The sequence below is a fragment of the Porphyromonas crevioricanis genome (genome assembly GCF_900167225.1).
Classification (GTDB): domain Bacteria; phylum Bacteroidota; class Bacteroidia; order Bacteroidales; family Porphyromonadaceae; genus Porphyromonas; species Porphyromonas crevioricanis.
On record NZ_FUXH01000001.1, the window covers coordinates 115,343 to 173,013 of the forward strand.

A 57,671-nucleotide genomic window follows, 5' to 3' on the forward strand; every position below is an offset into this window, starting at 1 on the left:
TGCAGTCTTTGGATATATAGATTGATTTCTTGTAAAGTTGAGCACTTATCCGACAAAACAAAAGAGATCAATTCCTCTACTGCTGTCTGAGGTAGCAGCAAGCCGCAGAGGTCGCACCACTCATTGCCGGATTGAGGTGATGGTAATTCGATTGAAATTTGCCTGTCCGGATGCTCTATGCCCTGCAAGTACTTTAACAGTACACGGAGAAGGTAATAGTCGGAAATGAGTGTGTAGAGTTTTATCCCCCTTTGTTTTGCTTTTTCGGAAACGGATAATTGGTTGGAAAGTCTCTCTGTTTTAGTTTCCCTAAGCTTGGTAAGCCCTTTGGCAACTTTCCCCATGGTGTAGGGGCTTAATACCTGATAAGAGATAAAGTCTTGCAGTTCACCCTTGCGTTTGTCTCTAAGAGACCACTTTTGAGCATCACGAAGCAGACCTATGCTTCCGAGCATATAGCCGGGTTTGAGGTCTGTATGGTCATCTTGTCCTATCAAATAAGAAAAAGGGAAGTCTGCGCTGTCGAGTCCGGAGCCATGTCGCCCCTTTATCAGGCTGAATGCTCCGATGCGGGAGGGCCATAGGAGGTAAGAGTCGCTTGCCAGTTTCCCTCCTCGTTCTACAATACCATGGTGTATAGGTCCAAGCCGGTAGTAATGATTGCTTTGATTGCTGCCACTACCACTGTTGCTAAAAGAGAAATAGCCACCGATCAATAGGTTAGCCTTGTGCATGGATATCGAATGCGGACCGAGAAAGGCTGCGCAACTCTCTCCATTGTGCATGACTGAATTGGCAAAAAAGAGAGAGTTCTCAGCACTGAAGTGAGCTGAAATATGGCAGGCCTGCCCCACAAAACAGTGAACAATATGCGCTCCATCGTCTACGCAGGCTCCGTCTGCTATGACGGTCTTTTTTATTGTTGTGCCCGATCCTATCTTGGTCGGACTTTCTGAAGAGCTGACAATACTGCAATCTTCGATAAGGGTGCAGCCTTCCAATTCGGCCGAATTTCCTATAAGTACATTCTTTATTTGTGAACAGCTGAGCAACCGGCATCCATTCCCGATTTGCCCTAAGGAGCTTTGCTTCTGTTCGGCTCTTTTCTTTGAGAGTTGTCGGAGCTTTTTCTGCAACTTGGGTCGGTCTCGGTACATAGCCATCAGATAAGCTGTTTGTGCCGAGAGTAGGTCTGTAAGCAAGATTTCTCGACCTCCGCTCTCATTAAGTACTGCTATCTCTTCTCCTTGAGCAAAGGAGCTTTCTTCGTTTGTCTCTAATAGAGAGCAGTCTGAGATGAGACAGCTTTCTCCGATTTGGTAGTTAGAAATATGTCTTCCTATGTTTGCGATGCGACAATTGTCTCCTATGTGGCAGTTGTATAGCGAACAGCGATAAACCCCGGCAGGAAGCCGAAGTCCGGAAGGGAGGATGACGTGGCCCTTATTGGCCCCAAGTGAACATTCTCCTGCGAAATACACATCATACACATGATCTGTCTGGAAGTCCTCGCTCGTGATTTTAATCAAAGACCAATCTTCTGCAAAGCAGCCATTGGTCTTTAGCTGAGCTATCTCATCATTTGATAGTTGTCTGTAAGGAGTTGTTTTCATCGCATGACGTTTTAGGCGTTATCCAAAACAAAGCGTATTGCCGACAGGGTCTCCTGCACTTCCTTTTGTCGATTGTCCTCCAAGATGGCAATTTGGGCCTGGATGTATTTTCTGTTTTCGGGAGATATTGTGGCCATGCGCTCTAAACATAGAAGGGCTGCCTTAGGTCTATAATGTTCTGAACTGGCTGTTTCTGATATGCAGTTTATGCAGATGTCGGAGAGACAGTTCAATTCGATTTCATTAGGCGTGTATTGACCCCTCAAAATAGCTCTGGAGAGAGTGTTTAGAGCAATTGATTGCACTGCCAAACCGGAGCATAGCCATTGCATAGCCCAAGCCGGAGCTTTGGGGCAGCGATCGAAGAGAAGGGCAATTAGTTCGTCGGCAAGCTCAGCTTTTCCTTCACAATCTACTGCAAGGCGAAGAGCTTCATTGGAGCTAAGTTCTTCGGCTGGCCATAGTCTCAAAGCAAGGAGTTTTAACTCCCTTACGGAGCGTGACCATAGGTATGTTGCCAAGTTTACAGATGGTTGCTCCGAACGAGCGAGTTGAGATAGATGATCGCGTGTAATGCCGAAGTTGATTTTATACTCCAAACCGTGTTTGCGCATATGAGAAGCCACTTCCCCATCCATACGAGTGCGCAGAGCTTGGCGTATTCTGCGGGCTGCCTCTTCAGTTTGTGTGTCGGGAGCGATAGCCTCAATATCTTGGAGCTGTTGAGAGTATAGGCTGCCTTGTCCGTTATAGGTGCGGCTATAGCGGAGCATTTGTTCGTCGAAAGTTTCGGTGTAATCGGGGTATATATCCGTTATATTGCCGTCCGTGTCCTTTCGGCAGTATAACCGAGGGTTGACAAAGCCTTTATACGGAGGATTATTAAGCTGAGAGTATAAATTCAAGATGTCTTGGTGCAATTTTTGAGGTACTTCGATGCCATAGGTCTTGACAAGATCTTTTGCAGCAAGGGCGTCTCCGCAGCTTTTGATACGTTGTATCTCCTTCAGCAAACTACCGAAAGCCTCCCGGATGGGTTCGTATTTATGTATGATTAGATTTGTTCCCTCTTGCTCCAGAACTTCTTTTGGTAAAGTATCGATCACCCAGCGAGAGATCAAAGCCCGATTCCTCATGTGAGCTTCCTCTATGCGTTGTCCAGACCGGATACGTACCAACTGTTTGATTAACCCATTATGCAGATATCTGTAGTATTCTGCTTTGTAGGCTTCTTGATTTGGCAGTAACCCTAATTCAAGCATTTTGGGATCAGCAATAAAGTACAAAGCAAAAAGATCAGCTCTGGCCTCCTCTATGGTCGAATGCCACTGGCCTAAGGCATCGGCCGATACTCCGGGGGCAAGTTGTCCTGACCCATGTCCAAGGCATTCGTGCAGGTCTGTATGAAGTCGGGAGGTTTGTGATTCGTATCTCTCCAGCATTTGACGTACTTCTTCGTTGGGAATGAAAAGCTCATCCTCTTTTCTATGCGAAGAGGCGTTGTCGTAGGCTGCATGTATATTTTCGATACGAATACTTTTTGAGCCGTATTTGGTTCGTATGGCATCGGCATTCGGTAGGTTGATCCCTATAGGAGGGGCTGGATAGGAGTCTCCTCCCAGCATTGCCACATGTACAACCGTGGCGGAGATACCGCAAGGGTTGGGTTTGCGATATGCCTCATCAATAGGGGCTCGTTGCTCAAACCAATCTGCATGTTGAGAGAGCAGACGGGTCTGCTCTGAGGCTTTATGGTCTATGATCTCTACCAAGCCTTCCCAACTGCCTTTTAGTCCGAGTGGATCTTGGTAGGTCTCTATGAAGCCGTTTATGAAATCGATGTCTGAATCTGTATCTTGAGTCCATGCAATGCAGTAGCGATCAAAGATGCGAAGATCTCCTTCGACATAGAAGTCGATCAGTAATTGTATTATCTCTTGTCTTTGTGGTGAGGTTTCTTCCTGTTTGGCTTTCTTGAGATTCGCTATGATTTTCTGTATGTAGCTTGCATACGGGCCTTCCTTGCTTGTTCTGCGTTTTTCTACCAATTCTCCCGTTTCTTTCCTGTCGAGGAATGTATTGAGACCGATAGAATGAGGGGCTCCCGGTTGGGATGACAGATCTTTGTAGAAAGCCTCGACCTCGGAGCTGCTAATACCCTCTGCATAGAAGTGTACAGATGAAGATTGTATCGGATCTTGCTCTCCACTCTGTACAGTGCGACGAGCTACTACATCGGGAGAGTAGAGCAACTTGCATATCATGTCGAGAGAAACTTTTTCTCCTTCTCTGGGAGATGGTAGCAAGTCGAGGTACCCCTCTTTTGCACAGCTCTCAAATAGTTGTCTGAAATAAGTTTCATCGAAAGACGGCTTGAGTTTGTCTTCTCCATAATGGTGGTGCAGACCATTGGAAAACCAAACACGACGTAGGTAACAGACAAAATCTTTGAAAGAAGAGGTCTGTCTATCTCCTTTGTAGTGCATATAGATCCGTTCCAACACAGTCCTTACGAGCAGGTTGTAGCGACAATTCTGGTCTGTATAGATATCCCTCCCGGCAAGAGTCGCTTCTGAGAGGTAGTAAACGAGTTTTTTGAGATTGATAGGAAGCCCGTCAAAATAGCTTGGTAGGGTATATCTCAGGACTTCTACGTCTGCAAATTTGCAGACTTGCTGCCCTGATATTAGCTCGCTCTTGTCTTCCTGATGTTCTGATATATGCTCTGTTGAAATCATAGCTTTTCGAGTTCGGAGGATGCTCTCTCCCAGTTTATCATTGTCTCGGCAAGATCTTTTTTTGTTTTCTCGTACTCTTTGTAGAAAATTTCGTCATACTGAATTTCCGGAGTAGACATCTTTCTCTCCATGTCGGCGATAGTATTTTCCAGCTGGTCTATTAGATCTTCGGCTTCAGTTATTTCTTTTTCTATTTGTTTTCGTCGAGCACGTATTTGTTTTTGATTTTGGTAGTCTTGTGCAGATGCTCCAACTTCTTCGGTCTTTTCTGGAGTGGATATTTGTGTATCATGTTGTATAGCGATAGAATCTGAGAAAGAGGAATGCTCCAGATAATCCCTCATTCCACCTAAATACTCTTTGACTCGTCCATCCTTAAACTCATATACCTTGCTTACCAAACCATCGAGGAAAAATCTATCATGAGAGACGAGTATCACAGTTCCTTCAAATTTGTTGATCGCCTCTTTCAGGACTTCTTTGGAACGAATATCCAAATGATTCGTGGGTTCGTCGAGAATCAACAGGTTGGCAGGGTGAAGAAGTAGTTTGATGATGGCTAATCTCGCTCTTTCTCCCCCACTTAGCATCCCAACTTTCTTTTCGGATTCTTCTCCTCCGAACATGAAAGCACCTAATAAGTCGTTGATTTTGGTCCTAATCTCTCCTGTTGCTTCTCTGTCTATAGTGTCGAAAACGGTAAGTCTAGGATTGAGTTCTTGTGCCTCATTTTGCGCAAAATAATTTAGCTCTACATTATGTCCGATCGTTAGTTTTCCCGTATAGTCAGTGTATTGCCCCATAATGCAGCGTATCATTGTGGTTTTTCCTTCCCCATTTCGTCCGACAAAGGCTACTTTCTCTCCTCGCTCTATTGTGAAAGTAGCATGGTCGAAGACTTGATGTGCTCCGAAGGCTTTACCCATATCTTCTACTATTACGGGGTAGGCTCCGGAGGGTTGAGCAGGACGAAAACTGAAATTCATGCTGCGATTGTCAGTCTCCTCTATGGTGATACGCTCTATCTTATCCAGTTGTTTAATTCGGCTTTGTACTTGTACCGCTTTAGTCGCTTTGTAGCGGAATCGTTCAATGAAGTCCTCTGTCTCTCGGATCTTTTTCTGTTGATTTTCAAAGGCCCGCCGTTGTTGCTCTATTCGTTCTTGTCTGAGAGAAAGATAATTGCTGTAGTTCGTTTTGTAGTCATACAGTTTACCCAGCTCAAGTTCTATTGTACGAGAGGTCGTGTTGTCTACAAAGCTACGATCGTGAGATACGAGTATAAGAGCTCGCTTTGAGTTTGCGATGAATTTTTCCAGCCAGCGGATGGATTCTATATCTAAATGGTTGGTCGGTTCATCAAGCAATAGTAGGTCAGGACATTTTAGCAAGATGCGTGCTAACTCTATACGCATACGCCACCCTCCACTAAAAGAGGAAGTAGGTCTATCAAAATCTGATCTCTTGAATCCTAACCCTATGAGCGTTCGTTCTATTTGGGCATGATAGTTCCCTCCTTGTCTGGATAATTCGAGAGCTTCGGATTTATTTGAGAAGCGTTGCAGTAGATCTTGATACTCTTCGGATTCGTAATCAGTCTGCTCTTGTATCTGTTTAGTCAGGGCTTCTACTTCCTGCTCTAAGACGGCTATGTGCTCAAAAGCACGCTCTACTTCCTGATAGACTGTACGTGTATCATCAAGTTGCATGACTTGTGGCAAGTAGCCTATTTCGTAATCTCCGGGTATCGATATAGTTCCAGCTGTAGGCTCTTCTTTTCCTGCAATTAGTTTTAGCAGAGTGCTTTTGCCAGCTCCGTTTCGCCCCACAAGGGCTATATGTTCGGAAGCTGATATCGAAAAGTTAACATCATCGAACAAAAGTCTTTTGCCAAAATCTACGGTTAGCTTGTTTACGGTGAGCATTTATTTGTTGAATCGCTTGATGATACTGTATACTTCGTATAACCCAAGTTCCCCGGCTTTACTCAAGTCGGCTATCCCTTCGGAGGCTTTACCTACAGATAGCAAGAGCAACCCTCGATTGTAGTATGCGTCAGCAAATTTCGGGTAGATCTCTATTGCCGAAGTGTAGTCAGATATGGCTGAAGCACTATCTCCCTGCTCAGCTAAAATCCAAGCTCTATTGTAGTAGGCGATAGCAGAATGAGGTGATAGTAATATCACTCTGTCAAGGTCGGAAACAGCCTGTTGAAGTTGCCCCCTTATGAGAGATGGCTTTTTTAAGCTTGGCTGGGGCGTATTTGAGGAGGGGATACTACTGCTTTCAGATTTTAGTGGAGATTGTTCTTCTCCGATGTGATTGTCGCGGTCTGCCAAGGCTAATCTGGATCGGGCTATTGACCGGCCCAAATAGGCAATGGCAAAAGAGGAGTCTTGAGCAAGGATCACATCGAAGAGAGTGATTGCTTGCTCATGATTTTGCATCTGCAAATAGGCTAACCCTTGCCTTATCCGAGAAGAGACGAGCGTGTGTCCAGATGTTGTTTTGATTTCCTGCTCCAGAAATTCTATTTGTCCTGTATTAATAGGAGTATTGGTATTGCATACAATCAGCCTGAGAGGGAGTGAGCTTGTAGCATTAAGTTGTTCAACAGTATTATCGAAGTAGGAGACGGGCAAGTTTTCTTCGTTTATCCCACAATAATAAGTGAGAGTAAACAGTTCCCTGGTATTGATGTTTACATCTTTGTTTTGGATGCGTCCCCTCAGTTTGCTTGCATATTCGCTGGAAGCTTTGGATCTATCCGAAGACATCACAAGAAGGTTGAACTTTTCTATATTCCTGTCTCGTTCGTCTCGACTTTCTTCCTTGTTGTCACTCTGCTTTTTCTTAAGTGTCGGTAGATTTGGGTTTCTTTTGATCTCTCTCTGTTGTTTCTCTTCCAGCTTGATTGCTGTTAGGTAGTCTCGTTCGGCATCTTTCATTTTACCCAATCCTCTCTTGGCCTCCGATCGTGCCAAGTAACAAATGGAGAAGTCGGGGTAGGCAGTCAATACTTTGTCGAAGTCTTTGATTGCTTCGTTGTAACGGCTATTGCGACTAAGGATCAATCCTCTATTGTATAAGGCGAAATGGTTATCCGGTTCTTGACGGATTACCACATCAAAGTCGGATAAGGCCTTACTATAGCTCCCCACATAGGTTTTCAGAAGGGCTCGATTGTACCGTGCCAAATGATGTTCTGGATCTTCTTCTATCACATGGTCATAATCGGCCATTGCTCCTCGAATATCATTGTTTTGATAGCGCATGATCCCTCTGTTGACATAGCTGTTCAATTCCTCGGGAGCGATTGCTATTGCTTGATCCAGATCTGTAATTGCTTCTTGTAATTTTTCGTTTTGGTAGTATATCTTGGATCGGCTGAGATAGGCTGGGGCAAAGAGGGAGTCGTCTTTGATGATAGCTCCGATCAGGTCTAATGCTGTAATGCTGTCTTGGAGTCCCCAACGAGCTTCGGCAAGCATGAGTTTCCCGGCTTGAGATTGAGGATGATATTGTAGAAGATCTCGTGCAGCAGTGTCTGCAGCTCCGTATTGCTCTCGGTAGAGGAGTAGGTTTGTTAGATTCAGGCCTAACCCTTCATTATTTGGAGCCAGTTGCAGTCCTTTGCGGTAGTCTGCTTCGGCTTTTTCATACTGTTGGGTGTTTTGTCGGGCAATGCCTCGTACCAAATAGGCCCCCGGTATAAATCGATTTTGCCTCAGGGCAGAGTCGGCATCACCGAGAGCTCCACTGTAATCTTCCAAACTGAGCTTGGCAATGGAGCGATAGAAATAAGGTTCTGCTAGCCAAGGACGAGTCCCTATTACCTGATTGAAGTAACCGATAGCCACCACATAATCGTTGTAATACAGAGCATTTCTGCCAATACGCATCACCCGGTCGGCATCTATTTGCGCCAATAGGGTTGCAGGCATAAGTAGTAAAATGCATAATGAAAATAGGACAGATCTTATGTAGAGGCTTCTTTGCATGGATTATGATTTTCTGGTCATTTCACCTACCAACCGGAATGCTACGGTAGGTTGTACGAACCTGTCCTTTGAGAATCTTATTGAGCTTACTCTTGATCATTTGCTTGCGCAGCGAGTTGATGTGATCGATAAAAAGCTTGCCCTCCAAATGGTCGTACTCATGCTGTACAACTCGTGCTGCAAATCCGCTGAGCGTTTCTTCGTGAGAGTTGAAATTCTCGTCCATATAGCTTATTTGTATGGAGTAAGGGCGAGATACCTTTTCATTGATGCCAGGTAGGCTCAAACAACCTTCGTTTTCTGTACAAGTCTCTTCTCCCATTTCTTGGATATGGGCATTGATCATACATCGTTTGAACCCCTTACACTCAGGACATTCTTCTGCCAATACATCAGCGTCTATTACTAATAGTCGGATAGATTTTCCGATTTGAGGAGCAGCCAAACCAATGCCATCGGATTCGTACATAGTCTCCCACATTCGGGCTATCAAGGAGGATAGGTCGGGGTAGTCGGGGGAAATATCTTCAGCTACTTTTCGCAGTACAGGTTGGCCATATAGGTAGATAGGTAGATTCATGCTATTGTCATTTTTATTTTGGTCTATGTTCTTGTTAGAAAGAAGAGCGATAATCCTTCCGTTCTAAGTAGGATTGTAGTATGATCACTGCGCTTACTTCATCAACCAATCCCTTATTCCTCCTTTTCATTTTGGGGATCCCGGCTTCGATGATAGACCGCTGTGCCAAGACGGAAGTGAATCGTTCGTCTTCGTATTCCACAGGTATATCTGGGTATTTCTTTTTGAGTTTTTCCACAAAGGGACGAATCTTCGCCATGGACTCAGATTCTTGCCCGTTCATTTGTCGTGGGTAACCGACAAGAATGAGGTCTATTGGCTCTTTGGCAATGTAGTCGGATAGAAATTTCTCAAGCGTATATGTTGCCACCGTGCATAATCCTCCTGGGATCATGCCGAGCACGTCCGTCACAGCAATGCCACAACGCTTCAATCCATAATCAATGGCTAATATTCTTCCCATTGCCGGCAAAGTTAATGGATTAGTATGGGATGAATAAAACCAGTTCGGGGCATCTTAAAGTTCCGTGAGAGCAAATAACAAGGGGAAAAGCTCTTTTCTTTTTTGCTAAGCCCAATTGAGTCTCATTTTTTCATCATGGGGAAACATAGAGAGGGTTATGTATCCACATGCCAACAAGAATTTAAGAGGGTAGACAATTCAGAAAGGAGTATGCGAGTTCTCTCGTTTCTTTATCTGTGTCAATTAGATCTTCTAGACATGGGGTGGTGATGTAAGAAATCTTTGTCATGCAATACTCCAACAAAGAGGACATCCTGGTAAAGCTCAAATCTTCCTTGAGAAAAGCCTCCACTGCTACTTCATTGGCCGCATTTAGGATACAGGGTATATTCCCTCCCTGACGAATGGCTCGATAGGCCAACTCCAAGTTTGGAAATCTTTTGGTATCGGGGGGAAAAAAGGACAAATTTTTTCCGAAGAAATCAACCCGAGGATAGCTGTTTGGTATTCTGCGAGTGAGCCCCAAAGCGTAGCTAATGGGCAGACGCATGTCTGGAATACCAAGTTGGGCCTTTATACTTCCATCTGCAAACTCTACCATAGAGTGGACGATACTTTCCGGGTGTACCAATACTTCTATTCTATCTACGGGGCATCCGAAGAGCCAATGGGCTTCAATCATTTCAAACCCTTTGTTCATAAGAGAGGCTGAATCTATTGTCACCTTGGCCCCCATTTGCCAGTTGGGATGTTTTAAGGCATCAGCCGGACAGATTGAGTTGAAAGTATCTCCTGGTCTGTGCAGGAATGGCCCACCTGAGGCTGTGAGTAAAATCTTTGCTATCGGATTGAATTCTCCCACCAAACATTGGAAAATAGCCGAGTGCTCCGAGTCTACCGGGATAATGGATGCGTTCCCTGTGTGTACTTTTTCCATCACAAGCCTTCCTGCAACAACCAGCGTCTCTTTGTTGGCAAGTGCAATTGTTTTTCCGGCATCGGCAGCTGCAAGGGTGGGGAGTAGACCTGCATAACCGACCATGGCTGTGAGTACGATGTCTACTGCTTCTAATGTTGCAGCATCAGCAATGGCATCGGCTCCACTCCAGACTTTGATAGGGAGGTGTGCCAAAGCTTCTTTAACCTTGATGTAGTGGGTCTCATTAGCCACAACAACTACCTCCGGCTCAAATTCGATAGCTTGTTTGATTAGTAAATCTGCATTATTACGCCCGGTAATCACATACGCCGATAGGAGATCCGGATTATCTCTTATTATGTCGAGAGCTTGGGTACCGATAGATCCTGTAGATCCTAGTATTGCAACATTTCTTTTTTTCATAGATCCAAGATGCCGGATGGGATATTCAGTTCGATAGTTTTCTTGGAGTGATCTATCTCGATAATGAGCTCCTTAGCTGCCGGGACAAGTACTTTTTTGTCTTTGGAGGATGATAGACACAGTTCAAACAAAGGGTTGATGGTAGATTCATCTACCGATACTATTTCTCCTACCTCATTCTTTTTTTTGTCAATAATATGGTATCCAAGGAGTCGGTTTGGGTTGTTCAGTTCAGCTTCGTCTTCGATGTACTTTGACTGTATATAAAGTTTACATCCAGATATACGGAGAGCTTCGTCGGAGTTGTTTACTTCTGCGAAACGGAGTAACGCCAAGTCTCTTTTAGATCGATAACTTAATACCCGAAAAGGGATTGGAAGAGCATCCAATTCTATGAATAGGAAAAATCTCTCGCTCTCGTCTTCAAGCAGAGCGGACGGGTCTATATCCAACTCACATGCGATTTCTCCAGAAAGGGCGTGCGGCTTGAGTGTTCGACCGACTGGCAATAGATCTGACTGATTTATTGGATCAAGAAAGGCGAGAGATGTGTGCTCCAAGTGCATTGAGTCTATGTTCTATATTTTGGTATCCTCGGTCTATTTGATCAATGTTGTGTATGATGCTGGTACCTTCCGCACTCATAGCAGCTATCAATAGGGCTATACCGGCTCTTATATCTGGGGATGTCATTTGTGCAGCCCTGAGACTATAGCGTTTGCCCAGCCCTATAATTGTGGCTCGATGTGGGTCACAAAGAATAATTTGTGCCCCCATGTCGATCAATTTGTCTACGAAGAAGAGACGGCTCTCAAACATCTTTTGGTGTATCAACACAGAACCTCTTGCCTGAGTGGCAACAACCAGAAACACGCTGAGTAAGTCTGGAGAGAGTCCTGGCCATGGAGCGTCGGCAATAGTCATGATGGAACCATCCATAAAGGTTTCTATCTCATATATCTCCTGCTCCGGTACAAGGAGGTCATCCCCCTGCTCTTGTACCTGAATTCCGAGCCGTCTGAACGAGGGAACAATAATTCCTAAGTCTGGCAGACTTACATCCTTGATCGTGATGCTGGAACCGGTCATTGCAGCCATACCAACGAAACTGCCAACTTCAATCATGTCTGGCAAGATACGGTGCTCAGCGACGTGAAGTGAATCAACGCCTGTAATAGTAAGCAAATTGGATCCGATGCCTTCTATTTTCGCACCCATAGACACAAGGAGTTTGCAAAGCTGTTGCAGATAAGGCTCGCAGGCTGCATTATATACTGTGGTAACCCCTTCAGCCAGTGTGGCTGCCATGACGATATTGGCTGTGCCGGTTACAGAGGCTTCATCCAGCAGCATATAGGTGCCACGGAGTTTTCCAGAAACCTTTAACTCATAGCTTTGCTTTGGCTTGATATACTCACAGTCAGCTCCCAAGGCCATGATACCTGTGATATGGGTGTCCAGACGTCTACGCCCGATTTTGTCTCCTCCTGGCTTGGGGAATATGGCATAGCCAAAACGAGCAATCATTGGACCGACGAGTAAGACAGAACCCCTCAGCTTGCGACTTTTGAGTAGAAAGGATTCGTCTTTTATGAAATCCCAATTGATGTCTGAAGCACAAAAAGAATAGCTACTGCTATTTAGCCGATCCACTTTTACGCCCATCAGACGCAATAGGTCTATTAGATTATTGACATCCAGAATGTCCGGTACATTGTGTATTGTTACCTTTTCACTGGTCAGAAGGGTAGCCGAAATGATTTGCAGTGCCTCATTTTTTGCCCCTTGAGGAACAATCTCTCCTTTCAATTTGTATCCACCTTCAATAACGAATGAGCCCATAGTAAATAAAAGATTCGTTGTTCTACTTAATTGTTGGCAAGTCTGCTTTTCTCTCACGATTGTGAAAGAGAGGACCGATCCGGTCTCTTGTCACTTCTTTTTCTTTTTCTTGTTGCCCTGTTTTGTGGTATTGTCTTGCTGATGTATTTCCGGCTTCGACAAGATGTGCCTATCCTCCGAGAGTTCTATTTCTCCGTCTGAAAATTCGTATAGATCCTTGAATATTCTAAAGTCGGTTACTTCCGGTTTATTCCAATTGGCATAGGAGCGTTTCATCTGATTTGCGATCATTAGAGATAGGGCTTCCCGCTCCTCTCCCGGTTTCATCTCAGATGCTTTCTTGATGAGCTCTTGCACGATGTGACCATAGTGTCGATAGATGATGTCATTGTCGGGGTAGGGGACTTTTGTCGGCTGCTTCTCCAGCTGATCTTTGCGAATAACCTCGCAAGGATAGTCTATATCGAGCTTGAAGTCGGCCATGATAGCAAGATGATCCCAATAGACATTCTCATTATTGCCATTGTTTACCTTAAATTCTGGAAACATACCGGACATGATCCGAACGATGGATCGTGCACAAAAGTTTCGCTCAACTCGGTCTGGTATTGAGAGACAATGGTTCACCATGTTTTGTATGTTTCGTCCATACTCTGGCAGAGCCAATGCCGGTTGTTTGCTGTATTTCATCATAGTGTGATTCTTTTTCTTTTTGGTTTCTACGGATAATTAGTACCCGGGCCTTTTGAGTAGCCTAAATGTATTGACTTTGTAGGCCTCCACTCCAGGTTGATCGAATGGATTAACCTTCAGCATGAGACCTCCGATAGCCACCACAAACTCGAAGAAGTAAAGGAGTTGTCCCATGCAGTAGGCGTTTAGCTCCGGTACACTGACTTCAAGTATTGGCACCTCTCCCTCGGTATGGGCCATCTGGCTGCCAATGAGGGCCTGTCGGTTGATTTCATTGGGGCTATATCCTGCAATGTAATTGAGTTGATCGGTGTCCTCTGCGTAGAGAGGAAGAGTGAGGTTGTTTCTACATTTATCTACAGTGACATAGGTTTCAAATATACTTCGCTCCCCTTGCTGTATCCACTGTCCCATAGAATGGAGATCGGTAGTGAGCGTAATGGCAGCAGGAAAAAGACCTCGTTGCTGCTTCCCTTCGCTTTCGGCAAAGAGCTGCTTCCACCACTCAGAGAAGAAATGCAGTTTTGGAGTGGAGGTTGCCAAAATTTCGATTTTTTTCCCACTCATGTAAAGTGCATATCGGGCCGCCGCAAAGCGCATGGCCGGATTTTTGTCAAAAGCCACGGACAGACATTGCTCTCTCATCCTTTTTGCACCATTGAGCAACTGGCGTATGTCTATCCTTGATATAGCCATGGGTAACAATCCCACAGCTGTTAAGACGGAAAAGCGACCTCCCACATTGTCCGGGATGTCTAATGCTGTGAGTTTTTTTTGATTAGCCAGAGTGCGTAAAGCTCCTGAGAAAGGGCTGGTTATGACTACTGTAAGCCGATCGGCTTCTTTCTCTCCGACCTTTCCTATCAAGAGGTCTCGCAAGAAACGAAAGGCAATAGCCGGCTCTGTGGTTGTGCCACTCTTTGATATATGTATGATGCCAAAACTTCTATCTTGGAGCAGCATCATGAGTTCATATAGATAGTCCTGACAGATATTCTGCCCGGCAAAGAGGACTTGCGGATGCTTATGTGTTGTTCGATAGCTTTCAAAGCTATGCCCGAGGGCCTGTATTACGGCCCTCCCTCCCAAATAACTCCCACCAATACCGATGCATATCACAAAATCGCAGCCTGAGAAAGTAGAGGCTGCTCGTTCTATCCGAAGGAAGTCTTCTTCCTGCATACTGATGGGAGTATCTACCCAGCCTAATACATGATTTTTGTCTTCCTTCTTTCGTTCCAGTAAAGTCTTGCCGGACTGCACAGCCAATCTTTCTATCTCAGCATCATACAGAGCTTGGATGGATTGTAGGTTTATGTACAGGTCACTCATAGTGCCAATTTGCCTTTTTATTTGAAATGCCGAGTAAGTGCTGTAATAGCCTCATTCGGGACTCGTTTTTCATACAGAATTTCGTATACAGTATCCATGATAGGCATATTTACACGGAAACGTTTGTTTACCTCACGTACACACTTGGCCCCATAGTATCCCTCTGCGATCATCTCCATTTCCATCTGAGCTGCTTTCACGCTGTAGCCCTTCCCTATCATGTTGCCAAAAGTACGATTTCTGCTGTATTGCGAGTAGGCTGTTACCAACAAGTCGCCCAGATACACAGAATCCGTAATATCCCTATCGACCAAGTGCACTGTATTGACAAAGCGATTCATCTCACTGATTGCATTCGACATGAGTACGGACTGGAAGTTATCTCCATACTGTAAGCCATTGCAAATTCCTGCAGCTATGGCATAGACATTTTTCAGAACAGAGGCGTACTCTATCCCCACCACATCATTACTCACAGCACAGAAAGTAAAGTCCGTGCGTAGAGCTTGTGCAAAAAGCTCAGCCTTGGCCTTGTCGAAGCAACCCACAGTGAGGTAGGATAGCCTGTTTTTTGCCACTTCCTCTGCATGACACGGGCCGGCAACAGCTCCTATCATATGTCGAGGAATTTCCATTTCATGTTCCAGATAATCCGATATGAGGACATTTTCATCCGGAACAATTCCTTTAATCGCATTGATGATAAGTTTGTCTTTGAGGCTGGATGAGCGAAGTCGTTTGAGATAGGTCTTTATGAAAGGAGAGGGCGTTACCAATACGACAGTGTCAGAAGCTCGGAAAAAGGCATTCAGATCCGAGTCGCTAAAGAAACATATTCGTTTTTTATCGAAGTGTACGGATGTGAGGTAGTCGGGGTTATGACCGGTCTGTTGAAAGGCTTTGATTTTTTCCGACCGACGCACAAACCAATTGATTCGGGTTTGGGTCCCTAATATAATCTTAGCCAAAGCCGTAGCCCAACTGCCACTGCCTAGTATCCCTATGACGCCTAAGCTGTCCATTCGAATATAGTTGATGTACAGAAAGTAAAAAGGATAGTTCTCCTGGCATACCACACTCTAATCGTCTCTGTGGCAATACTATCCTTTTACACTGCTTATTTTTCTACAGAACTCCAAGAGCTTACGTCTTCTAAGTGAAGTGCCGGCAAGCCTAATTTGTACTTCTTGTTCAGGTCAGTAAGGAGTTGGAGTATCTTTCCCGGGCGTTCTTTCTTCACAGCGTCTACAGTCAAATAGCCAGCCTTGTATAGCACTGGTACCCATTCATCGGCAATACCAGCAGCTGCGAAGGTTTCCCGACTGTCTCGCTGAACCCTCTTTTCAGGCCTCATTTGTGGAAAGAACAGCACCTCTTGTATACTCTCTTGTCCGGTGAGCAACATTACCAAACGATCCATTCCAATACCCATACCACTAGTAGGAGGCATACCATACTCCAACGCACGCAGGAAGTCATGGTCGATATACATTGCCTCATCGTCTCCTTTTTGAGACAGTTTCAATTGCTCTTCAAAACGTTCCCGTTGATCTATAGGGTCGTTTAGCTCACTGTAGGCATTGGCTATTTCTTTGCCGTTCACTATAAGCTCGAAGCGTTCGGTGAGGTCTGGGTTGGATCGGTGTTGCTTGGTTAGCGGAGACATCTCTTTGGGGTAGTCGATGATGAATGTCGGCTGTATGTACTGACTTTCGCATTTTTCCCCAAAGATTTCATCTATCAGCTTTCCTTTACCCATAGCTTCCGAAACCTCTATGTCCAAATCTTTGCACGTCTTGCGTAGTGTATCCTCGTCCATACCGGTGATGTCCACTCCGGTGTATTCTTTTATGGCATCTGTCATTGTGATGCGCTTGTATGGAGCCTTGAAGTCAATGACTTTTTCTCCAACCTTGACCACTGTCGTGCCCAAGACTTCAAGGCATATCCGCTCAAGCATTTGCTCTACGAATGACATCATCCAATTGTAGTCCTTATAGGCTACGTATATCTCCATACACGTAAACTCTGGATTATGAGTCCTGTCCATCCCCTCATTGCGGAAATTGCGACTAAACTCGTAAACACCATCAAAGCCCCCTACAATGAGCCTTTTCAGGTACAGCTCGTTGGCGATACGCAAGTAGAGGGGAATATCCAAGGCATTGTGATGTGTGATAAAAGGTCTGGCAGAGGCCCCTCCGGGTATCGGCTGTAGTACGGGGGTATCCACTTCCAGATATCCATGCTCATTGAAGAAAGAGCGCATTGCATTGAATATCTTGGTGCGTTTGATGAAAATATCTTTCACTCCCTCGTTTACGATCAAATCTACATACCTCTGACGGTAACGCATCTCAGGGTCACTGAAACTATCGTAAGTAACTCCATCCTTCACTTTTACCACGGGTAGTGGCTTGAGACTTTTTGAGAGGAATGTAATCTCTTGAGCATGGATTGATATTTCTCCCATACGGGTGCGAAAAACAAAGCCCTCTACTCCTATGATGTCACCAATGTCCATGCTTTTCTTTACAACCACATTGTAAAAAGTTTTGTCATCTTCTGGACAAAGGTCATCACGAGTGGCATAGATTTGAATCCGCCCTTGTTTGTCTTGCAACTCAATAAACGAAGCCTTACCCATGATGCGACGACTCATCACCCGTCCCGCCACACGAACCTGGCGAGGAATTTCTTCCGTGTCATCGAATGTTGCTTTTATGTTGGCCGAGTCGTCATTTATCACATATTCGGCTGCCGGATAAGGCTCTATCCCTATTGAGCGAAGTTCTTCCAAACTATTACGTCTGATAATCTCCTGCTCATTGAGTTCTAATATATCCATTTTTGTTGCAAGTACTTGTTGTATTCGTAGCGAAGGTAGCTATAAAAACTGAAAGGAACTAAAATAATCTTGACTCCAAATATGCTATCTCTCGGATGTGAGGATGAGAGAGGTCGGGAGGGGTGATAAGGATCCAAGGCTATGGTTTCGAATATGTTCTGACTATGCGTTTTGACAAGTCCTCAATACCGAACAATAAGCATCACTAAACTATCGGGGATTGTGCCTAATGTTCGTTCTATAACAACGAGAGTTCGACATGAGAAAACGATGAATAAAACTACCTCACCAACTGTATTAACTACCTAATATTGCTGGTGTTATGATTGAAAAGATAGCGAATTAATTGTTTCTTAATACTTGACGGTCAGTAAAATGTGAATAGATAAAATGTTGCTTTATCTTTATAGAGACAAATGTAGTTGTTGTTTTTGACCTATAGACCACAATTTTGTCACCAACCTGATCTCGGGACTTATCGCTTACAACATACTGCCTAAAAAGCCTGAACTCAATATTGAAATCATCAGAAATCCAACTTCCCTATTTACGCTTAGTTGGATAGAACAATGTTAAAGCCAATGTTCCGAAGCTGTGGAAACCAACATGGTAGATCAGCGGAGTGCGAATATCACACGCCAATTTTACGGCTTTGAGGTGAGTAATTTAGTTTCCCCTTGCTCATCGTATCGGGAAATACCTTGTAATCTCCCTTGCTCTTCTCCTTTGTGTAAAGTGAGATTATCAACTCCACTATTCGGATATAACGAGGTATCAGACTCTCCACATCCGTTTTTTGTCTTGCCTTGCGGATATACCGCTTCTCCTCACTGTTCGTTTCGACTTGCGAAGCTCGCAAACTTTGTAAGTCGGAAAATGCAAACCCGTAAGGACAGATGAGATAAACATTCTTCGACTTACTTCCATCCCTTTCGGCCTGCAATGGGAATGTCAAGAGCTTTGTCACATCGCCTTTGCTTAAAAAAGAGATTTGCGCTCCACGGCTTCATACTTCGCCTCTTCAAACAGATTGAAGCGTATTGCTCCCTGACACTGACGGCTAGCTACATTAGTCGACTCAACCAATACAAATGCCCATTTATCGTTGCAGCGGTGTGTAATCCTCCTTCTTAAAAAGGAAACGGTAATCATCAAAGAAATCTATCGTAAGAGCCGTTAGGGGAATATCATCCTCACCACTCCTTCGCACAAAGGAGTTAAGCTGTTTGTCGGAATTTCGGTTGTTACCATACGTTCCTTCGTTCTTGCTTTCTTTGTTGGGCTTTGAGTTTCTCTGTACTAAGGGAAACAAGTGTCATTGGATCTCTCCCGATGTCTTGCAGGTAGTTCTTCAGAAGTTCGGCACTCACTGCTCCATACTTTTGGAGTAGGGTATTATGTCCTTACTCAATTTTTTCCCGAAAGCTTTGCAAGCGTTGATTGTCTTCTTGTTTGTTGTTTTCCCTAATCATTGGGGAGTGGTGCTTTCCCCAGTGGTTATCACTACGTTCGCTCCGTCTATGGTGTACGGCAAAGGATTACCGTTGTTCTATTTGCTTTGGTCTTGTTCTTATTAATTATAGAGTAGACCTTTTGAAGGTCCTGCACATAGTCTTTTCGTGTGCTATATGAATGGCAATAACTTTTTCTCTCAAAGCACCTAAGCTTTCGATAAACTATACTAAAGGCGTTTTATTTCATCGTTGGTAGTGTTGCCCTTGTACTTCTTGCCACTGATGAGGTTTGACAACTTGTAGGAGACATATATCGTGAATGTGCGTGTCTGATAGTTTCGGCTATAATCCATGGTGATGTGTTCGCCATCATACGCCCGTTTGCCGTGTAGCGTGGAGAAAATATCTGCACATTCGAGATAGATATTTAGGCGGTCTGAGAGCAGAGACAAGTTGAGAGCGACATCGAGATTCCACGCTCGAGGTATTTTGAACAAACCATTTTCGCTTGCGCTACGATAAGCACCATTGATAAAACATTGGACATGATTGCCGAGACTAATGGTGTTGTCGACTTTTAGCATATATCCATCGCCTCGCTCTCTTGTGAATCCTGCGACATGCATCCATTGTGTTTGGTAGTCCATTCGCAGCGCACATTTCCAAAAGTCGCCCCAGTTGATTCGTTGACTGATAGACAACGAGAGATATTTGTTTACACCGTGGTTGTCCGGTCTATAAAGCATGATATTGTCGGCATAAAGCGTGGGTACCTGTATGATTTGGTCCACGACTGCTGTATAATTGATCATCAGAGAACTCTTCATATACCTATTCAAGAGCGATAATTCATGTCGTGTCTCTGGACGCAAGTCGGGATTACCTCCTTCGTATAGATAGGGCGAACTGTAATTAAGACCTGCTCGCAGCTGATTGTATGCTGGATATTCCGTCTTCATAGAATAGGACAACTGCGACTGAAAAGCCTTTTTGCTCATCGATATGGAAGCAGAGGGATATAGTCGAGAGCGAGAGAAGAGCTTGCGAGCACCCAGCTGTGCTTTGTCCTTTCGTTTGATGGACAATGCCTCGTGTCGAAGCCCCACCACAAAAGATAAGGGTTGGAGGGCATATTGCACTGTAGCGTAACTGGCATAGCGATGCTGATAAGTCCTTATATCAAATGGGCTTAGTGTAGCATGACTGCCACCGACTTGATACGTTTGTGAAACGGATGTATAAGCGTAGTCTGCACCGAATTGGACATTTATGCGATCCGAGACTTTATAGCTCGCTACGGCTTGGGAATAGGTGAGGAAGTTGCTACCCTCCGAATGCGTATTGACATTTGGCTCTACCGTATGATCCGAACTCATAGAAGTCATAACGTTGGAATTGTTTCCTCGATAGAGATCAGTATTGAAGAGTAGGTCCCAACGCTTGTCGGAGTAGTTGTAAAACAGGTTTCCCGTCCACTTATGACTTGGACTCTTAGAGTTCGATTTTTGCTCAAACTCTATGTTGCTCACTGCATCTGTATAGTGCAATCCATTGACGATATCTGTCTTCCAATGCGCATGACTGTATGTGAGTGAGACACCCAAACTATTGCTCTTGTTGGGAGAATAGACCAAGCTATTGCGGAGAAACAGATTCCTATAGAGTTGCTCCTCCGTACTATTGTACTTCACGGACGAAGATTGGTTTTTCGTCATCAACTGCACTATATCGAGCTGGGCACGTGTAGGGTCATAGTCATATGCGAGCGAAGACTGCCAGCTGAGCGTAGGTGTGTTGTACGAGAACTTACCCCTATTCCAATACTCTGTGCGTTCGCTATGGATCACACTACTTGCGATCTCTGCACCTATTCCGGCTTTCTTCCCTTTTGTGCGGATCTTGATCACAGCCCTGACGTCTGCATCATAGAAAGCCCCTGGATTGGGCAATACATCGACCGAGAGCACGTCTTCCATTTTGAGCTCTTTTAGTTCTTGTAGGTCTTCGAGCTTTCGATTGTCGATATAGACTACAGCTGCACCTCTGCCGACTACAGTAAACCCACTACCAGACTTTTCGACAAAAGGTAGTTGCGCAAGGTAATGTGTGATGTTGGGTAATGCTTTTTGTAGCCTTGTAGGCGAGAACTTGATACCATCATTTGTGATTCTGCTTGAGCTTTGTCCCGTTACCGTGACCTCTTCCAGTTCTAAGGGGATCTCCTTCATCTTTATGAGTAGTGGAGAAGAAAAAGGAGCTTGTAAGACCTTCCTCTCAAATCCGATATACTGCACCCTGATGATGCGTATCTCTTTTTCGGCAGAGACATAAAACTCTCCGAGATGATTGGTGATAATAGTCTCAATAGGTGCTGCACTTTCTGACACAAGCAATTCGATATAGGCTCCTACTAGGGCATCCCCCTTGTCATCTATCACCTTTCCCAAAAGTGAGAAAGCAGACTGAGCGCAACACCAATGCACCGTGCCCAATAACATCACAACTGTGATAAGGACTTTATTGCATGATATAGTCATAATAGTTTTTAACGAGAGTTCAACGTAACAAAACGGTGGATAAAACCACCTCACCAACTGTATTTACTACCTAATATTGCCGGTGTTATAATTGAAAAAGAAGCGAATTCATTTTGATTTATTATTTGATATTCAAAATGAGATATGAAAAGAACTGCTTTATTTTATGAAGACAAATATAGTTGATGTTCCTGAATCGTAGATGATTTCTCCAAGCTTTTTGATGAAACAATCAGGAAAAGAACTTCAATGAGGCAGGCAAAAATGCAGGAATAGAAAGTTTAAGATGTCGTACAGTTAGGTCGTGATGGAGCTCATGCAGATCGCTTCAAGAGTAGTTGTGTTTGGCTCAAAATGCTCTGTTGCGATGTGCTCTATGCATGATGTAACCCATCTAATGATGCTTGAAGCCTTTTGCATGGGTTCCAAAATGGCAAGTAGAACTTATTACTTTATTGATTTGCAGAGTAAGGTGATCTTGAAGACATTGGGAATAAGGGCACAAGAAATACTTTATTATCGTATATGGCCGAGCCTGAATATTGAATGAAGATAACGCTTCGAAAGTCATGTTATGCAACAGCCCTCGATATAAATTCTTAGGTCTCCTCTTTTATAGGCACCTAGGATTATATGTATATTTATATATTTCTGTGCTGTTTTGTTTCCTTTTTACTGCAGTTTTTCTTCTCGAATTAGGGCTATTTGACCGTGTTTTTCCACTCTTTTTGAGGCCTATGGGAGGCGTTTTTTGCTGACACGGGAGAAAATAAATTCTCACAGGAGAGAATTTTCGCTAACACAGGAGAGAGCAAAAATTTACACAGGAGAAAAAATACCCCCTCCAGAACGCTCTATTCATAGGCATCTCAGGAGGTGATCATAAAGGCCTCAAGGAGGGGGGATTCTCTTGTTTTCAGAACCTTTTTTCCTGTTTTCCCAGTTTTCTCTGCAAGCGAAATTTTACAAAACATATCAGAATCTCTTTGCCGTATACTGGATGTTTGTTTGCTTCATGTAGATCATAGGGCATCCACGTGAATGATTCTTTTCGTGAGGTCTCAGAAATGAGGCCTTTTCATTGGATGATTTTCTTTGTTGTGACATCGTTTTGTGACATTGATTACAGTATGGACAAAATCCAGATGAGAAGCTATGACAGAGAAAAAATAAGGAGTTTCTATTTGTTTGGGTACTAAACGGAAGATATTTGTTGCAATGTTGTGTGATTTTCACTCAAACGAAAAGAGAATATCGCTATTGTTAATAGCCTTTACTATAATATGTTATGGTTATATAGGAAGTTCTTTTGATCGGATTCTTTGTGCATGTTGTTTCTGTTGCAGGGGAATAAATATCAGATTTCCTCATTCTATACTATTGTAAGTTTCGAAAATCCTTGTACCTTTGCGCTGTGTTTCCGAGAGGTGCTCCTCGAATTGAGAGTGCGGACGTAGACGCAGACGACCACAATTAGGGCCTATAGCTCAGCTGGTTTAGAGCATCTGCCTTACAAGCAGAGGGTCATAGGTTCGAATCCTATTGGGCCCACCCGCGGTTGTCTATTGCTGTCCTTCTACGGAACAATTGGGGCCTATAGCTCAGCTGGTTTAGAGCATCTGCCTTACAAGCAGAGGGTCATAGGTTCGAATCCTATTGGGCCCACTTAAGAAAATGAAATTGTAAAGCCATGAACCCTAACTAGGTTCGTGGTTTTTTTTTATAATCATTGAGGAAATGAGACTGAAATATGGCTCCTATGAATCTGTACTCACCATCCACAGATTTTATTTTTCTCTTTTCATAATCTTTTTTGTGGGCAACGCCGAACAAAAGATGAACTTCTGTTGTTTCTTGCCCAGTGAGAGTTGTCGTTTCTCTACTCACTGCAAATCGTGACAGTTGAGGTAGAAAGGGCACCAATTAGTATCGGTAACAAACCGGAGTATTGGAGTATACTCCTCTTATTTTTAGAAATCCTATGAAAAAGTTAGCATTGATCATTATCACACTGAGTTCCCACTTGCTTGTTTCTCATCTTTATGCACAAGACACTACCAAGAATTGGACTGTTTCCGGAATTACGGGCTTGAATCTTTCGCAAACCTCCCTCACTAATTGGGCTGCCGGGGGGGACAATACTGTTGCCGGTAATGTGTATCTCAACATAGGAGCTAAGTATGAAAAAGGACGTTTTAGCTGGAATAACACACTTAACACAGATTTTGGGATGAACTATACCCAAGCCAATGATTGGGTAAAGACCGTAGACAAATTCGAGCTAAGTACAATGGCTGGTTACAAAGCTACGGAGCAATGGTTGGTGTCGGGTATGGCTTCCTTTTTGACACAGTATGCCAAGGGGTACAAGAAACCCTCCGATCCCAAGGAAAACTATATCTCCAACTTCTTTGCTCCTGCCTACCTCAATTTGGGGCTTGGAGCAGAGTATCGTCCACATAAAGTTGTATCCATATTTATGTCTCCCCTTACCGGTAAATTGACTATCGTGGATGATAAGAGACTTTCTGATGCTGGGGCCTTTGGAGTGAAGAAGGGCGAGAAGCTTTTTGCTGAGCTTGGAGCTTCTACTGTGGTTTTAGCCAACTTTTCTCCTATGAAAAATATCAATGTAGTGACCAAACTAAGCCTTTTTTCAGCTTACACCCACGACTTCGGAAATATTGATGTCAATTGGGATTTGGCTGTTGCAGCGAAGATCAATAAGTTTTTGTCGGCTACAGTTACCACGAACCTTATCTATGACGATTATGTAAAGATGATTGATAGCAACGGGGTAGTAACTGGAGCCAAGGTGCAGTTTAAGGAAATTGTAGGATTGGGTCTGGCTTATAACTTCTGATTTTGCCGGAAAAATATAACTCAAAGGGGGTGTTGCAGAAAAAGCAACACCCTCTTTTTTTTGTGCCATATTTGAATTTCGGAATGCCAAAGAGTCTATACAATAGTCTCTGAGGTAATAGACCCAACTTACCCCTATTGGGGGGAAAGAGTTTTAGCGAAACTTGTCGTAGAAATGCTCCCCTTTCTTTTTCCCCTTGCTGTTCCTTCCTTTAGCCTTTGTATCACTATGTCTGCTGCTCCGTTTATTTCCACTCGATCGGTCTTTATACCTACTATTTCTGCGTGTGGATGCCCTGCGGGAGTGTTGCTCATCTTTTGAGAAAGGCTTGGCATATTCTACTCGTATCAGGCGACCATTCACCTCGTAGTCGTTCATCATGGATATTACCTTGTCGGCAATATCTTCCTCAACCTCGAAATATGCTTGACGTGACAGTAAGTCGATTTTGCCAATTTTGATGCGAGGGCCGGGGCAACAGCGGTTGATCAGCTCTATCAGCTTGTCTGGGAATAGCTGATCTGCCTTACCGAAGTTAATCATGAGTCGGCTCATCCCTTCCTCGGCTTGTGCATTTCGTTTGTTGCGGCGCGTTTCGTTTGTTTCAGTTTTTATACGCCCTTTTTCATCAGCCTCGTCTATCGTTGGGGCCGAGCGATAATACTCCAGCATCCGACGGAACTCCAGACTTACAATACGTTTGACTAAGTCCTGCTTGTCTATCCATTCCAATTTGCGCATAATACCGGGTAGAAGATCTTCAATGGCGGAGTTCTCTTCCGGTACTTCTCGCTCTATTTTGTCGGCCAGGTGGTAGATCTGCTTTTCACAGACAGCTTTTCCGTCAGGCAGGTAAGCTCTTTCGAAGGATTGCCCTATGCGCTGCTCTATTCCCTTTATTTTTGACTTTTCACGACTGTGACACAATGCAATGGACAGGCCTGTGCGACCAGCTCTGGCAGTACGTCCCGACCGGTGTGTATAGACCTCTATTTCGTCCGGTAGTCCGTAGTGGATGATGTGGGTGAGGTTGTCTACATCCAATCCTCTGGCTGCCACATCTGTTGCCACAAGCAGTCGAATGTGTCCTATCCTGAATTTCTGCATTACATAGTCTCGTTGGGCTTGACTAAGTTCTCCATGCAGAGAGTCGGCATTGTAGCCATCCTGTATCAGTTTGTCTGCTATTTCTTGGGTTTCTGCCCTTGTGCGGCAGAATACGATGCCATAAACATTAGGGTAGAAATCCACTACACGTTTCAGGGCTGGGTATTTATGCTTGGCGGCTACCAAATAGTATTGATGTTTGATATTGGTATTCGCCATATTTCGGGAGCCAATGACGATCTCTTTCGGATCGTGCATATATGATCGTGCTATCGCATTTATTTCTTTCGGCATTGTCGCTGAGAATAGCAGCATATGCCTTTCTTCCGGCACGTGGCTTAATATCTCGTTGAGACTCTCGGTGAAGCCCATGTTTAGCATTTCATCAGCTTCATCAAGTACCACTGTATTGGTATTTTCCAGTGAGACGGCTTTCCTGTTGATCAGGTCTACTAATCTCCCCGGGGTGGCGACAAGTACCGAGACTCCATTCCGCAGAGAGCGAATCTGAGCCTCGATAGAAGCTCCGCCATATACGGGCACAATCTGTATTTGATCAAGGAGCTTGGAGTAGGAGATCAGGTCGTCGGCAATTTGCAAACATAGTTCTCGTGTAGGGCTGAGTATGAGAGCCGCAGGTTTCTTTGCTTCCGGTTTCCGGTTTGTGTTTACTATTTTCTGGATCAGAGGTAAGCCGAAAGCAGCTGTCTTACCTGTGCCGGTCTGTGCTAAGGCAATTAGATCTATGTCATCACCCAATAAGTAGGGTATTACAGCCTCTTGTACAGGCATGGGATGCTCGAAGCCTATTTCTGTTATGGCTTCTATCAAGGGATCGATGATCCCTAATTCTTGGAATGTATTCAAAATGAATTAGTTTTTTGTTGTTGCGATGGCAGCTTTCCACAGCTTGGTCGCACAAGGTGAAATATAGCAGCGTATACCGAATTTGCAGGCTTGTCGGAGAAAGTCGGATTAGTTGCTCAAAATATTTTGTCTAAGACGAGCCTGATCTTCCGGGCCGAAGCCAAGCTCTTGGGTGAGGTAGTTGGATATGCTGCCATATCGGGATCGGATGAGCTCCATTACTTCCAGCATAAGATCATCGTGAGCCGTAATCAAAAAAGTGAAGGCCTCTTGCTGTTCCTCATTCATTTGTGCAACAAGGTTTTTCCAGCGGCTAGTTTTTTTGATCTTGTGATTAGGCTCTGTGTAGAGCTCTACGATAGCTTGGTCTGATACACCGCAAGTGCTCAAGATGAGCATACCCAGATAGGACAGCCCCCCCAGTGGGTAAGGTGAGCAGAATAGTATCGGGTACATATCCGGATCGGATGCCAGAAAGAGAGCTTGCCGTATTTGCTCATTGTTGTGATCTACATAGGAGAGCAGGATTTGCCTGACCGTAAGTCGCATTTCCTCATTTGTGTAAGGTTCGCTGACCAGACGTTGCAGTAAGCTATCCAGATGAAAGGAGTCATTGCAGGGTAGGTGGATTGTGGCGTCTCGTGTTTCTACTTCGGGTTTTTCCTTTTCGTTGCACAATGCAATGATGGAGTGTAACCCCATCGAATTGATTTTTTGCATATCCAAAGGGCTGAAATCCTCGAAATTTTGGGAGAAATATATAACCCCCCAGCGAGTATTTTCTCCATCGGTATTAGTCACTCCTCCTATATCCCACAGAGATTGCAGACTGTCAAGTAACACTCTGCGAGGCCCCACTACATACTTAATACCGGGGTCAAGAAAATCCAGTTGGAAAAATTTGGGGCTGAAATTGTCTTTTGTGACACAGGTAGCCGATCCGGAATTTGCTTCGACTTCAAACACTTGACTTGTGGATTGGCTCTCCGGTCTGTCTAATACCGATATGCGCACTTTGCCTCTTATGTCCGGGTCTGTTTCCCAGCAAATCTGATAGTTGCCTATTTCTGTTCGCTCGCACATGGCTGCTACTCTGTAGGCTTTTTTGCCGGATGCACAGCCGAGGAGGAGTAGTAGACATATGGCAATACCTATGGGAGGCAAAGTATGCGAAAGAGATGTACAAGTCATGGACGAAACTATCTTGTGCTCAGATCTCTACTTTTCGAGCCAAGGTATCCTCCGTGATGACGCATGGCATAATCTGCATATCCGAAGTTGATAGCCTGCATAGTACGCACCACCAGTACGTCACCGATTACAGTCATCACCGTGGTACTTGTAGTCGGAGTCAAACCCAGAGGACAGACTTCTGCCGGATTGCCGGTGGAGAGACAGACATTGACCATTTGGGCTAGCTCACAGTCCGTATTTCCGGTGATGAGCAACATAGGGATGCCTTTGACCAACCCTTTTGCCAACTCGACCAACTCCAGAACTTCTCTGGTGCGCCCGGAATTGCTGACCAACAGAAGGATGTCATTTTTTCGTATAATTCCCAAATCTCCGTGTTGAGCTTCGCTGGGATGTAGAAAATATGCAGGAGTACCGGTAGAGCAAAACGTTGTAGCCATATTGGCTGCTATTTGTCCGGCTTTTCCCATACCGGAGGTGATAAGACGTCCTCCTCGGCTGTGTACCTGCTCGATAATCATGGCCACGGCCTTGTCGTAGTCGTTGCTTTGGGGTATCCGGCTTATTGCATCGGCTTCATGCCGCAACATCTCCTCTACACTGTAGTGCTTTACTTCTTCTGCCATTATCTGTTGATCCGTAACAATCTCGGCTGCAAAAGTATTTATTAAATTTGATGTCTCATTCATATTTGTAGATAATGTCTTATCATATACGCACGCTGGGTTGTGGCCTTCGCCTGGCTTTTATGCCCGAAGACGAGAAAGTTACGTACATGGGGTTCGCAGTGAGAGCTGGCACAAGGAATGAAAATATAGCCTCTTATGGTATGGCCCACTTGGTTGAGCATATGCTCTTCAAAGGGACTAAAAGCCGGAGCAGTACCCATATCATACAGCGAGCCGAAGAAGTCGGAGCAGAATTGAATGCCTATACGACCAAAGAGGAGACTTTTATCTACGCAGCTCTTCCTTGCGACTACTGGCAGCGTATCTTTCTGCTGTTGGCCGATGTTGTACTCAACAGTCGTTTCCCCTCGGAAGAGCTCATCAAAGAAAAGACTGTAATCATAGATGAAATCAATTCGTACCGGGATAGTCCCTCCGAGTTGATTTATGACGAATTTGAAAATATCCTTTTCGCGGGCACGCCTTTGGGGCATAGTATTTTGGGTAACGAACGTTCCGTGAAGCGAATTTCTGCAACCATGGGGCGTCGTTTTATGGACGAATACTATCGTCCATCGAATATGCTGTTTTTTATCAAAGGTCAAGTAGACGAGGAGCGTCTGGTGGAGTTGGCCGAACAAGTCTTCGGCTGTTTCCCGAACGAGTTACCACTTATCAGCAAGCCGGATGTGTCACAAAAGCCTCCGGTAGTCAAGCAAATCCGAACAAGGCGGAATACCTACCAAGAGCATGTACTCATGGGGAGCTCTACATTCTCCATGCATAGCGAGAAGAGGATACCGCTTGGTCTTCTGCTTAACATTCTGGGAGGGCCGGGAATGAATTCTCGTCTGAATATGGCTTTGAGAGAGAAAAAAGGGTGGGTGTACAATGTAGAAGCCTCCTACAATGCCTATTCCGATGCTGGTATGTACAGTATCTACTTTGCTTCGGCCCGGGAGAATGTGCAAAAGGCAATGAGATCCATAGAAGAAGAGATGCTCAAACTGGTAGAGCAACAACTTCCCGAGCGAGATTTGTTTGCTGCCAAAAGACAAGTGAAAGGGCAACTTCTTATCGCCGAAGATTCGAGAGAGAGCGTGGCCCTAAATTTTGCCAAGAGCCTCTTGCATTATGATCGCTATGATGATATGCAGACCGTTCTTTCTCGCATAGATGCCATTACTGCCGAGCAAATACAGCAAATAGCAGCCGAGACTTTGCGCCCTGAACTAATGACAAGGCTTATCTATTGCTAAAAGAGCCAATCCGGATTGACTTTTTATCAATATTACAGCAGGATTGTAGCAATGTTATGCAGTAGTCACATTGGGAAATAGGATGAAAGGAGTGAGCTTCCGACAAGGGGTTTTTCGATATCGACAATAATATCGTGAGGACTGTTGGGGACTGTATTGTTCGTAGTCCCATTGTGGGCCTGTTGTTTTCTGTGGCAGGCCCTATTTGTTTGCTTGCGGATGAACGCTGAAACTACATGTCTGATACTACGATCTCCGACAAAATCGCAAACGTCTGTCGGTGAGCTTTTGCGCAAATAAATTCGGTATCTTTGGGCTGTAACATTAGAATTAGTAACGAGTACATTTAGTAGAAATGACAACGAAAGAGTACATCAAACAGAACGAGGAGCGCTTCCTCAACGATTTATTCGAGCTTATACGTATCCCTTCGATCAGTGCCAAACAAGAACACAAGGCTGATATGCAGCGTACAGCGGAGCATTGGCGTGATCACCTGCTCAAGATAGGTGCAACCAAAGCCGAAGTCATGCCCACTATCGGAAATCCGGTGGTCTATGCCGAACGAATCATAGATCCTCAAGCCAAAACTGTGTTGGTATATGGTCACTACGATGTGATGCCTGTCGAACCTCTTGAGCTCTGGAAGTCCGAACCTTTTGAGCCGGAAATACGTGATGGACACATCTGGGCACGTGGAGCTGATGACGACAAGGGGCAGTCCATGATACAGGCCAAGGGCTTCGAGACGGCTCTTGCCTTGGGCTATGTAAACTGCAATGTGAAATTTATTCTCGAAGGAGAGGAAGAGATCGGCTCCGGCTCTCTGTATCCTTTCTTGGAGCAAAATAAAGAATTGCTCAAAGCTGACTTTATACTTGTTTCCGATACCTCCATGCTGGCTGCAGACATTCCGTCCATGACCAGCGGTCTGCGAGGTCTTGCTTATTGGGAAATAGAAGTTACAGGTCCCAATAGGGATCTACACTCGGGTATCTATGGCGGAGCCGTAGGTAATCCGATCAATGAGCTTTGCAACATTATTTCCAAGATAATAGATGAAAATGGGCATATCACCATACCGGGTTTCTACGATGATGTGGTGCCTCTGAGCGAAGAGGAGCGTCGTATGATAGCACAGGTTCCTTACAACGAAAAGGAATACTGTGATGCTATCGGTGTGGATGCTGTGACCGGAGAAAAGGGGTATGTAACCCTGGAGCGCAATAGCTGTCGCCCCTGCTTCGATGTCTGTGGTATATGGGGAGGATATACCGGAGAAGGAGCTAAAACGGTTCTCCCATCCAAGGCTTTCGCCAAGGTCAGCTGCAGATTAGTGGCTAATCAGGATCACGAGAAAGTTGCCAAACAACTGGTAGACTATATCGCTACATTGGCTCCGAAGCACGTAAAAGTAGAGGTTCGCCCACATCACGGAGGGCAGGCTTATCTCTGTCCTATTGATATGCCCGCCTATCGCACGGCTTCCGATGCCATAGAAATTGCGTTTGGGAAACGTCCTTTGGCTGTGCGCAGTGGAGGTAGTATCCCTATTATTGCTGGGTTTGAACGTATACTCGGCTTGAAGTCTATTCTCATGGGCTTTGGTCTTGGCTCCAATGCCATTCATTCGCCCAACGAAAATATGCCGCTTGATATGTGGTATAAGGGGATAGAGGCAGTGGCTGAGTTTTATAGACTGTTTAAGTGATTGTTCTACGGAGACCGAGGTCGAAATGAAAGAACAAGCAAATAAAATCCTGATACAAGGGGCAATCCTCGATGGGCAGGCTACAGACTTGCTCATTGAGGGTAACCGGATTAGTCGCATTGCTCCCAAGATAGAGTCGGGAGTCGATATGCGGCTCATCGATGGCAGCCACAAAGCCATTGTGCCCGGTATGTATAACTGCCATACTCATTCGGCTATGACCTATTTCAGAGGTTATGGAGATGATCTCAATCTAATGGATTGGCTTGAGGGGTATATCTGGCCGGTAGAGGCGCACTTGACTCCGGAGGATGTGTATTGGGGCTCCAAGCTGGCTTGCCTGGAGATGATCAGGAGTGGTACGGCGGCTTTTCTCGATATGTACACCTTCCCGTTGTCTACTGCTCAAGCTGTCGAAGACATGGGGCTACGAGCAGTGTTGAGCTACACTCTCTTCGATAGGGATGATCCCGAACGAGCGGCTTTGGATAGGGAGCAGAGCTATGTCTATCTGGAGAAATTCAAGGCCTTTTCGGATCGTATCACATTCTCTATCGGGCCTCATGCTATCTACACGGTGAGTGGGCCGCAATTGCAGTTTTGCCACCGGTTTGCCGAGGAGAATGATGTCTTGATACACTTGCATCTTTCTGAAACGGAGGGTGAATGCCGAGATGCCATGGAGAAGTATGGCCTTAGCCCTGTTCGCTATCTGCACAAGTTGGGAGTACTCAGTCCTCATTTGGTTTTGGCTCACGCTGTGTGGGTGGACGAGGAGGAAATGGATCTATTGGCCAAATATGGATGTAAGGTGGTGCACAACCCCGCTTCCAACCTCAAATTAGCTTCGGGCTACCAATTTCGCTATGAGGAAATGCGTCGGCGAGGCATCCTGATTGGTTTGGGTACCGATGGAACCTCCAGCTCCAACAATTTGGATATGTACAGAGCCATGCACTTGGCAGCTCTCATGGGCAAAGCTTGGAGGAAGGATCCTACAGCAGTAAGTGCCCGGGATATCTATCGCACAGCGACAGCCGATGGTGCAGCTATTATGGGTATTGATGCCGGAGTGATAGCTGAAGGAAAACTGGCAGATCTATGTCTGGTAGACCTCAAAAAACCCGAAATGGTACCTTGTCACAACCTTGTATCAAATCTTGTTTATTCGGCCTCCGGCTCTGCCGTCGTCGACACGACAATTGTAGATGGTCGGATTTTGATGTTGCATGGCAAGATAGAAGGAGAAGATGAGATTATAGATAAGGCGGCTGAGGTTGCCTATAAGCTGATTGCAAAAGCCCGGCAAGCAAAATAAGCCATGGCTATGCTAATGAATTGATAACAACACTAAAACCAATACCTCAAAGATTATGCAAGAACAGAATTATCACGAGGCGGCGACTTACATAGCTTCCCGCTTGCCTCAGAAAGCACAAATAGCAATTATATTGGGCAGCGGGTTGGGTGAACTCGGAGAGGCGATAAGCAATAAGACTGTGATCCCTTACGGAGAGATTCCTCATTTCGCCAAATCTACGGCTGTCGGCCACAAGGGCAATTTGATTTGTGGTGAGTTGGGCGGTGTGCCTGTGATAGCCATGCAGGGACGTTTTCACTACTACGAAGGTTATCCGATGGAGATGGTTACTTTCCCTGTGAGAGTGATGAAGTTGTTGGGAGTAAAGACCTTATTTGTGTCAAACGCTGCCGGAGGGGTGAATACCTCTTTCAAGGTTGGTGATTTGATGATCATTACCGATCACATCAACAATATGCCTAATCCCCTTGTCGGGCCGAACATGGAAACTTTTGGGGTGCGTTTCCCCGACATGACTCGGGCTTACGACCGAGAGTATGTGGCAAAAGCGAAAGAGATAGCCAAGGAGCTGAAGCTCGAACTCAAAGAAGGTGTCTACGTCGGCCTTACGGGACCTTCCTACGAAACACCAGCCGAATATAAGTTCTGGGGATCTGTCGGTGGCGATGCTATTGGTATGAGTACTGTACCTGAAGTGATTGTAGCTCGCCATGCTGGACTTCGTGTGTTCGGTATGAGTGTGATCACGAATGAAGGCTATCATTTTGCCGATGATTTTGTGAATGATGCCGATGATGTGATCCGTGCGGCTAAAGCTGCCGGTGAACGCATGGAGAAGCTCTTTATAGAGTTGGTAAAGCGCATTTGATTTGTCGTATTTCCCTCTGAAAAAGGAGGGTAAGATAGGAGATACCATTGTACCGGTTCTAAAAAGACTGTTTCAATAGCTCCAAGGTCAAGGTAATGATATTGGGGTCGTCTGCTTTAAGAGTGGGCGACCCCATTTTTTGTCTGTATAGTAGCCTTGAGTTATGGTCCACCAGTCGCTATTGAAGTTGATGTATTTTGTAAAAATACACTTGCGGTAAAAACCGAAAAATAGGGGGAAAAGAGCCTCCTTATAGGATAGGCCAATGCAACTGCTTTTTGACTGCTTTATGCACCTGCCAGAATGCCGATGAATAGGGCGTTCTGGAAGGGCCGAATTTCTCTCCTGAGAGAATTTTTGCTAACACAGGAGAAAAAAATAATTTCCTCAGGAGATAATTTTCGTTCTCTCCCGTGTTAGCAAAAAACGACTCCCCTCGACATCAAAAAAGAGAGGGAAAACAGGGGGAAAATAGCCCTGATTTAGGGCAAAATGCAAATAACGGAAGATAACAATACAATTGTCAAATAAACAGAATAGAGCAATTCCCAGTTGAGAAAGTTTCTTCAATTTAGAATCAAGCCTTGTCGGACTTTTTCTCCATTCATTAAGGCAGATTGTCATATTGCACAGTTCTTGGTGCCTACTTGTCCGAGAATCCTTGGATTGTTGTCAAAATAAGGAGTTTCATATGGTTGGTATGTTATTTGTATAGAATTCAAGAAAGAAAACCCAAAATACATAGTAATGAGCAATAAAAAACACAGTCGGACAGAAGCCGGAAAAGCCCCGGAAATGCCGACCGAAGAAGTACAGGATACAGCGCAACCGGATACAGACAAAGAGGCAACTGCCGAGATCCCCGAGGAGGATGAGCTGACAAAGCTCAATCGGGAATTGAACTCTCTTCGAGATGACCATTTGAGGCTGATGGCTGAGTTTGACAATTATCGCAAGCGTACCCTGAAAGAAAAAAGTGAACTGATACGCAACGGAGGGGAGCGTACCCTTCGAGATCTACTTCCCGTAGTGGATGACATGGAGCGTGCCATATCCAACCTGCCGGAAGAGGAGCGCAAGACACCTTTCGCAGAGGGTGTGGAGTTGATCTACAAGAAGATGACCGACTTTCTTACAGCCCAGGGTGTGAAACCCATAGAGACTGTGGGAGAGGTGTTTGATGATGAAAAGCATGAGGCAGTGGCTATGATACCCGCTCCCAGCCCCGAAGAGGCAGGCAAAGTGATAGACTGTACACGCAAGGGCTACACCTTGAATGATAAGGTGCTTCGTTTTGCTGCAGTGGTTGTAGGCCAATGATTTACTTTCGGAGGATTTGTATAGATGGCAAGTAAAAGAGATTATTACGAAGTCCTCGGGGTGGCCAAGAATGCCACAGAAGAGGAGCTGAAAAAGGCATATCGTAAGCTGGCAATCAAATACCACCCGGATAAGAATCCGGGGGACAAAGAAGCCGAAGAGAAATTCAAGGAAGCAGCCGAAGCTTATAGCGTATTGAGCGATGCGCAAAAGAGAAGTCGCTATGACCAATTTGGCCATGCAGGTGTAGGCGGAGCTTCCGGTGCCGGAGGTTTTGGTGGACAGGGAATGTCTATGGAAGACATTTTCAGTATGTTCGGCGACCTTTTCGGTTCCGGTGGGTTTGGTAGTTTTGGTGGTTTTAGTTCGGGCTTTTCATCCGGCAGAGGATCTGCTCGTCCGGTCTCCAAGGGGTCGGACTTAAGAGTACGTATCAAGCTGTCTTTGGCTGATATAAGCAAAGGAGTGGACAAAACCATTGCACTGAACAAATATGTCCCTTGTAAGGAATGTTCCGGCGTAGGCTGTAAGGAAAGCAAAGACAAGCACACTTGTCAGACCTGTCATGGGTCGGGCGTTGTGTCCTCTGTACAGGATACCATATTCGGCAGAATGCAAAGCTCCACGACCTGTCGTACCTGTGGAGGAGTGGGCGAAGTAATCGAAAACCCTTGTTCCCACTGTGGAGGCTCCGGAATTGTGCGAGACAAGGAGTCTATAGATATTCACATTCCGGCCGGAGTGATCGGAGGAATGCAGATCTCTCTCTCCGGAAAGGGGAATGCAGCCCCCCGTGGTGGTATCAATGGCGACTTGTTGGTTGTTGTTGAGGAGCTGCCGGATGAGAATCTTATCCGCAATGGCAACGACTTGATATATAATTTGCTCGTTTCCGTTCCTTTAGCTGCTAAGGGAGGGGAAGTTGTGGTGCCTACATTGGATGGGAAAGTCAAGCTGCGTATAGAGCCGGGTACACAACCGGGCAAGGTGTTGCGTTTGCGTGGCAAAGGCATTTCTGTTTATGGCTCTCGATATGGCAAGGGAGATTTGTTGGTTCATGTAAATGTCCATATCCCTCATTCGCTCAGCTCCGAAGACAAGAAGTTGCTTGATCAATTGGAGAGATCGGAGCATTTCATTCCTTCCGAGAGCGACAGGAAAAATATTGATAATGACTACCGCAGGCGGATGATGGACTAATAATATTTGCCATAGGCTTGCATATTCGTTATAATCATTTATTTTTGTGCTGTCCTTCGGAGTGACATTCTTTATGTTTGTTTCTTCGTGATAAAGAGTAGTAATTAACTAAAGAACAGGTACCTTATGTATTGGACTCTGGAATTGGCATCTAAGTTGGAGGATGCACCCTGGCCTGCAAGTAAAGATGAACTTATTGACTATGCACAACGCTCTGGTGCTCCGCTTGAGGTGATCGAGAACCTGCAAGAGATAGAAGATGAAGGGGATATCTACGAGTCTATCGAAGATATTTGGCCTGATTATCCCAGCAAGGAAGATTTCTTTTTTGACGAAGATGAGTACTAATCTCTGTTTTTGATTACATACTAAATCGGAGATCGGAAGCGTTGTAAAAAGACAAGGGACGGCAGAGGTGAGCTGCGTATTGTGCCTCACGTGTGCCGTCCTTTTGTTGTTTGTATGGGGAAGATCATTCGTTTGTGCCTTTGCTTTTTCGGGGGGCTTATACTCCGGGGTGCTGCTTTCAGCCTGTCGGCACAGTCCGATTTGTCGCTCTCTCAGTACAGTCATGCCATGGGGTATTACAACCCTGCCCAATCCGGCCGTAGTGGAGAGGTCAAGCTGACAGCTTTGCACAACAGGCAATGGGAGGGAATGCCCGGGGCATCAAAGAGTTTTGTATTGATGGCGGATGCGCCTATACCTATTTGGGGGCAGCAACACGGAGCCGGTATCGTGCTAACCAATGAGACAATAGGGCTTTTTACACAGACGGAGCTTGCCGGGCAGTTTGCCTTTCGGCAACGTCTCAAATCCGGATTTTTGAGTATCGGCGTAGAAGGGTGTTTTTACAACAGTAGTTTCGATGGCACAAAAGTAAAACTCCCCGAAGGCGAAGGGAGCGGAGGCAATGACCCTGCTATCCCTCTGACCAAGGTGGGTGGAAAAACATTTGACTTGCGTGCCGGGCTCATGTATATACACCCTAAGTGGTATGTCGGTGTGGCTGCCAGACATATTTTGAACCCACAGCTGAAGTATGATCTCAATCATTACATAAGATTAGTACCTTCGTACAACTTACTTGCGGGATACAATATAAAGCCCGTGGGTTCGTTATTGGCTTGGTACCCTTCGGTCTTTGCGCTTACTGATGGGTATTCATATCGGGTGGACGTGAATATGGGGATGAGTTATGCAGACAAGTTCTATGCCTCCCTGATGTATCGTCCGATGGCAGCTGCAGGTCTCTCGTTCGGTATGCGTTTGGGGAGTGTGTTTGCTACCTATGCTTTTGAGATGCCGACCTCTTCTTTGGCGCATCGCAATTGGGGGAGCCACGAACTACTTTTGACATATAGCTTTCCGCTATCGCAAACCAAGAAGGGGGATGTCCGATACAAAAGCGTGCGTTTGCTTTAGGAAAATCCAGGCCCGGTTTTTTGAATTGAGGTGTAGATATATTATTAAGACAGTATAGATGAAGATATCGAAGTTGATATATGCGACGGTTTGCTCGGTGACTTTGGGAGTTGTCGGGTCTTTCTTGTCCTGTGCCTCCGGTCGTTCTTCGGTTGGAGGTGAGCTTACCGGAGCTCGGCTCAGCAGTTGGAATGAGCCTCAACCCTACGGTATGATACAGATACCTAGAGGTACGATTGTGTTGGGCTCCAAAGATTCTACTGACTCGATTTGGGGAAGCCCTTCCATCACCAGAGCGATTTCGGTGGATGCTTTTTGGATGGATCGCACGGAGATTACCAATGCGCAGTATCGCCAGTTTGTGTACTATGTGCGAGATTCTATAATCAGAGAGCGATTGGCCGACCCTGCCTATGCCGGTCTTTCCGAGTTTAAGATCACGGAGGATCGGTATGGAGATCCTGTGACTCCACATTTGGATTGGTCTAAACCTATCCCCTCTGGCAAAAGAGCTTCCGAGAGCGAGTTGGAGGCAATCAATAGCGTGTACTATACCAATCCGGTGACCCGAGAGCGCAAATTGGATGCCAACCAGATGCTCTATCGATACGAAGTCTATGACTATCGCTCTGCGGCTCTTCGCAAACATCAGTTGGATGCTGCAAAGAGAAACCTTAACACCGATATTAAACCCAATTTGGACGAACAGGTGCTTGTTTCCAAGGATACAGCCTACATAGATGACGCCGGAAAAGTAATATCGGAAACTATTACACGCCCCTTGTCCAGTGAATATGATTTCCTGAATACCTATATCGTGCCGATCTATCCCGATGAGACTTGCTGGATAAATGACTTTCCCAATGCTCAGAACGATACATATATGAAGCTCTATTTCAACCACCCGGGTTATGACGACTATCCGGTTGTAGGGATCAGTTGGGAGCAGGCTTTGGCTTTCTGTGCTTGGCGTTCGGCATCTTTCCGTCAAGGGTTGGATTTGCCTGCCGGGCAGGTTATCGAGGACTTCCGTTTGCCTACAGAGGCCGAGTGGGAGTATGCTGCTCGCACAGGAAACAGCAATAATAAGTACCCTTGGAGTACCGATGATCTGAGGAGTGGCAAAGGTTGTTTCCTGGGCAACTTTAAGCCGGGCGAAGGAGACTATACTTCGGATGGACATTTGATTACCTCTCGTGTGGGATCTTACTCGCCGAATGATTTCGGACTCTACGATATGGCAGGTAATGTGGCTGAATGGACCAGCTCGGTGTTTACCGAGAGTGGTTTGATGCAGTTTAACGACATCAACCCTGAGCTTTCTTATACAGCCGATCTGCAAGATCCCTACATCTTGAAGCGGAAAGTGGTACGTGGCGGTTCATGGAAAGATGTAGCACGATTTATCCGTAGTACTACACGTAGCAGTGAATATCAGAACGTGCCCCGCTCCTATATCGGTTTTAGATGTGTGCGCACGACTGTAGCTTTTAAATAAACGAACAATAAGACTCTACCGTCATGGGAAAGAAATATAGACGATACAGAAATAGATTGGAGCTCTTTTTGGCTAGTAGAAAGGGTAGGCGTGTACTCAACTTTTTCTACAGCTGGGGAGCTGCGGTTGTGATTATCGGGGCATTGTTTAAGCTCCTGCATTTGCCATTCGGCAATCAAATGCTGTTTGTTGGGATGATGACCGAGTTTTTCGTTTTCTTCATCTCTGCTTTCGAGAAACCGGCAAATGAATATCATTGGGAGAATCTGTTCCCTCAGTTGGATTCGGATAACCCTATGGATAAGGAAGAAATGGAGGCTCGCAAGGAGTACTTTCAGGAAAAAGCCCGGCAGGCGGCTCAGAGTGGAGATGGGATACAGGGCTTCCCCTTCCCCTACACGGCTCCTCTTGCAGGGGCACCCGTGGTCAACACAGCTTCTGTAACTTCTGCTACTTCTCCGTCTGCAGCAGGAGTGCCACAATCTCCCTTGTCCGACATCTTGCCCGAAGATCAACTTGCCAAATTGAAAGACGGAATAGAGAAGTTGGCATTGGCTTCCGAACAACTTGCGCGTATAGGGCAGATGTCCGAAGGAATGGTGCAGACCTATGAGCAATTACAAGGAATGACCGAGGCCTCTGCAGGCTATCAGAAGGAAATGGAAAATCTCGGGCGTAACATTGCTGGTCTGAATACCATATATGAGATACAACTCAAGGGTATCAGCTCTCAGATAGACACGATAGAGCACATCAACCGAGGCTTGCAGCATATTCGGGATATGTACGATGGTACGGTGATTGATAGCTCTCACTTCCGTACCGAGAATGAGCGCATGGCAGCGCAGCTTACCAAACTCAATGAAGTGTATGCTCGTCTGCTATCCGCTCTTACGGTGAATATGAATGTTCCCAATATGGGTGCTGGAGCCCCAAAGCAATCCGAATCGTGATATACGAATCTTGGGTCGTGTTGCTTCTAATGTTTAGAACTTGGATATAACCTATTAAAACGATATGTCTGTAGGATCGGGTGGCAATGTCAATAGGCAAAAGATGATCAATCTGATGTACTTGGTCTTCATCGCCATGATGGCCCTCAATGTCTCTTCCGAGGTGCTTGAGGGGTTCCAGAAGGTAGACCGAGGCTTGGATGCTACTATCGGTGGTACTGACAGACGCAATTTGCTTCTGTTGGAAGAATTGAGGACAGCCTATGCCTCCAATCCGGAGAAAGTCCGGAAATGGCTTGAGAGAGGAGAGCAGATCCGAAAAAGCTCCGAAGACTTGTGTCTGTTTATCGAGAAGATCAAATCGGATATTGTTCGCAAATCCGATGGATCCACTGCCGATGTCAAAGATATCAAGCACAAAGATGATCTGGAGGCTGCTTCCTATGTCTTGCTCAACCCCATCAATGGCAAGGGAAAAGCTTTGAGGCAGAAAATAGATGACTTTAGGGCCTTATCGGGCAAGCTGGTATCGGATACGGCCAAATTGGCTACAATAGAGCGTATGTTGGATACACAGACCTCAAATAGGGAAAGCTCTTGGGAGGCTTCTCTGTTTGAGAGTATGCCGGTGAGTGCTGCCATAACGATGCTCACCAAGATCCAGAGTGATGTGCGATTTGCCGAAGGAGAAGTCTTGACAAACTTGTTGAAGTCTGTTGATGTCGGAGACTATCGAGTCAATTTGATTACAGCCCAAGTGATCCCCCAAAGCCAAGTGGTGATGAGAGGAGATACCTACCGTGCTCAGATTGTGCTGTCGAGCGTAGACTCCACATTACAACCGGATATTTATGTAGGTGGACGTCAGTTGCCGGCCGAGAGCAAAGGTCTTTTCACTTCTGTTGCCGGAGCTCCGGGTACTTATCCTGTGCAAGGCTATGTAGAGATGAAGCGTGCCGACGGTAGCAGTATGCGCAGAGAGTTTAAGAGTGAATACTATGTTACCGAGCCAATGGCATCCGTGGCACCGGTCTTGATGAATGTTCTTTACGCAGGTATAGAGAACCCGATCAGTATAGCAGTCCCCGGGGTTCCCTCCCAGAATGTGTCTGTCTCTATGACCAATGGGCAGATAACCAAGCGTGGCGAACTATGGATTGCCCGTCCGGCCAAAGTCGGCACGGAAGTGGAGATAACCGTTTCCGCCAAGATGACTGATGGGCGAGTACAGACAATGACTAAAAACAAACTGAAAGTCCGAGCCCTGCCGGATCCTACTCCTTACATAGAAATCAAGGATGCGCAGGGCAATCCCACTCGTTTTAAGGGAGGGCGCATTGCCAAGTCTCAACTACTGTCTGCTGGAGGCCTCAAGGCTGCCATAGACGACAATGTGCTTGATGTGAGCTACAAAGTGGTGAAGTTCGCAACAAAATTCTTCGATTCGATGGGTAACACGATACCCGAAGTCTCTAACGGAGCTGAATTTTCGGAGCGACAAATAAGACAGATCCGTTCGTTGCAACGAGGGAAGCCATTCTATATTACCGATGTACAAGCTATCGGACCGGATGGAATCACAAGGCGTATCACCCCTATGGAAGTAATAGTAAACTGATTATGAAACTGATCTCAAAAATATTGTTGGCTGTATCTGTCGTACTTGTTGCTGCTCCTTCGGGGATGGCTCAAAATGATGTCCCCGATGAGGGGGGCGTGACAGTGAGACGGGCAGCTGGAGCCAAATCTCGCGGACAGAAAAAGAGCGATCCTGCAAGTTCTCTGTCGAACCGGGCGAAGAGTTTCAATGAGCTGTTATCTCAGAAGACGGACGGGACTCCGTGGGAGCGTGTAATATACCGCAGATTGGATCTTACCAAAGATTCCAATGCTCCTCTGTATTACCCTGTACGTGCCAGAGATGGTATGAGGAACTTATTCTCTACGGTCTTTGATTTGCTCAATCAAGATGCCATAGCCGTGTATGAGTATATGGATGGCTACGAGGCTTTCGATGAGGAACATCGTTTGCAGTTCAAAGACTTTTTAGATCGAACACAGATCATGTATGCGGCTGCTCCAAAGGAGAGCGGAAGGCTTTTTAAGATAGAGCCATCCGATATCCCTTCCAACAATATCAAAGCCTATTACATCAAGGAGCTGTGGTATTTCAATCCGCAGAATAGTGCCTATGACCTGAAGATATTGGCTCTATGCCCAATCCTCTCCGATGTGGGGGATTATGGAGAAGAAAGCAATACTCCTCTGTTCTGGATTCCATACGAGAATATCAGGCCATACATCGCACGGCAAAAGGCGATGCTTAGCAGCTTGAATAATGTACATTCGGCTACTTTGGACGACTTTTTCCGGATGCGTATGTATCGTGGGGACATCGTGATGGCTTCTAACCTGCTTGATCGGTCGATTGCTCAGTATTGCAATACACCGGATTCGATCAAAATGGAGCAAAAGCGTATTGAGTTGGAGTTGAAAAACTTCGAGAAAGGCCTCTATGCTACACAAGACACTACGTGGATGAATCGCAAAATGGAGGGTAAGACTGGTAAATCAGCCAAATCGATAAACCGGAAACGTACCTCTCGCACCAAAGAGACAGCGAAGTCTGATCCAAAACCTAAAAAAGTAAAAGCGGCAAAGCCTGCCAAGACCTCTGCAAGCAAGAGCAAATCGTCCGGGCGTTCGAGTCGCAGGCGATACTGATCTTCTGTAGGAGAGAGTATGAAAGAATTACTAACCCTCTTCCTTACGTTTTTCCGAATTGGCGGATTTACGTTTGGGGGAGGGTATGCTATGTTGCCCCTGATAGAGCAGGAGTTGGTAGATCGGAAGGCTTGGATCGACCGAGAAGGCTTTCTCGATCTGTTTGCCATGGCGCAGTCCATGCCGGGGATATTTGCTGTGAATATCTCCATCTTCATCGGGTACCGCCTTCGTGGAGTATTGGGGGCGGTGTTTTGTTGTTTGGGAACTATTTTGCCCAGCTTTGTAGTGATCTTGGGTATCGCTATTTTCTTCGTTGAGTTTAGGGATAATCAGATCATTTCTCGCATTTTCATGGGGATCCGTCCGGTTGTTGTGGCGATGATTGCAGCCCCTGTATTACGCACTTGGCAGGCGATGAAGATGAAGCGTTCTGCTCTTTGGATACCAATTGTGTCTGCTGTTTCGGTTTGGTATTTTGGGGTTTCTCCTGTGTTTGTGATATTGCTTTCCGCTTTGGGAGGGCTTTTCTATACATTTGTTATCAAGCGGGCATTGCAGAGAAGGGCAGAAAATCACTCGTGATACATTCTCCTGCTTTGTAGTTCTTTTTTGTTCGATGTTGTACCTCAAGCTATTTTTAGTCTATTGCGAAATCGGTCTTTTCGGTTTTGGAGGGGGGTATGCCATGTTGTCTCTCATTCAGGACAAGGTCGTTAATCAATACCATTGGCTTTCTGCTCAAGAATTTGTAGACATTGTGGCTGTTAGCCAGATGACTCCGGGGCCGATAGGAATCAACAGTGCTACCTATATCGGATATAAGGTGACTGGCTCTGTTTGGGGAGCTGTTGTTGCAACCACGGCTGTTAGTTTGCCCTCTTTTATATTGGTGCTTATCATCTCGTATTATTTCAGCAAGTTCAGGAACAATAAGTATGTCGAGGCTTCTTTCCAAGGTATTCGACCAGCTACAGTAGGCCTTATCGCTTCGGCTGCTTTGCTCTTGTCCATTCAGAGCGGATTTATTTCGGAGTTGATCAGTCCGGCTTCCGAACAGCTATGTTTGGATAACATTATCGTTCGCGAAAACTTCGTGGACTGGCGGAGTTTGTTTCTCTTTGCTTTGGCGTTCGTAGCTACGATCAAGAAATGGATACATCCTATTTTGATGATTGTTCTGGCAGGATTGGTAGGGTTTGCCCTTTACTAAGATTGTTGCATAACACGGTACTCGCTGTGTTATCTTCGACATTCGGGCTTGGTCATAATGATAAGTACACTCACTGTTCTCCCTCAGTCTCAATATCTTGCGATTACTGCATCCTGTAGAGTCAATAAAAAGGTAAGTCGCAAGGGCTTATGCAAAGGTCTCGAGAGGGGCAAACCTGGAGAATAAATAAAAGGCGATGCCGATTATCGGCACCGCCTTTTTATTCATTCGGGTAATTAAGCCTTCGGTTTACTCAACCGTAATATTATCGATAAGGAGATTGTAAGTTGCAGTTCCTCCTGTCTTAAGAGTAAACATATTTGCTGTTGTAACCTCATTATTGGAGATCTTTGAGATATCCAGAGAAACTTTTATCCATTTGCCATTGGTATTGACTTCTCCCTTATATGCATTTTCATTCGTTGGGCTTGCTTCTACGAGGATATCCTTGTCTTTGATGTCTCCCATGTTAAATACAGGGAACTGTTTGTACTTATCAGATTTTTGGTAGATGTTGATTGACAGACTCCTCCCATCAGATATAGAACCCTTTACATAGAAATTGATACGAGATTTCCCTTTCAGGGAGGCTAGAATTTCCGGTGTGGACTTGACTGTGAAGAGATAAGGATTCTTTTCTATTTTCCCCTTTATTTGAAGGGCTGTTTTTCCATCCATGCCAAGGCCTTCTGCTTTGCTTGCATAATCCGGTATTTTGGGGTTCGTTTTATATTGAGCCAAAGCATCCATGAAAGTATCCCAATTCTCGAAGTCGGAGCCAGGGAAAAGCAGATTAGAGGCTGGTTGTGGGCCATCTTCTCTGCCAGCTTGTTTGATCGTGATAGTTATCGTTTTGCCGGTAGTAGACTTGGTAGCAAGAGATTTGATGGTGAGATCGGCCGTGCGTTCGCTGGTCGTTTCGTTGGCGGTTACTTTGATTTCTACGTTTGTATCTCCGCTTCCACTTGCAGGAGTAATGGTGATCCAGTTGGCAGCTTCGGGCTTGCTGATTTCAAACTTACCTGTTGTCTTGAGCGATAACGTTTTGGTAGAGGCTGTCTTGTCGAAGTTCAGTGTTGTTTCACCTTCTATGGTGATGTCGGCAGGAGTATCGCCTCCTTCGGCATTGATTTCATATTCACCACCATCGATCTTATCCCAGTCAGTGATTGTACCGCCGGGGTTGAGAGTTTCGACTGTACCATCAGGCATGAGTTTTACCTTGAATGTGTACTTCTTACCGGCTTCGACTTTTTTGAGGTCATCTTTAGGCTCCCATACATAAGTCTTCCCTCCCACGACGAAGTCTACATTGCCGATCTTGGCGTTTTTCGGTATGATGATAGCTTCGGCTTTGGTGTCTTTGACGATGGCTGCAAAATCTTTTGTTCCCTCTACATTAGTCAGGGTACCATCCGAAAGATTGAATTTGGCTTTTGTTTCAAAACCTTTCAGTGTAGTCGACATATCACTGATAGCTGAACCGTCAGACATGCTTACTTCAAAAATAATCTTTGACAGCATATGACGGAAGCCAAGTTTGATCTGGTCTTTGGGGGTAGAGGCACTTACGTTTTTCAGATCATTGGAGTAGAGCAGGTCAATATTCGACAACGGAGCTTGTTTGGCGATGTCTACGTTGTAGATGTTCCCACTCAGAAGAGTCTGGGTGTAGGGATAATAAGCGATAATATCTACCTTCTGATCGGCTCCCGGAAATACGATCGTGTTTTCGGCATTGGCGGGTACAAACTTCCCATCGGCTTCGGGAGTAATGTATTGTTTGTTGGCAGCCGGAAGAGTACTTACATTGCTGATGTTCGAGCCGGAGTTGAACATGAAGATGCCAATAGCATCATTGTTGTCCCACTTTGTATCATGAGCACGAGTAGCCAGGCCTCGAATGTTTGTCTCGAAGTTTACTGGCTGATCTCCATAGCCATTTTTGTAGTCAGGTTCGTCTGTGCTGTTGCAAGCCGTAAAACCTATGAGAGACAAGGCTGCTAGCAGCGTAAATGAAATCCATTTCATTTTCATATCAAAAAAGATTAGTGAGTAATTAGGTTATTTCCTTATCTGTTGTTTCAATTAGCGATTCCAGGCGTTTAGCTGCGTAGATCGTTTGTATTGGTTCGGGATTTGAGGGAAGAAGGTATAGCCAGTACGTTTCTCAAGTTCTTCCACAGAGATGGCGTAACCCTCATATTTTTGTCCTTTCAGGTCTTTGTGTGGGAGACAGAAGGCTAATGTTCGGAAGGTCCCATTTGGCAGGCGTCTGGCCAAGGCTTTGTAATAATAAGCTGGTCTTGGAGCTTCTTGTTGGTCATTGTCATAAGCTACAGGAAGTTCGGGAGAAGGCTCCATACCTGCGTATGGCTCGGGCATTGCACCGGTTACTACGTATAGAGTGTCGTAGCCGGTTGGTGCAGAAGAAATAGTATTCATCACTCCTCGTACATATTTCTCTAAGTTTTGCCATATACCTTGGTTGAAGGTACTCCATTGAGGAGTGCAGTTGGCAGAAGTCATGGTTGAATGGCTGTAAGCAGCATTCTTGTTCCTGTCTGCTGCCGGAAGCTGATGTCCTCGGTCATACACTCTTTTAGGGGGGGAAGAATAACCCCTTTTTATGTTCACTTGTATCTCTTCCGGCAAAAAACTGTCTTTGTGCCACTTGTCTTCTCGGTCGTAATTCCCTATATAACAGTGATGGAGAGGGTAGGCGACCCAGCGTGACATCTTGTTCGCTACATCGTAGAGGTAGGTATAGTTGCGCACGTTGGGGTTTTCCGGGCTATCGTTGGAGTCATTCAGAGGTTCGTTGTGGAAGATGAGTGTGAAACCCTCTTGCTTGACGATTTTGGGCATTTCCAAGTAGGGGTGGATATCTGGTTCGGGAGTTGGGTCATCCGGATTCTCTTTTAGCTTGAAAGTGTAGCTGTATTTCTTCCCTGCTTCGTAAGTTATGGCAGGCAGTCGGTGTTTGTATGATTTTCCAGAAAGTTTGATTTCGCAATCAAGCTCCTTGTTCCCTTGTGTCGGTATGAGGTAGGCTGTTAAAATCCGGCTTTCGCCTTGCCCTTCTACATGCATTGACAGGGATTTTTCTTGACCAACTTCCTTCCACGAATTTGTTGGGATATGGTATTTCGCTTCTACGGGAAGAGACTTCAACAGCACTTCTGGCGTCATGGACTGAGCTTCTGCAGGGATGTTTTTCACATTGATCTCTACCAGAGCCAAACGATGGAAAAAGTTGAGTGTATAATGGTTGTAGACAGAAATGTTCTTCAGATTGTCAGCTGTCAGTAGGTCATATTCTTTGTGATCAGTCTGATTAGAAAGATCTATATCCAGTTCACCATTCGGAGACGTTTGAGCACTGTATGGGTAGTAGGCATAGAGGTCTACGGCCTGCCCCTCAGGCAGTCGTAGCTTGTCTTCTTCTCCCATGGGCAGGAATCGGGCGGTATTACCGGCCACGGAGTTGTTGTACCGAGCATTGGGTTGGAGTACTGTCGATGTGCTATTGGATAACATATATATTCCGATGGCCTCACGTCCTTCCCATTGGGAGCCGAGACGTGTATAGGAATCATCCACATGGACGGAAAAGAGAAATTCTCCCTCTGGATTGTCTTTTTCGGGAAAAGGTTTGTCACTGTTTCCGGAGCAAGATGGAGATACCAACGAGAGAGCCGAAGCCAAAATGATAAGAAAGGACAGTTTGCTTTTCATCATCTTATTCTATTACGTGTTATTCCTTAAATCGGAGAGTCGGGATTGGAGTATGTGCGCCAAACCGACGTCTGGGAGGCAAAGCTTTTGGCGCACGAGATTGCTCTCATTTGGATGCGAAAATCCAAAGACAGTTTTTGTGTGCTTCATGGTTTGCAACCGAGTTTTCCGTTGCAAAGTTAGGATTTTCATTTACATATGAATTTTTGATTTACACCAGAGCTTCGATGTGGGTGTTTTTCGTTTGATGAGAAAGTTATACTTCGTAACGAAATGGGTGAAGCGGGAAGGAGCAATGTGTCTTTTTTGTTGTTGAATTTATAGACTTGGATGCACTCCCTACAAAGATGTATACAAGAGTTTTACAAAGGGCTTGTTTATTGTGCCTTTCGATTACCTTTGTTCAGTAATCAGAATCGTAATGGAAATATCTTCTCTGGTCTCTACAAATAATAGAGTATGCTCATTGTCATTGGGGGCATTTGCTCTTTTGTTGTGGACTTTTGTTGTGGTGGGCTGTAACCCCAATCGAACGACAGATCGGACCCAAATTGAATTGGATTCGATTTTATTCAGTGATGAGTTGTCTTTGCGCGTGGACGCAGATACGCCAACAATGTTCGTGAGTATCAATTATTTCTATCCTAAATCTGACAAGAAGCTGCTCAGGCGTTTCAATGCTATTTTTTTCGGTGACTCCTTGGCTCATTTGGAGCCTGCCGAAGCCATGCAGGTTTATATCAAGTATTTGCAGCAGACATATCGGGCTGACAATTATTCCTACTCGGAGCTGGCGGATAACCTGCCAGGGGAACTCTTTGATCAGGCTTTCGAATTGTCGGATTCGGTTGCGTATTCTGATTCTCTGTTTGTGTGTATGCGAGTTAGTCAGTACGAAGAGAAAGGTGGAGCACACGAGTCTACTTCTCAGACGTACTACAATGTAAATCGAGAGAATGCCGAAATACTTTCGGAGCAGGATCTGTTTGTCGATGGTTATAGGGATGAACTCTCCGACATTATTGTGGCTTGTTTGTTGGAGCAGTTGGGTAAAAAGTCTCCCAGAGATCTGGAAAATGAGGGTTATTTCAATGCTGAAGAAATTATGCCTAATGGCAACTTTGCTATCGGAGAAAAAGGCCTTACCTACTGCTTCAATGAATACGAGATAGCGGCCTATGCCATGGGGACGATCTATGTATTTATACCTTACGAAAGATTGCAATCCATTCTAAAACCGGATGCTCCGATCAAAAACTATTTGCCTTGATAATAGATAAATATTTTCCCAGCCTGACTAACGAGCAGCGAGCGCAATTTGCGCAGTTGGACGAATTGTATCGAGAGTGGAATAGTCGCATCAATGTGATCAGTCGCAAAGACATTGATCAGCTCTATTGTCACCATGTACTTCATTCTTTGGCTATCACTCAGATGCTTCACTTTTCCCCTAATACCAGGGTGATAGATTTGGGCACCGGAGGAGGCTTTCCCGGCATACCGCTGGCTATCCTTATGCCCGAAGTGGACTTTTTGTTGGTAGATAGTATTGGCAAGAAGATCAAGGTAGTTACGGCTGTAGCTCTGGAGCTGGGCCTCAAAAACGTGTGCGTGCAACATGCTCGTGCCGAGCAACTCAGAGGAGAGAAATCTCATTTTGTTGTCAGCCGGGCAGCCATGCGATTGCCGGAGCTGGTGAAACTTTCTACCCCTTTGATAGAGAAAAAAGAGCAATTCAATGCTTTGCCCAACGGTCTAATTTGTCTTAAAGGAGGCGATCTGACTTCCGAGTTGCACCTTTTTCGTCAAAGAGCTTTGGTAGAGGAGCTTTACCCGGCTTTTGATGATGAATATTTCAAAAATAAGAAAGTCGTTTACTTGCCCCTATGATAGAGATACAGAAGTTTGTCTTTAACGAAGTATTTGAGAATACCTATGTGGTTTGGGATACAGATACGTTGGAAACTGCCATTATTGACTGTGGCTGTATGTATCCGGAAGAGAAGACTCGATTGAAAGACTTTATCCAAAGTCGCAAGCTCAAACCTACTTTGCTACTCAATACTCACATGCATTTCGATCATTGTTGTGGGAATAGCTTTGTGGCTGAGGAGTGGCACTTGTTTCCCCAAACACATCGAGCTGAGATAGAGCAAATGCCTACTCCCTCCCGTCAGTTGGAGCTATTCGGGATGCAGAGCGATTGTCCCGAAGTGCGAGTGCAGTACATTGACACAGACAGTCCTCTCAAGCTGGGCAAGCACGACGTGCGAGTTCTTTTTGTACCAGGACATTCTCCCGGACATTTGGCTTTTTATATCCCGGATGCAGCTTCTGTATTCGTGGGCGATGTCTTGTTTTTGCTGGAAATTGGCCGTTGCGATCTTTGGGGTGGCAGCTTACCCACTTTGTTACAGTCTGCACGGACACAGCTATTTGTGCTCCCTCCCGATACAACCGTCTATTGTGGGCATGGTCCCGAGACAAGTATTGGATATGAGATGGAGAACAACCCCTATTTTCGTTGAAAGTTCAAATTACACATCAAATCATTTTAGTCACAGATATGGATAACAGCCAGTTTGTAAATCGTCATGTAGGTATCTCGGACTCCGATCAGAAGCAAATGCTTTCCACCATAGGAGTTGCTTCTCTGGATGAGTTGATAGACCAGACTATTCCGTCAAATATCAAACTTCCTGCCGAGCTGGATTTGCCGGAAGCCATGACCGAAAGAGAGTTGGAAGAGCATATTGCAGAGCTGGGCTCTAAGAACAAAATCTACACTTCCTACATCGGACAAGGTTGGTACGATACCGTTACTCCGGCTCCAATTCGCCGTGGAGTGCTTGAGAATGCAGTTTGGTACACTTCTTACACACCTTATCAGGCCGAAATATCTCAGGGCAGATTGGAAGCTCTTTTTAATTTCCAGAACGTTGTCACCGAACTGAGTGGAATGGAGCTGACCAATTGTTCTCTACTGGACGAGGCCACGGCTGGTGCCGAAGCCGTTATGATGCTCTACAACGAACGCAGCAGAGCCAAGGCAAAAGCCGGAGCCAATGTCGTCTTTCTGGATGATCAATTATTTGAGCCAACGAAAGCCGTTATCCGGACTCGCGTATTGCATCAAGGGATGGAAATTGTTAGCGGAGACTGGCGCAGCTTCCAATTCGATGAACGCGTGTTTGCTGCGGTGATACAGTACCCCGATGCCTTGGGAGAAGTTCACGATTACCGCTCCTTTGTAGAGAAAGCACATGCTGTTGATGCTCAGGTAGCAGTTGCTGCCGATCTGATGAGTTTGGTATTATTGACCCCTCCGGCCGAATGGGGTGCTGATGCGGTATTCGGTAGTACGCAGAGATTTGGTATCCCAATGTACTATGGTGGACCGTCAGCCGGTTATTTGGCTGCCGGAATGAAATGTAAGCGCACGATACCGGGGCGTATTATCGGTGTCTCCAAAGATGTTTATGGACACCCGGCTTATCGATTGGCTTTGCAGACCAGAGAACAACACATCCGTCGGGAGAAAGCAACCAGTAATATCTGTACGGCTCAGGCACTACTTGCTACAATGGCAGGTTTTTACGCGATATATCATGGCCCGGATGGTTTGAAAAGAATAGCCGGGCGGATACATGCTTATACCGGCTATATAGCAGAGCAATTGAAGCTGCTTGGCTATACCGTTTGCAATACGAACTTCTTCGATACACTCACAGTGGAGTTGCCTGCCAAGGTCTCCACCGAATCTTTGAGAGCTTGTGCCGAAGAGTGCTCCGTCAACCTATTCTACCGTCGTGATGGCAGAGTAAGTTTGAGCTTGGATGAAACAACGATGCCTTCCGACTTGGGTGTTCTGCTCTATATCTTTTCTTCTGCGCTGGACACAGAAGGAGAGAAGACCATAGAGGAGGAAATATCGCAAACAAGGCAATACTTTGATTCTTCTTTTGCTCGACAGAGCTCTTTCCTTCAGCACGAAGTATTCAATAGCTATCATACCGAAACCGAACTGATGCGCTACATCAAGCGTCTGGAGCGTAAAGACATCTCTTTGGCTCACTCCATGATACCGCTGGGTTCGTGCACGATGAAACTCAATGCTGCATCGGAGTTGATCTCCCTTTCCATGCCACAGTTCGGCAACATACACCCTTATGCCCCGGCCGATCAGACGGAAGGATACTCTGAATTGATCGATTCTCTTAAGCATTACCTTGGGGTTATCACAGGCTTGCCAGGCGTAACTATCCAACCTAATTCAGGGGCTTCCGGTGAATATGCCGGACTTCGTACAATCCGTACTTATCTAGAGCGCAATGGTAAGGCTGATAGAGACGTGGTTATTCTCCCTGCTTCAGCACACGGCACAAACCCTGCCAGTGCAGTACAGTGTGGATTCCAGACTGTAACGATCAATTGTGACGAGCGAGGAAATGTAGACATGGATGACTTTATGGCCAAGACCGAGGAGAACAAAGATCGGATTGCTGCCATGATGATCACATACCCGAGTACGCACGGGATCTTCGAAACCAATATTGTTGATCTTTGCCGTCGTATCCATGACTGTGGTGGTCAGGTGTATATGGATGGGGCTAATATGAATGCCCAAGTGGGTATTACCAATCCCGGATTTATCGGAGCGGATGTATGCCACTTGAATCTCCATAAGACATTCGCTATCCCTCATGGAGGTGGAGGGCCCGGTATGGGACCGATCTGTGTAGCCGAGCATCTTATCGATTGTTTGCCGGATCATTGTCAGGGACATCCAGGTTTCGATGCTACACAGGTAGCAGCCTCTCCTCATGGCAGTGCCGGAATTGCGGCTATTACGTATAGCTATATTCGTATGTTGGGGTACAGCGGTTTGCGCCGAGCCACCCAAGTGGCGATACTCAATGCCAATTACATGGCAGCTCTGCTCAAGGATACATTCGGTATTGTATATACGGGAGCTACCGGTAGGGTAGGGCATGAGCTTATTTTGGAATGTCGCAATATCAAAGAAGCCAGTGGAATAGATGAGGCCGATATTGCCAAACGTCTGATGGATTTTGGCTATCATGCTCCCACTCTATCTTTCCCGGTGCATGGGACATTGATGGTAGAGCCAACCGAGAGTGAAAGCAAGGCTGAATTGGACCGCTTTGTGGATGTGATGAACTGTATCTGGAAGGAAATACAAGAGGTGGTAAATGGTACAGCAGACAAGACAGACAATGTACTGAAAAATGCTCCTCACCCCGAATACGAGTTGGTAGCTGACGAATGGAATCACAGCTATCCTCGCTCCAAGGCTTGCTACCCTTTGGATTATTTACGTAGCAACAAGTTTTGGATCAATGTAGGTCGTATTGACAATGGCTATGGAGATAGAAATCTGCAGCCGACTTTCTGTGCTTGTGAAGTTCATCTGTGAGACCATTTTGAGGAGCTTCCCGGAAGATTACTTTAGCAGCCTCTGCTTTGGAACATACACATACAATGCTGTAGTATGCAGTAGTTTCTTGTGTAACGGTCTTTTTAAGAAGAAGCTGACAAGGTAGGAGATCTTACAAAGTACCTTCACTGCTACTTCGGTTCTTCCACTCCTATAAAATAGAATCCGAAAAGATGCGAGTAGATTGTATCTCTGAGTTCAGTTCTACTCTCGTTTTTTCGGATTCTTTTTACGGTTTATTGTATGTATTCCTCCTGTTATTGAGACTCATTGTACAACACATCTCTTGCTGCGTATTTTTAGACACTCGGACTGATTATGAAAATAAGTTGTTCTCTGTGTCCTCGTCTCAAAGCCCTTCATGATTACAGCATTCTGCAATATCAAAAAATAGCAAGTTCGATTGTCATTTTGGAGCTTCTGTAAAGGGGGCATAATTAGAATCAACGATCCCCGGACAAAATTTAGGTGAAAATTTTGTCCGGGGATACGTATTCTTAATTTTGGGTTAAGAGGTTCTTTTAGCCACAACGAGAAGTACCACAGTTTGTACAGATGAGACAACCCTCTTGATAAATAAGAGTTTCTTCCCCACAGTTGGGACAAGTTTGACCATTGATCTTGGCTCCATTAGGTAGGTATCTTTTCAAAGCTCGCTCGACACCATTTTTCCACGTGTTTATACTCTCGTCGTTCAGAGACATGCCTTGCACTAGATTCACCACTTGGTCAATAGGCATTCCATAGCGTAGCACACCGCTGATGAGCTTTGCGTAGTTCCAATACTCAGGATTGAATTTGCTATCCAAACCTTCTATAGTTGTTTTGAACCCTCGTTTGTTGCGGAATTGGAAGTCGTAGTGTTTACCGCCATCTTCGTCATAACTCTTGATGATCAACCCCTTATTCACCGATTTGGGTACCATGATTCCCTCATCATCATCGGCAATACCAGTGAATATTTCGTAAGGCTTACCGTCTCTCAACCCTACGAAAGCAATCCATTTTTCCTTGTTGTTTTGGAATCGTAGGATTTCAGCCTCCAACTCACGAGGGCGAGAAATAGGCTCTGCCGGGGGAGTCGGAAGGGTCGTGCCCCTTTCTGCCCCTTCTGTTTTCTTCTCCTTGGGCTTTTCTGTGCTGATAAGCACACCGGCACGAGAGCCGTCCCTATACACAGTACAGCCTTTGCAGCCAGAACGCCAAGCTTCAACATAGAGGTCGGAGATGAGTTGCTCGTTCACGCTATTCGGCAAGTTGATCGTCACACTGATGGAGTGATCTACCCATTGTTGGATCCGACCCTGCATACGCACTTTGGCGAGCCAATCGACATCATTTGAAGTAGCCTTATAGTAGGGAGATGCTTCGACCAGCTTATTGATTTCGTCTTGTGTGTATTTCTTCTTGGGGTCATACCCCTTGGCTTCCATCCATGTGACAAACTTGTGATGGAATACAATATACTCCTCGAAACTGTCTCCAACTTCGTCTACAAAGTCTACCGTTACGTTCTTGTCTCCGGGATTTACTTTGCGTCTGCGTTTATACACAGGCATGAATACCGGTTCTATGCCCGAAGTGGTCTGTGTCATAAGGCTGGTAGACCCTGTCGGTGCTATAGTTAGACAGGCAATATTGCGTCTGCCGTATTGGCACATATCGCGGTACAGTTCAGGTGCATGCTCACGAATACGCATCATAAAGGGATTTTTTTCTTCTCGTCCGGCATCAAAAATCGGGAAGGCTCCACGTTCTTTGGCCATCTCAACTGAACTGCCATAGGCTGCCAAGCATAGAGTCCGTTGCACCTCTACAGCAAATTCTGTGGCCTCTTCTGAGCCATAACGCAGGCCCATAGCAGCCAGCATATCTCCTTCAGCTGTAATTCCAACTCCAGTACGTCGCCCTTTGAGTGTCTTGTCTTGAATCTTTTTCCAAAGCTGGTATTCGCAACGTTTGATCTCGTCGCTCTCCGGATCACTCTCTATTTTGCGTAGGATTGTATCTATCTTTTCGCTTTCCAGATCTATTATGTCGTCCATAATACGCTGGGCAAGACCTACATGACGTCGGAAGAGATCAAAGTCGAAAGAGGCCTCATCCGTGAAAGGATTCTTTACGTAGGAATATAGGTTTATAGCCAAAAGGCGACAGCTGTCGTAGGGACAAAGCGGTATCTCTCCGCAAGGATTGGTAGAAATAGTACGGAAGCCCAGATCCGCATAGCAGTCGGGTAGGGATTCTCGTATAATGGTATCCCAGAAAAGGACGCCTGGTTCGGCACTTTTCCATGCATTGTGCACGATCTTGCGCCATAGCTCCTGTGCATTGATCTCTTTGCTGTAGCTGGGGCTATCTGAATGGATAGGATACTGTTGGATGTAGTTGTTGCCCAAAACAGCAGCCTGCATAAATTCATCTGTAAGGCGTACCGATACATTCGCTCCGGTCACCTTCCCTTCAGTCATTTTCGCATCAATAAATGACTCTGCATCGGGATGCTTAATGCTCACAGAGAGCATCAATGCTCCTCGCCTGCCATCTTGAGCCACCTCGCGTGTGGAGTTGGAGAAGCGTTCCATAAATGGAACGAGGCCCGTGGAAGTGAGAGCAGAGTTTTTTACCGGAGATCCTTTCGGACGGATGTGAGAGAGATCGTGTCCGACCCCTCCACGCCTTTTCATTAGTTGTACCTGCTCTTCGTCTATTTTGAATATAGCACCATAGGAGTCGGCAGGTTCATCAAGCCCGACAACAAAGCAGTTAGACAAAGAGGCCACCTGATAATTGTTGCCGATGCCTGTCATGGGGCTACCTTGCGGTACAACATATCTGAAGTGATCGAACAGCTCAAACAGCTCTTTTTCACTCACCGGGTTGGGGTACTTCTGTTCGATGCGGGCAATCTCCGAAGCTATACGCTGATGCATATCTTCCGGGCTACATTCGTAGATATTACCCGCACTGTCTTTTAATGCGTATTTCCCAGCCCAAACTTTGGCTGCCAGTTCATCCCCTTGAAAGTATTCGAGCGAAGCTGCATAGGCTTCGTCGAAGCTATAAATCTTTTTATCCATTAGATAGAAAGGTCGTTACATTAGATATTCTGAAAATATAACTTATCGAAGCAAGGGATACTTGTCTCCAATTTGTTTCGCAAAGTACGTGTTTTTGTGGGTTGTAGGAAATGTTTTGGTGAATTATTTTTGAACAGTCAAGATGAAAGTTTTCCGATTTTGGATATAACTATCTGTATATTAGTTTAATATGTTTGTTTTGATTGTTGGAAGTTTTCCGAAATACAAATCAATTGTATTGATGGTTTGAACCAAAAGAAGAGATTTGCAGACACGTAAGAAAAAGAAAGAAGAGATTCTTTGGCTGATTTCTCTTTAATTGAATGGTAAGTTCGAATACAGAAAAAGGAAGGATAAAGAGGAGTTTGAAAATGTGATGAAAGGAGGGTCTCTCCGATAATTCGTTAGATATGATGTTGTCTAAACATTGTATTTATCTGTTTGCTTTTATGTTGTTTTTGTGAATTGTTTAGAGCCTTTTTGAGACTCAGAATGGGACTCATTTTCTTTCTTTTTTCTCCCACTTTTGCTCCCTACGGGTTCTGTTTTTTTATGGTATAGGAGGGAGCAAAAATTCTCTCCTCAGAGAATTTTTGTTTTCTCCTGTGTTAGCAAAATTTCTCTGAGGAGAGAAATTTGACCCACTCAGAATGCCGATGAATAGGGCTTTTGGGGAAGTGTGTTTGGAATGCCTGAAAAGGGATATGTCAGGTTGAGTACTCGAGCCCTTTTTCTTGGATTTTTCTCGCTTTGGACCTGGAAAAGGTTTTACAAAAGATGTCGACTTTCTAAGGAGTAAACCAGAGAGATGATGTACTTCTTACTCGAGATGGCTATGCTATTTGCAACTGTTGCACAAAAGGATTATTTCGCTTCTTACTCCTAAAATCAAGAAAGGGCTGTGCCGAAACTTTATTTCAGCACAGCCCTTGTGTTGTGACCCGGGTGGGATTCAAACCCACGACCTTCAGAACCGGAATCTGACGCTCTATTCAGCTAAGCTACCGAGCCATTTGCCACTGCTCCTAAGAGGAGAGCTCTAGCGCAGCAAAGGTAATCACTTTTTCGTTATCTGTCTATTGGCAGGCATGTCTCTTGGAGGAGTTGTGAGATCAGCTTCATGCCTATTTGACTTCTGAATAGCGATCTTTCTTCTTACTGCTTTTGAATTAGTTTCTCAAAATTGGGAGAAAAGACTATGCGAGTGTTTTCTCCTTCTGCTGTACAGATGAGGAGGTACTCTACCTCTTCTATCTTTTTTGCCAACTCGGAAGCCTTTTCAGACCCTACGACCATAAATGCTGTGGCCAAAGCATCTGCAATCATGCAGTTGGGAGCCAATACAGTGGCACTCAGCACATCTGTTTGCACCGGATAGCCTGTGCGAGGATCTATCGTGTGAGCATACCGTTGGCCATTTAGTTCGTAGTAATTGCGGTAATTACCACTGGTCGCCAGTCCGGACTTATTCTTTGGTAGTCGTACCAAACACTGTAGGTCGCCACTGTTGTTGCGGTTGTTCTCCGTAGGACGGTCAATACCAATCTGCCAAGCTTGTCCCATCGGATTGGACCCCGAATAGGCTATTTCTCCCCCTATTTCCACCAGGTAATTCTTCACCCCTTGTAATTCCAATGTATGGGCAATATGGTCTGCACCAAGCCCTTTGGCTATGGAAGCAAAATCCAAAGTCATGCGAGGATCCATTTTGCGGATACTATCATTCTCCAGACTAATTTTGCTGTAACCTACAAACCGGAG

At 45.3% G+C, this 57,671-nt stretch carries 42 protein-coding genes, 3 tRNA genes and 2 pseudogenes (2 of these 47 running past the window's edge); 22 read left to right on the forward strand and 25 right to left on the reverse strand.

All coding sequences use genetic code 11. The features are described 5' to 3' along the window. The 14 genes and pseudogenes from B5D48_RS00525 to lysS form a co-directional block, all read right to left on the reverse strand. A protein-coding gene (locus tag B5D48_RS00525) for a DUF4954 family protein (protein WP_023938857.1) crosses the window boundary here: on the reverse strand, positions 1 to 1,613 show its 5' portion. Its footprint begins 424 nt before the window's first position; the window shows 1,613 of its 2,037 coding nt (coding positions 1–1,613); the start codon lies at positions 1,611 to 1,613; its stop codon lies off the left edge, out of view. Positions 1,614 to 1,624: 11 nt separating this feature from the next. Further along, on the reverse strand, positions 1,625 to 4,351 hold the full coding sequence (locus B5D48_RS00530; protein ID WP_023938858.1) for a dipeptidyl-peptidase 3 family protein: 2,727 nt from the start codon (positions 4,349 to 4,351) through the stop codon (positions 1,625 to 1,627). After that, entirely contained in the window at positions 4,348 to 5,766 is a 1,419-nt protein-coding gene (locus tag B5D48_RS00535) for an ATP-binding cassette domain-containing protein (protein WP_439708945.1), read from the reverse strand. Before B5D48_RS00535 ends, B5D48_RS00530 begins: the two co-directional genes overlap by 4 nt. Continuing rightward, positions 5,758 to 6,186 (reverse strand): annotated as a pseudogene (locus B5D48_RS09375) (ATP-binding cassette domain-containing protein); the annotation flags it as partial. The pseudogene B5D48_RS09375 and the gene B5D48_RS00535, both read right to left, overlap by 9 nt. Positions 6,187 to 6,276: 90 nt before the next feature. Then, on the reverse strand, positions 6,277 to 8,295 hold the full coding sequence (locus B5D48_RS00540) for a tetratricopeptide repeat protein (RefSeq protein ID WP_023938862.1): 2,019 nt from the start codon (positions 8,293 to 8,295) through the stop codon (positions 6,277 to 6,279). Positions 8,296 to 8,374: 79 nt separating this feature from the next. Beyond that, complete coding sequence (gene def, locus B5D48_RS00545) at positions 8,375 to 8,932, reverse strand: peptide deformylase (RefSeq protein ID WP_023938864.1); 558 nt, start codon at positions 8,930 to 8,932, stop codon at positions 8,375 to 8,377. Positions 8,933 to 8,966: 34 nt separating this feature from the next. After that, complete coding sequence (gene ruvX, locus B5D48_RS00550) at positions 8,967 to 9,395, reverse strand: Holliday junction resolvase RuvX (protein ID WP_023938866.1); 429 nt, start codon at positions 9,393 to 9,395, stop codon at positions 8,967 to 8,969. A gap of 181 nt (positions 9,396 to 9,576) precedes the next feature. Beyond that, the gene (gene dxr / locus B5D48_RS00555) at positions 9,577 to 10,737 is read right to left on the reverse strand and encodes a 1-deoxy-D-xylulose-5-phosphate reductoisomerase (RefSeq protein ID WP_023938868.1); all 1,161 of its coding nucleotides are present in this window, start codon (positions 10,735 to 10,737) and stop codon (positions 9,577 to 9,579) included. After that, positions 10,734 to 11,297, reverse strand: a complete 564-nt coding sequence (gene rimM, locus B5D48_RS00560; RefSeq protein ID WP_158441722.1) for a ribosome maturation factor RimM — start codon at positions 11,295 to 11,297, stop codon at positions 10,734 to 10,736. The genes dxr and rimM overlap by 4 nt, the downstream gene beginning before the upstream one ends. Further along, the gene (gene murA, locus B5D48_RS00565) at positions 11,269 to 12,579 is read right to left on the reverse strand and encodes a UDP-N-acetylglucosamine 1-carboxyvinyltransferase (RefSeq protein WP_023938870.1); all 1,311 of its coding nucleotides are present in this window, start codon (positions 12,577 to 12,579) and stop codon (positions 11,269 to 11,271) included. Before murA ends, rimM begins: the two co-directional genes overlap by 29 nt. A gap of 90 nt (positions 12,580 to 12,669) precedes the next feature. Beyond that, complete coding sequence (locus tag B5D48_RS00570) at positions 12,670 to 13,272, reverse strand: DUF4290 domain-containing protein (protein WP_023938871.1); 603 nt, start codon at positions 13,270 to 13,272, stop codon at positions 12,670 to 12,672. A 36-nt stretch (positions 13,273 to 13,308) separates the two neighbouring features. Then, on the reverse strand, positions 13,309 to 14,604 hold the full coding sequence (locus B5D48_RS00575) for a glucose-6-phosphate isomerase (RefSeq protein ID WP_023938872.1): 1,296 nt from the start codon (positions 14,602 to 14,604) through the stop codon (positions 13,309 to 13,311). A 17-nt stretch (positions 14,605 to 14,621) separates the two neighbouring features. Further along, a complete protein-coding gene (locus tag B5D48_RS00580; protein WP_023938873.1) occupies positions 14,622 to 15,626 on the reverse strand; it encodes an NAD(P)H-dependent glycerol-3-phosphate dehydrogenase in 1,005 nt (334 codons plus the stop codon). 95 nt (positions 15,627 to 15,721) lie between these two features. Then, positions 15,722 to 17,452, reverse strand: coding sequence for a lysine--tRNA ligase (lysS, locus tag B5D48_RS00585; protein ID WP_023938874.1), 1,731 nt, complete (start codon positions 17,450 to 17,452; stop codon positions 15,722 to 15,724). Between the two features lie 444 nt (positions 17,453 to 17,896). Here lysS and B5D48_RS09320 point away from each other — a divergent pair. Further along, positions 17,897 to 18,009 (forward strand): annotated as a pseudogene (locus B5D48_RS09320) (IS982 family transposase); the annotation flags it as partial. 74 nt (positions 18,010 to 18,083) lie between these two features. On the opposite strand, the gene B5D48_RS09195 reads toward B5D48_RS09320, so the two are convergent. From B5D48_RS09195 to B5D48_RS00595, 3 genes are all read right to left on the reverse strand, one after another. Further along, positions 18,084 to 18,419 carry a site-specific integrase gene (locus tag B5D48_RS09195; RefSeq protein WP_023938876.1) on the reverse strand — a complete coding sequence of 112 codons (336 nt, stop codon included), beginning with the start codon at positions 18,417 to 18,419 and terminating at the stop codon, positions 18,084 to 18,086. Positions 18,420 to 18,551: 132 nt separating this feature from the next. Next, a complete protein-coding gene (locus B5D48_RS09200; protein ID WP_023938877.1) occupies positions 18,552 to 18,764 on the reverse strand; it encodes a phage integrase SAM-like domain-containing protein in 213 nt (70 codons plus the stop codon). Between the two features lie 369 nt (positions 18,765 to 19,133). Further along, complete coding sequence (locus tag B5D48_RS00595; RefSeq protein ID WP_042120667.1) at positions 19,134 to 21,443, reverse strand: outer membrane beta-barrel protein; 2,310 nt, start codon at positions 21,441 to 21,443, stop codon at positions 19,134 to 19,136. A 1,476-nt stretch (positions 21,444 to 22,919) separates the two neighbouring features. Between B5D48_RS00595 and B5D48_RS00605 the strand changes: the two genes are divergently transcribed. From B5D48_RS00605 to B5D48_RS00615, 3 genes are all read left to right on the forward strand, one after another. Continuing rightward, positions 22,920 to 22,994: transfer RNA gene (locus tag B5D48_RS00605), tRNA-Val, on the forward strand. Between the two features lie 39 nt (positions 22,995 to 23,033). Beyond that, positions 23,034 to 23,108: transfer RNA gene (locus B5D48_RS00610), tRNA-Val, on the forward strand. 316 nt (positions 23,109 to 23,424) lie between these two features. After that, positions 23,425 to 24,306, forward strand: a complete 882-nt coding sequence (locus B5D48_RS00615) for a DUF3078 domain-containing protein (RefSeq protein WP_078801628.1) — start codon at positions 23,425 to 23,427, stop codon at positions 24,304 to 24,306. Between the two features lie 153 nt (positions 24,307 to 24,459). Here the strand turns inward: B5D48_RS00615 and B5D48_RS00620 are convergent, their stop codons facing one another. The 3 genes from B5D48_RS00620 to B5D48_RS00630 all read right to left on the reverse strand — a co-directional run bounded on the left by B5D48_RS00620 (position 24,460) and on the right by B5D48_RS00630 (position 28,100). Then, complete coding sequence (locus tag B5D48_RS00620) at positions 24,460 to 26,280, reverse strand: DEAD/DEAH box helicase (RefSeq protein ID WP_023938890.1); 1,821 nt, start codon at positions 26,278 to 26,280, stop codon at positions 24,460 to 24,462. A 108-nt stretch (positions 26,281 to 26,388) separates the two neighbouring features. Then, entirely contained in the window at positions 26,389 to 27,471 is a 1,083-nt protein-coding gene (locus tag B5D48_RS00625) for a tyrosine-protein phosphatase (RefSeq protein WP_023938892.1), read from the reverse strand. An 8-nt stretch (positions 27,472 to 27,479) separates the two neighbouring features. Continuing rightward, a complete protein-coding gene (locus tag B5D48_RS00630; protein ID WP_042120680.1) occupies positions 27,480 to 28,100 on the reverse strand; it encodes an SIS domain-containing protein in 621 nt (206 codons plus the stop codon). 74 nt (positions 28,101 to 28,174) lie between these two features. Here B5D48_RS00630 and B5D48_RS00635 point away from each other — a divergent pair, with 74 nt between their 5' ends. The 14 genes from B5D48_RS00635 to B5D48_RS00705 all read left to right on the forward strand — a co-directional run bounded on the left by B5D48_RS00635 (position 28,175) and on the right by B5D48_RS00705 (position 43,634). After that, the gene (locus B5D48_RS00635) at positions 28,175 to 29,401 is read left to right on the forward strand and encodes a M16 family metallopeptidase (RefSeq protein WP_023939388.1); all 1,227 of its coding nucleotides are present in this window, start codon (positions 28,175 to 28,177) and stop codon (positions 29,399 to 29,401) included. 355 nt (positions 29,402 to 29,756) lie between these two features. Further along, positions 29,757 to 31,112, forward strand: a complete 1,356-nt coding sequence (locus B5D48_RS00640) for a dipeptidase (protein ID WP_023938899.1) — start codon at positions 29,757 to 29,759, stop codon at positions 31,110 to 31,112. Positions 31,113 to 31,137: 25 nt separating this feature from the next. Continuing rightward, positions 31,138 to 32,430 carry an amidohydrolase family protein gene (locus B5D48_RS00645; RefSeq protein ID WP_023938901.1) on the forward strand — a complete coding sequence of 431 codons (1,293 nt, stop codon included), beginning with the start codon at positions 31,138 to 31,140 and terminating at the stop codon, positions 32,428 to 32,430. Positions 32,431 to 32,485: 55 nt separating this feature from the next. Then, positions 32,486 to 33,301, forward strand: a complete 816-nt coding sequence (locus B5D48_RS00650; RefSeq protein WP_036887598.1) for a purine nucleoside phosphorylase I, inosine and guanosine-specific — start codon at positions 32,486 to 32,488, stop codon at positions 33,299 to 33,301. Positions 33,302 to 34,048: 747 nt separating this feature from the next. Beyond that, the gene (locus B5D48_RS00660; protein WP_023938906.1) at positions 34,049 to 34,621 is read left to right on the forward strand and encodes a nucleotide exchange factor GrpE; all 573 of its coding nucleotides are present in this window, start codon (positions 34,049 to 34,051) and stop codon (positions 34,619 to 34,621) included. Between the two features lie 24 nt (positions 34,622 to 34,645). Next, entirely contained in the window at positions 34,646 to 35,821 is a 1,176-nt protein-coding gene (dnaJ, locus tag B5D48_RS00665) for a molecular chaperone DnaJ (protein WP_023938907.1), read from the forward strand. A gap of 126 nt (positions 35,822 to 35,947) precedes the next feature. Then, positions 35,948 to 36,169 (forward strand): DUF2795 domain-containing protein, encoded by a 222-nt coding sequence (locus B5D48_RS00670; protein ID WP_023938908.1) that lies wholly within the window; start codon positions 35,948 to 35,950, stop codon positions 36,167 to 36,169. A gap of 114 nt (positions 36,170 to 36,283) precedes the next feature. Continuing rightward, complete coding sequence (locus tag B5D48_RS00675; protein WP_023938909.1) at positions 36,284 to 37,246, forward strand: PorP/SprF family type IX secretion system membrane protein; 963 nt, start codon at positions 36,284 to 36,286, stop codon at positions 37,244 to 37,246. Positions 37,247 to 37,304: 58 nt separating this feature from the next. Then, the gene (gene porK / locus B5D48_RS00680; RefSeq protein ID WP_023938910.1) at positions 37,305 to 38,744 is read left to right on the forward strand and encodes a T9SS ring complex lipoprotein PorK/GldK; all 1,440 of its coding nucleotides are present in this window, start codon (positions 37,305 to 37,307) and stop codon (positions 38,742 to 38,744) included. Between the two features lie 23 nt (positions 38,745 to 38,767). After that, entirely contained in the window at positions 38,768 to 39,697 is a 930-nt protein-coding gene (gene porL, locus B5D48_RS00685; protein ID WP_042120671.1) for a type IX secretion system motor protein PorL/GldL, read from the forward strand. 64 nt (positions 39,698 to 39,761) lie between these two features. Further along, positions 39,762 to 41,315 (forward strand): type IX secretion system motor protein PorM/GldM, encoded by a 1,554-nt coding sequence (porM, locus tag B5D48_RS00690; protein WP_023938914.1) that lies wholly within the window; start codon positions 39,762 to 39,764, stop codon positions 41,313 to 41,315. 2 nt (positions 41,316 to 41,317) lie between these two features. After that, the gene (gene porN, locus B5D48_RS00695; RefSeq protein WP_023938915.1) at positions 41,318 to 42,421 is read left to right on the forward strand and encodes a type IX secretion system ring subunit PorN/GldN; all 1,104 of its coding nucleotides are present in this window, start codon (positions 41,318 to 41,320) and stop codon (positions 42,419 to 42,421) included. Between the two features lie 18 nt (positions 42,422 to 42,439). Beyond that, positions 42,440 to 43,006 carry a chromate transporter gene (locus B5D48_RS00700; protein ID WP_023938916.1) on the forward strand — a complete coding sequence of 189 codons (567 nt, stop codon included), beginning with the start codon at positions 42,440 to 42,442 and terminating at the stop codon, positions 43,004 to 43,006. A 34-nt stretch (positions 43,007 to 43,040) separates the two neighbouring features. Continuing rightward, positions 43,041 to 43,634, forward strand: a complete 594-nt coding sequence (locus B5D48_RS00705; RefSeq protein ID WP_023938918.1) for a chromate transporter — start codon at positions 43,041 to 43,043, stop codon at positions 43,632 to 43,634. Positions 43,635 to 43,883: 249 nt separating this feature from the next. Here B5D48_RS00705 and B5D48_RS00710 read toward each other — a convergent pair whose 3' ends face one another. Together B5D48_RS00710 and B5D48_RS00715 are read right to left on the reverse strand one after the other, a co-directional pair. Then, entirely contained in the window at positions 43,884 to 45,671 is a 1,788-nt protein-coding gene (locus B5D48_RS00710) for a fimbrillin family protein (RefSeq protein ID WP_023938919.1), read from the reverse strand. A 51-nt stretch (positions 45,672 to 45,722) separates the two neighbouring features. After that, entirely contained in the window at positions 45,723 to 47,375 is a 1,653-nt protein-coding gene (locus B5D48_RS00715; protein ID WP_023938920.1) for a fimbrillin family protein, read from the reverse strand. Positions 47,376 to 47,793: 418 nt separating this feature from the next. Here B5D48_RS00715 and B5D48_RS00720 point away from each other — a divergent pair, with 418 nt between their 5' ends. Genes B5D48_RS00720 through gcvP form a run of 4 tightly spaced genes read left to right on the forward strand, consistent with a single transcriptional unit; the run spans position 47,794 to position 52,809 of the window. Further along, positions 47,794 to 48,642 (forward strand): RsiV family protein, encoded by an 849-nt coding sequence (locus tag B5D48_RS00720; protein WP_023938923.1) that lies wholly within the window; start codon positions 47,794 to 47,796, stop codon positions 48,640 to 48,642. After that, on the forward strand, positions 48,639 to 49,262 hold the full coding sequence (gene rsmG / locus B5D48_RS00725) for a 16S rRNA (guanine(527)-N(7))-methyltransferase RsmG (RefSeq protein ID WP_023938924.1): 624 nt from the start codon (positions 48,639 to 48,641) through the stop codon (positions 49,260 to 49,262). Before B5D48_RS00720 ends, rsmG begins: the two co-directional genes overlap by 4 nt. After that, entirely contained in the window at positions 49,259 to 49,900 is a 642-nt protein-coding gene (locus B5D48_RS00730; RefSeq protein WP_023938925.1) for an MBL fold metallo-hydrolase, read from the forward strand. The genes rsmG and B5D48_RS00730 overlap by 4 nt, the downstream gene beginning before the upstream one ends. 38 nt (positions 49,901 to 49,938) lie before the next feature. After that, on the forward strand, positions 49,939 to 52,809 hold the full coding sequence (gene gcvP, locus B5D48_RS00735; protein ID WP_023938926.1) for an aminomethyl-transferring glycine dehydrogenase: 2,871 nt from the start codon (positions 49,939 to 49,941) through the stop codon (positions 52,807 to 52,809). A gap of 542 nt (positions 52,810 to 53,351) precedes the next feature. Here gcvP and B5D48_RS00740 read toward each other — a convergent pair. The 3 genes from B5D48_RS00740 to B5D48_RS00750 form a co-directional block, all read right to left on the reverse strand. After that, the gene (locus tag B5D48_RS00740; RefSeq protein ID WP_023938927.1) at positions 53,352 to 55,910 is read right to left on the reverse strand and encodes an adenosylcobalamin-dependent ribonucleoside-diphosphate reductase; all 2,559 of its coding nucleotides are present in this window, start codon (positions 55,908 to 55,910) and stop codon (positions 53,352 to 53,354) included. A 937-nt stretch (positions 55,911 to 56,847) separates the two neighbouring features. Further along, positions 56,848 to 56,921 (reverse strand) — tRNA-Arg (locus B5D48_RS00745). 144 nt (positions 56,922 to 57,065) lie between these two features. Next, positions 57,066 to 57,671, reverse strand: partial view of an FAD:protein FMN transferase gene (locus tag B5D48_RS00750; protein WP_023938355.1) — the 3' portion only. Its footprint extends 435 nt past the window's final position; the window shows 606 of its 1,041 coding nt (coding positions 436–1,041); the start codon falls outside the window, past its right edge; the stop codon is at positions 57,066 to 57,068.

Bases quoted from the DNA above. Each gene is read 5' to 3' on its own strand.
- B5D48_RS00530 (WP_023938858.1), bottom strand. From the start codon at position 4,351: ATGATTTCAACAGAGCATATATCAGAACATCAGGAAGACAAGAGCGAG.
- B5D48_RS00535 (WP_439708945.1), bottom strand. From the start codon at position 5,766: ATGCGTATAGAGTTAGCACGCATCTTGCTAAAATGTCCTGACCTACTA.
- B5D48_RS00540 (WP_023938862.1), bottom strand. From the start codon at position 8,295: ATGCCTGCAACCCTATTGGCGCAAATAGATGCCGACCGGGTGATGCGT.
- def (WP_023938864.1), bottom strand. From the start codon at position 8,932: ATGAATCTACCTATCTACCTATATGGCCAACCTGTACTGCGAAAAGTA.
- ruvX (WP_023938866.1), bottom strand. From the start codon at position 9,395: ATGGGAAGAATATTAGCCATTGATTATGGATTGAAGCGTTGTGGCATT.
- dxr (WP_023938868.1), bottom strand. From the start codon at position 10,737: ATGAAAAAAAGAAATGTTGCAATACTAGGATCTACAGGATCTATCGGT.
- murA (WP_023938870.1), bottom strand. From the start codon at position 12,579: ATGGGCTCATTCGTTATTGAAGGTGGATACAAATTGAAAGGAGAGATT.
- B5D48_RS00570 (WP_023938871.1), bottom strand. From the start codon at position 13,272: ATGATGAAATACAGCAAACAACCGGCATTGGCTCTGCCAGAGTATGGA.
- B5D48_RS00575 (WP_023938872.1), bottom strand. From the start codon at position 14,604: ATGAGTGACCTGTACATAAACCTACAATCCATCCAAGCTCTGTATGAT.
- B5D48_RS00580 (WP_023938873.1), bottom strand. From the start codon at position 15,626: ATGGACAGCTTAGGCGTCATAGGGATACTAGGCAGTGGCAGTTGGGCT.
- lysS (WP_023938874.1), bottom strand. From the start codon at position 17,452: ATGGATATATTAGAACTCAATGAGCAGGAGATTATCAGACGTAATAGT.
- B5D48_RS00595 (WP_042120667.1), bottom strand. From the start codon at position 21,443: ATGACTATATCATGCAATAAAGTCCTTATCACAGTTGTGATGTTATTG.
- B5D48_RS00615 (WP_078801628.1), top strand. From the start codon at position 23,425: ATGAAAAAGTTAGCATTGATCATTATCACACTGAGTTCCCACTTGCTT.
- B5D48_RS00625 (WP_023938892.1), bottom strand. From the start codon at position 27,471: ATGACTTGTACATCTCTTTCGCATACTTTGCCTCCCATAGGTATTGCC.
- B5D48_RS00630 (WP_042120680.1), bottom strand. From the start codon at position 28,100: ATGGCAGAAGAAGTAAAGCACTACAGTGTAGAGGAGATGTTGCGGCAT.
- B5D48_RS00635 (WP_023939388.1), top strand. From the start codon at position 28,175: ATGTCTTATCATATACGCACGCTGGGTTGTGGCCTTCGCCTGGCTTTT.
- B5D48_RS00640 (WP_023938899.1), top strand. From the start codon at position 29,757: ATGACAACGAAAGAGTACATCAAACAGAACGAGGAGCGCTTCCTCAAC.
- B5D48_RS00645 (WP_023938901.1), top strand. From the start codon at position 31,138: ATGAAAGAACAAGCAAATAAAATCCTGATACAAGGGGCAATCCTCGAT.
- B5D48_RS00650 (WP_036887598.1), top strand. From the start codon at position 32,486: ATGCAAGAACAGAATTATCACGAGGCGGCGACTTACATAGCTTCCCGC.
- B5D48_RS00660 (WP_023938906.1), top strand. From the start codon at position 34,049: ATGAGCAATAAAAAACACAGTCGGACAGAAGCCGGAAAAGCCCCGGAA.
- dnaJ (WP_023938907.1), top strand. From the start codon at position 34,646: ATGGCAAGTAAAAGAGATTATTACGAAGTCCTCGGGGTGGCCAAGAAT.
- B5D48_RS00670 (WP_023938908.1), top strand. From the start codon at position 35,948: ATGTATTGGACTCTGGAATTGGCATCTAAGTTGGAGGATGCACCCTGG.
- B5D48_RS00675 (WP_023938909.1), top strand. From the start codon at position 36,284: ATGGGGAAGATCATTCGTTTGTGCCTTTGCTTTTTCGGGGGGCTTATA.
- porK (WP_023938910.1), top strand. From the start codon at position 37,305: ATGAAGATATCGAAGTTGATATATGCGACGGTTTGCTCGGTGACTTTG.
- porL (WP_042120671.1), top strand. From the start codon at position 38,768: ATGGGAAAGAAATATAGACGATACAGAAATAGATTGGAGCTCTTTTTG.
- porM (WP_023938914.1), top strand. From the start codon at position 39,762: ATGTCTGTAGGATCGGGTGGCAATGTCAATAGGCAAAAGATGATCAAT.
- porN (WP_023938915.1), top strand. From the start codon at position 41,318: ATGAAACTGATCTCAAAAATATTGTTGGCTGTATCTGTCGTACTTGTT.
- B5D48_RS00700 (WP_023938916.1), top strand. From the start codon at position 42,440: ATGAAAGAATTACTAACCCTCTTCCTTACGTTTTTCCGAATTGGCGGA.
- B5D48_RS00705 (WP_023938918.1), top strand. From the start codon at position 43,041: ATGTTGTACCTCAAGCTATTTTTAGTCTATTGCGAAATCGGTCTTTTC.
- B5D48_RS00710 (WP_023938919.1), bottom strand. From the start codon at position 45,671: ATGAAAATGAAATGGATTTCATTTACGCTGCTAGCAGCCTTGTCTCTC.
- B5D48_RS00715 (WP_023938920.1), bottom strand. From the start codon at position 47,375: ATGATGAAAAGCAAACTGTCCTTTCTTATCATTTTGGCTTCGGCTCTC.
- B5D48_RS00720 (WP_023938923.1), top strand. From the start codon at position 47,794: ATGGAAATATCTTCTCTGGTCTCTACAAATAATAGAGTATGCTCATTG.
- B5D48_RS00730 (WP_023938925.1), top strand. From the start codon at position 49,259: ATGATAGAGATACAGAAGTTTGTCTTTAACGAAGTATTTGAGAATACC.
- gcvP (WP_023938926.1), top strand. From the start codon at position 49,939: ATGGATAACAGCCAGTTTGTAAATCGTCATGTAGGTATCTCGGACTCC.
- B5D48_RS00740 (WP_023938927.1), bottom strand. From the start codon at position 55,910: ATGGATAAAAAGATTTATAGCTTCGACGAAGCCTATGCAGCTTCGCTC.